Genomic DNA, 52,978 nt, shown 5'->3' with positions numbered 1-52,978 from the left:
GCTCGCCGAGCTGGGCCCGATCTACACCCGCCTGAACAACCCCACCACCGAGGTGGTGGAGAACCGCATCGCCGCGCTCGAGGGCGGCGTCGCCGCGCTGCTGCTCGCCTCCGGGCAGAGTGCCATCACCCTGTCGATCCTCAACGTCGCCCAGGCCGGCGACTCGATCGTGGCCTCCCCGAGCCTGTACGGCGGCAGCTACAACCTGCTGAAGAACACCCTCACGCGCCTCGGCATCGAGACCAGCTGGGTCGAGGACCCTGACGACCTGGACTCCTGGCGCGCCGCCGTCCGGCCCACCACCAAGGCCTTCTTCGCCGAGACGATCCCCAACCCCCGCCAGGACGTGCTCGACATCGAGGGCGTCTCCGCGATCGCGCACGAGGCCGGGGTGCCGCTGATCGTCGACAACACGATCCCCACCCCCTATCTGCTGCGCCCCCTCGAGCACGGAGCCGACGTGGTGGTCCACTCGGCCACCAAGTTCCTCGGCGGCCACGGCACCGCGATCGGCGGCGCGATCGTGGACGGCGGCCGCTTCGACTTCGGGGCGGACCCGGAGAAGTTCCCCCTCTTCAACGAGCCGGATCCCTCCTACCACGGCCTCGTCTACAGCTCGCTGGCCCCCACCCTGCCCCCGTACGCGATCCGCGCGCGGGTGGCGCTGCTGCGCGACCTCGGCCCCGCCATCTCCCCGCACAACGCCTTCCTCATCGCGCAGGGCGTGGAGACCCTCCCGCTGCGCATCGAGCGCCACGTCGAGAACGCCCGCAGGGTCGCCGAGCATCTCGAGGGCCGTGCCGACGTCGTCTCGGTGGCCTATGCGGGCCTGCCGTCCTCGCCGTACCACGACCGCGCGCAGAAGTACCTGCCGCGCGGCGCCGGGGCGGTGCTGGGCTTCGTCCTCGCGGGAGGTCGCGAGGCCGGCATCGCCTTCGTCGACGCCCTCGAGCTGCACTCGAACGTCGCGAACGTCGGCGACGTGCGCAGCCTCGTGATCCATCCCGCCTCGACCACGCACTCGCAGCTGAGCGAGGAGGAGCAGAGGGTCGCGGGCGTCGAGCCCGGCTTCGTGCGGCTCTCCGTCGGCCTCGAGCACATCGACGACATCCTCGCCGATCTCGACAAGGGGTTCGCCGCCGTCGCATGAGCCGACGTGCAGGGACGGTCGATACGCTGGGGTCATGAGCTCCCAGCCCTCCGCCCCTCTCCTCTCCCCGCTGGACCAGTGGCCTCCGGCCTGGGCCCCGCGCGCCGTGATCTTCGACTGCGACGGCCTGCTGGTGGACACCGAGGGCCAGTGGATCGCGCTGCAGGACGAGTACCTCGCCCGTCACGGGACCTCCCTGGACCCGGCCACCCGCCGAGCGATCACCGGGCGCGCCGCCGACCTCGTCGTGCTCACGCTCGCCGAGGCGGTCGGCAAGGACCCGGTGCAGGTGGGGGAGGAGCTGCTGGCCGCGCATCGCGAGCACATCGGCGAACTCCTCACGCCCATCCCGGGCGCGCTCGAGACGCTGCGCGCCGTCGCCGCGGTGCGCCCGGTCGCCGTCGCCTCCAACTCCCCGCGCGACATGCTCGAGACCAAGCTCACCGGTCTCGGCATCGCCGAGGTGATCGACGCGTCGATCGCCATCGAGGACGTCGCCGCGCCCAAGCCCGCCCCGGACATGTACCTCGCGGCGGCGCGGGCGCTCGGTGCCGATCCCGTCGACTGCCTCGGCTTCGAGGACTCCGAGACCGGTGCCGAGGCCGCGCTCGCGGCCGGCCTGCAGCTGATCGCCGTGCCCTCCATCCCGGGACAGGACCCGCGCTCGCCGCGGCGGCTGGACTCCCTGGCGGACCCGGTGCTCGCCGAGTGGATCGCCGGCTGGGAGATGCGCCGATGACCACCGCGCCGCCGCCCGTGGACCTCCCCGTCCGCATCGCCGAGGCCTTCGGCGACTGGACCCCGCGCGCCGTCGTCTTCGACTGCGACGGACTGCTGCTGGACACCGAGTCCGTGTGGCAGCGCGCCGAGAATCTCGTCGTGGCCGCCCACGGCGCCGTGCTGCGGCCTGGCGACGCAGAGGTCCTGCATGGCTCGACCATCGAGGTCGCCGCCGAGCTCATCGCCCGCCGCTCTGGGCATCCCGAGCAGGACGTGCGCGCCGACCTGCACCGCGAGTTCGACGCCGCGCTCGGCACCGGCATCCGCACCATGCCCGGCGCCGCCCGGATCCTGCAGCTCGCGGGCGCGAGGGTGCCGCTGGGCTGCGCCTCGAACTCGTGGCTCAGCTCGCTCGAGGACAAGCTCGCCCTCGGCGGGCTGCGCGAGCACTTCACGGTGCTCGAGGCCTCGGACACCGTCGAGCGCCCCAAGCCCGCCCCGGACATGTACGCGGCCGCCGCCCGCGCGCTCGGCGCCGACCCCGCGGAGGTGCTGGCCCTCGAGGACTCCGAGACGGGGGCCCGGGCGGCGCGCGACGCGGGGCTGCGCCTGATCGCGGTGCCGGCGCCCGGGCATGCCGCGCCTCCTGCCGATCTCGCGCTCGCCGCGCTGACCGATCCGGATCTGGAGGCGTGGATCACCACCTGGTGACCGTCCGGCCCCTGCGCGGCGCCCGCCCGGAGCCCGCGCCCGTCGGCCCTGCTCCTGTCGCTCCCCGACTCCTCGGCCCCGCTCCCGCCGTCCCCGGGCGCCGACGTCGGCTGGCTCACAAGATGTCCGCCGACGAGGGGAAGTTGGCCCCGCGGCGCCGATCCAGTGTTCACTGGACCCCATGAGCACATCGTCCGACCCGTCCGCTCCCCTCACCGCACGCGCCCACGGCTCCGCCCTGCGCGGGCGCGGCTGGCTGAACACCGGAGGCGTCGACCTCGACCTCGAGGCGCTGCGGGGGAAGATCGTCCTGCTCGACTTCTGGACCTTCTGCTGCGTCAACTGCCTCCATGTCCTCGACGAGCTGCGCCCCCTCGAGCAGAAGTGGGAGCAGGAGCTGGTGGTGGTCGGCGTCCACTCCCCGAAGTTCGAGTTCGAGAAGGATCCGGAGGCCCTGGCCGCCAACATCGAGCGCTACGAGGTCACCCATCCGGTCATCGACGACCCGGAGCTGAGGACCTGGAGCGAGTACGGGGCGCGGGCCTGGCCCACCCTGATGGTGCTGGACACCCACGGCCGCATCGCCGGCAACCTCTCCGGCGAAGGGCATGCCGCGAACCTCGACCAGCTCATCGAGCAGCTCGTCGGCGAGGGCGAGGCCGACGGCACCCTCCGCCGCGGACCGGCGCCGACGGTGCTCGAGGAGCGCACCCCGCAGACCCTCCGCTTCCCCTCCAAGCTCACCGTGCTGCCCGACGGCCGACTCGTCGTCTCCGATGCCGGGCAGCACCGCCTGGTCATCTTCCAGAACGACGGCGTGACCGTCGACGCGATCATCGGGACCGGGCAGCGCGGGCACGCCGACGGCGACGAGATGACCGCACAGTTCGCCGAGCCCAACGGCGTGCTGGCGCTGCCGGACGACGTCGCCGCCGAGGTCGGGTACGACCTGCTGGTCGCCGACACCTCCAACCATCGCCTGCGCGGGGTCAAGGTCGGCCAGGACCGGCTCCTGCGCTCCCGCACCGCGACCTCGGTCACCACCCTCGCCGGCACCGGCGACCAATGGATGCAGGGCGAGGCGCTGCCCCGCGGCGAGGGCAGCGCGCTGGACTACTCGCTGTCCACCCCGTGGGACCTGACCTGGTCGCACGCGCTGAACCGCGCCGTGATCTCGATGGCCGGCATCCATCAGCTGTGGACCTTCGACCCGGCCACCGGGGCGCTGCTGGTGCTCGCCGGCACCACCCAGGAGGGGCTGGTCGACGGACCGGTCGTCACCTCCTGGTGGGCACAGCCCTCCGGCCTCGACGAGCTGCCCGACGGCCGCATCGTCGTCGCCGACTCCGAGACCTCCGCGATCCGCGTCCTGGACCCGCAGACGATGCGGGTCTCCACCCTCGTGGGCACGGGCCTGTTCGATTTCGGGCACGTGGACGGCCCCGCCGGCTCGGCCCGGCTCCAGCATCCCCTCGGCGTCACCGCCCTGCCCGACGGCCGCATCGCTGTCTCGGACACCTACAACGGCGCGATCCGCCTCGTCGAGGAGCCCGCCGAGGGCGAGGACGGGGCACCGACGGGGGAGGCGAGCGTGGTCACGGTCGCCACGGACCTCAACGAGCCCTCCGATGCGATCGTCGGCCCGCCCGTCGACGGCATCGGCCAGCTGATCGTCGTCGAGTCCGGCACCCACCGCATCACCTGGGTCCCGGTCGCCAAGGCCGCCGAGCGCCTCATCGACGAGGGCGCCCAGCGCTCCGAGCGACCGGTCACTGAGGTCGGGCCCGGCCCGCTCACGGTGCGCGTGCTGTTCACCCCTCCGCCGGGGCACAAGCTCGACGACTCGCTGGGCCCCTCCACCCAGGTCACGGTCTCGACCACCCCCACCTCGATGCTGGCCTCCGGAGGCGGCGTGGACACCGCGCTCGAGCGCGTCCTCGAGCTCGACCCCGCCTATCCCGAGGGGGTGCTGCACGTCAGCGCGCGCGCCGCCTCGTGCGATGCGGATCCGGCGGTCGAGTTCCCCGCCTGTCACATGCACCAGCAGGACTGGGGCGTCCCGATCCGGGTCGTCGAGGGCGGACCGGCCCACCTCGACCTCTCGCTGCTCGCCTGACCCCGTGCCGCTCGCGCACACCGCTCTCCGTTATCCTCGGCCGCCGGAGTCCTGCTCCGGTGTGTCATCCTGCTCGGCCTGCCGAGCCCCGTCGTCGGAAGCTCTCTCGTGGATCTGATCACGCAATTCCCTCTGGGCGACGACCTCGCCTGGACCCTGCTCGCGCTCGGCGTCCTCGCCGTGGCCGCGCTGGTGGTGGGAGCCGTCGTCCCCAGCCGCCTGCGCCGTGACGAGGACAGCGAGCAGATGGAGGAGGGCCTGGGCCGACGGCTCGGCGCGCAGCTGCTCTCCTCCGGCTCGATCATGCTGTGGGTGGGCGTGCCCGCCGCGGTGCTGCTGTACCTCGCGCCCGGCAGCACCGATGACCGCATCCTGCGCTCGGCCCTGCTGCTGGTCGGCATCGCGCTGGGACCGCTCGCCGCGTGGCGCGGGCTGGCGATCCAGCTGGCGGCCCTGGGGCTGGATCCCGAGCGGCGGGCGCCCATGATCTCGCGCCTCGGAGCGCTGACGGTCACCGGCGCGCTCGCGCTCGCCGTGCTGCCCGTCGCGATCGTGGTGTGGTTCCTGCAGGCCGCGGCCGGCCCCGCGCTGATGGCCCTCGCGGCCGGCGCCGCGATCTCGGCGCTCGCCCTGCACGTCTGCGCCGCCCCGGTGCAGGCCGCCGCCTCCTCCGCGGCGATCCTGGTGGGCAGCGACGAGCACGAGCTCGAGGTGGAGGATCCCGACAACCTCGGCGGGCCGCACCTGCGCAGCGCCCGGATGGTCGCTCGCGGCGGCACCCTCAGCGCGGACCTCGTGGCCGTGGCCACGGCGGCCGCTGCGACGGGGGTGATGCTGGGCGTTCCCGTCCTCGCCGCGGAGGGCCTCATCGTGGTGCTCCTCGGCCTCGGCACGGCGCTGCTCGCCGCCGCCGTGACCGCCGTGGTGCCGCACCTCGGCAGCGCCGGTCATGAGCGCGGCGCCCTGGCCCTGGGCGGGCTGATCCCCTCCGTGCTCGGCGGTGCCGGCGCGGTCGCGGCCTCGGCGCTGTGGATCCCCTCCGTCTACAAGGACCTGCGCTTCGAGGACGTGGGCCTGGAGAACTTCACCGATCCCTCGATCACGGGCGGGACGCCCACGCCGCGCGAGGAGCTCGAGCCGCAGATCGAGCAGGCGGTGGCCGACATGGGCCAGTTCATCTCCCAGACCGACGACTCGCAGTACGCCAGCGCCTTCCTCGACAACCTGACCCTGTACACGATCACCCCGAACGTGGTGGTCGCGCTCTCCCTCGGGCTCGGCGTGCTCATCGCGATCGCCGCCACCGCGCTGCTGAGCGGCTCCGGTCACCGCTTCGGAGGGACCGTGAGGCGGGCCGCCCGCACCAGCCGCACCGGCGGGGCGCTGGGTCTGACCGCCGGGCTGGGCTCGACCGCGCTGGCCGCCGCCGGCGTCGTGGCCCTGCTGGTGCTGCTGGCCGCCGTGCTCGCGGTGCTCTCCGCGGGGGTGCCGGCGCTCGCCCTGGCCCTGCTGGTCCATGCCGCTCTCGGTGCACTCGTCGTCGTGGCGGGACATGCGGGCTCCCTGCTCGCCACGACCCTCACCGACGCCCCGGAGACCGAGCGCGGTCTGCAGGGCGCCGCCGCGAGCGCCGGGACCGGCCCTCGTGCCGTCCTGCTGCTGTCGGGCACGCTCCTCGGCCTGGCGGCGCTGGGTCCCGTGGTCAGCGCCCTGCAGCTCGCGCCCCGCGCCGGCACCGTCTGGGAGGACCGCGCCCTGCACGCCCTCACGCCCTCCTCGCTCACGCTGCTCGCGGGAGCGGGGCTGGGCGTGATCACGGTGCTGCTGGTGACCTCCTCGCTGCTGGACGGCGCCCGTCGGCTCGGCGCGAACGCCGTGGTCGAGACCCGTGCGAGCATGCTCGAGGGGCGCGCCAGCGCGGAGCTCGTCGACCTGCCCGACATGGTGCGCCGCGCCGCGGTGACCCCGGTGGTGGTGGCCGTGCTGATGCCGGTGGTGGCCGGATTCGGCCTGGGACCGGCGGCGCTGCCGGGACTGGTGCTGGGGGTGGTGCTCACCGCGGCCGGGCTCGGGCTGTGGATGATCGGCTCGGCCTCGACCCTCGACGGCGCCGCGGCCGTGATCGGCTCCGGCCGCTACGGGGGGCGCGGCTCCTGGGGCCACTCCGGCGCTCTCGGCGGCTCGGTGCTCACCGGGATCCTGCGCGCGACCGTCGGCTCGGTCGCCCTGCCGCTGCTGCTGACCACGGGTCTTCTCACCGCTCTCGCGGTCAGCGCCGTCGTGGGGATGAACACCGACGAGACGAGCCCCTACCTGCGCTGGGGCATCGCCGTGATCGCCCTGATCATCGCCCTGGCCTGCTGGGTGGTCGCCGCGACCGCGCCCGAGGTCGATCTCGAGGACGGCGAGGGCGAGATCGCCCGGCCCCTGTTCGCCCGTGCCGAGGAGGAGCCCGCCGAGGCCCTGGACGCGATGGACTGGGAGGTCGAGGGCGAGAGCACCGAGCAGGTCCCCGTCCCGACCCGGGCTCCGGGGCGCGGCAAGCGCGCCCGGCGCCGAGCCGCCGCGGCGGCCCGGGAGGACGCGGCCGACGACGCGGGGTCCGACGACGCGGGGTCCGACGACGCCGGGTCCGACGGCACGGACCCGGACGGCACGGATCCGGACGACGCGAAGACCTGAGGAGAGCTGATCGGGCGCCCCGCAGCGGCGGCCGACGAGAGCGCCCCCGGCGCCCCGCGGAGGCGGGGGCCGGGGGCGCTCGGCGTCGGGGGCCGGAGGGAGGGGCGGAGGAGCCTCAGACCTCCGCGCCGAGGCCGCGCAGCACGAAGGCCTCGAGGGACGTGCGGGAGTAGCGCTTGGCCGAGGAGCCCACCAGGAGACCGTTGATGATGCGCACGGTGGCGTCCACGTCGAGGTCCGCGGCGAAGTCCCCGCTCTCGACGCCGTCGGAGACGATGGTGCGCAGCACGTCCTCGATCAGCACCACGTGCTCGCGCATGCGCGCGGCGGTCTCGGGCGTGAGGGTGGCGCCGCCGGAGGTCTGCGGGACGTGGAAGGAGACGTTGAGGTCCAGCTGCGTGTGCACATAGGCGATCGCGGCGTCGCGGGGAGTGGCGGAGTCGCTCACCCCGGCGCGCAGCTGCTCGATGTAGTCCGTGGTCTCGTGGATCGCGTACTCGACCAGCAGGGTCTCGCGATCGGGGAAGTGGTTGTACATCGCGGTGCGGCCGACGCCGGCCTCCGAGGCGATCCGCGAGAACGTGACCGACTCGAACTCCTGGGTCTCCAGCAGCGCATCGAGCGCGTCGAAGATCTTCTCCCGCGTGCGCTCGCGGTGCTCCTCGAGGGACCCTCCGATGATCTTGGGCATGCCGCATTCTTACACTTCGCGACAGATCGACATAACCTGTGGCGAAACTGGTTCGCGGTGCAGGTCACCGCGCCGCCCGCGGTCCCTGTCCGCCCTCGGACGCAGAACGCCGACCCCCGTGGGGGTCGGCGACCGGAGAGCGGGTGACGGGAATCGAACCCGCGCTGTCAGCTTGGGAAGCTGAAGTTCTACCATTGAACTACACCCGCGAAGAGCTGCCCGATCGGTGGGTGATCCGGAGGATCGTGGCCGCTCGAGCGAACGCGGATCAGCATACCTCCTCCGGGCGGTGCTTCGCGAACCGGGCCCGCGGACGAGGTCGGGGGCACGTCGGGCGGCCGGGTCGGGAGGAGCGCCGGGCGATGCCCCGGTGCGCCGGGCCGCGTCGGGCGGACCGGGGCGACAGGCCGGGGGCGGGTGCGCGATCCCGTCTTCGCCGGACGGGATGCCGCCGGCGCCGGAGGAGGGTTAGTGTGGTCGCCGTGCTGCTGAGCGATCGTGACATCCGGGCCGAGATCGAGGCCGAGAGGGTGCGACTGGACCCCTTCGACGACGAGATGATCCAGCCCGCCTCCGTGGACGTGCGGATCGACCGCTACTTCCGCCTCTTCGACAACCACAAGTACGCGATGATCGACCCCTCCCTCGAGCAGGCCGAGCTCACCCGCGAGGTCGCGGTCGCCCCGGACGAGGCGTACATGCTGCACCCGGGGGAGTTCGTGCTCGCCTCGACCTACGAGCAGATCACGCTGCCGGACGACGTCGCCGCACGGCTCGAGGGCAAGAGCTCGCTGGGACGGCTGGGGCTGCTGACCCATTCGACCGCCGGATTCATCGATCCAGGGTTTCAGGGGCACATCACCCTCGAGCTGTCGAACATGGCGACCCTGCCGGTGGCGCTGTGGCCGGGGATGAAGATCGGTCAGCTGTGCTTCTTCCGGCTCTCGAGCGCGTCCCAGAACCCCTACGGCAGTGCCGGCAACCTCAATCGCTATCTGGGCCAGCGCGGTCCCACCCCGTCGCGCTCCGCGCAGAACTTCCACCGCACCCGGATCCTCGTGGAGGAGGAGCAGTGACCGATCCGGTCCCGTCGACGACCGCCGAGCAGACCCGCACCCGTCACCGTCTGCGGCTGCCCCGGGACACGGATCCCGGCGACGTGCTCTCCATGGTGCGCAACGTGCGCCCTGCGGCGCAGGAGGACGAGGACGGCGTGATCGATCTCGGGGACGGGGCGCGCCTGATCCCGGACCGCTCCCCGCGCGGTGCCGGGCGCTGGAGCGTGGACACCCCTCGTGAGCGGGAGGACCCGCTGCCGGAGGGGATGTCGGACTCGCACGGCTACGGCCGCGCCTTCCCCGAGGGGATGCCGTTCCGCGTCGAGCGGCAGACCCTGGATCTCGCGTGGTCGCTGGGACGACGGATGTACGGGGCGGTCGTCACCGACGGCGGCGTGCGCCTCGAACCGCATCCGTTCCACGTGCGGGACCTGAGGGTGGTCACCGCGCACGCGCTGGCACCGGAGTCCCTCGCCCAGCTCCTGGCCCCGGTGGACCCGGAGGCCGAGCTCGACGAGGTGCCCGAGAACGCCTCCCGCACCGGCTACAGCGCCACCCTCCCGCTGCCCGACGGTGAGGCGATCTCGCTGCGGGTGGGTCGCAGCTCCCGTCCGGTGGCGCTGTCCGCCCTGAGCTGGATCGAGGACGCGGTGGACTACGAGCTGGTGCACCTCACCGCCGATCCCGAGGAGGACGCGATCGAGCTGCCGGAGCCGGAGGTCGCCGAGCGCTGGCAGCACGCCTATCGCCGGATCGGTCTGCTCGCCGGGCTGCTCGTCGAGAGCGTGGGCGGGTACGTCGTGGACCTCGAGGGCTTCCTGATCGACCCGGCCGACCTCGCCTGATCCCCCTCGTCCGTTCTCCCGCGCCTGATCCCTGAGCGGCCGCGGGACCGTCGGGGCCGCCCCGAGCGGCCGCACGGGCCGGATCAGGTCGCGACCGAGGCCCTGCCGGCCGCGCCGAGCCTGATCGGGAGGAAGGCGATCAGGCCCAGCGCCATCACCAGCACGATCCCGAGGATCCCGGTGCGGGTGTCGCCGGAGATCGCGACGGTCGCGGCGAAGGCGGCGGTGCCCAGGAACCCCAGCGCCCGCCCGGTGGTCGCGTAGAGACCGAAGTTCTCCGTCTCCCGACCGGGCTGGGAGAGGCGTGTGAGCAGGTTCCGGGAGGCGGACTGCACAGGGCCGACGAACAGGCAGATCGCCAGGCCCGCCACCCAGAACACGAGGGTGGAGCCGAGCAGCAGCACCACCAGCCCCAGCACCACCACGCCGAGGCAGCCGCCGATGATCACGGGGCGCGGACCGAACCTGTCGTCGAACTTGCCGCCGAGGAACACCCCGAACCCGGCCACCAGGTTCGCCGCGATGCCGAAGACGATGATCTCGACCGGGGAGAAGCCGTAGGCGTTCGCGGCGAGGACGCCCGCGATGGAGAACACGGCGCCGAGGCCGTCGCGATAGATCGCCGAGGCGACCAGGTACTGCAGCATCACGGGCTCCTCGCGGAACGCCCGCACGACGCGGCGGACGATGCTCGCGTAGCCCTGCCACGGCGTCCACCGCTCCCCGGGGGCGGAGGCGGTGTGCGTGGGTGCCCGCAGCATCAGCGGGAGCGTCCCCACCAGGATCCACAGCGCGACGAACAACGGGATGGCCCGGTAGTTCCAGCCGTCGTCGCCGGTGATGCCGAGCAGCCCGGTGCCGGGCATCACGAACAGCACCAGCACCATGCCCAGGCACACGATCGATCCCCAGTAGCCCACCGCCCAGGCGGTCCCGGAGATGCGGCCGCGGTTCGCCGGGGTCGAGATCTCGGGCAGCACCGAGTTCACGAAGACGCCCGCGAGCTCGCTGAACACCACGGCGAGGGCGATCAGCGCGGCGCCGAGGGTGAGGTAGTCGGAGTCCAGCGCCACCAACGGCATCAGCGCGATCGTGACGACGGTCGCGAGCGTGGTGATCCGCAGCAGGGTGTTGCGGGCTCCGCCGCGGTCGGCGAGGTTCCCCAGCAGCGGCGCGAGCAGGGCGATCGCCACCGCCCCGAGCGCCTGCCAGGTGGTGAGCACCTGGGAGCCGTGAGCCTGCGCCGCCGTGATCGCCGCGTCGCCGACGGCGCCCTCGGTGGCGACGGCGCTGGCGACATAGGTCGCGAAGACGAAGGTGAGGATCACGGAGCTGAAGGCCGACATGCCGCCGTCCCAGAGCGCGAAGGGGACGACGGGCGGGCGCGACGGGCGGGCCGCGGACCTGCGCGCGCCCGGGTCCGAGAGGGTGGCCATGGGGTCACTCTACGGAGACCTGGGCACGGCGAAGGGGGATCAGCGTGATCTGTGCGATTCCCTCGCCCCGATCCAGGAACGGGACGGCTCGCTCCCGTAAGATGTCAGCGGCCCTTCCCCTCCCCGCACCGGACGGAGACCTCTGTGTTCACGATGCTGCTCGCCCACCTCGTGGCGGCGCTCGTGGGACCCCTCCTGGTGCGCAGGCTGGGCCGCAACGCCTTCTATCCGCTGGCCGTGGTGCCGGCGGCGTCGGCCGCCTGGCTCCTCTCGATCGACCCGCGCACCCTCACCGAGGCGCCGCGCGAGGAGGCGGTGTCCTGGATCCCGGCGTTCGGGATCGATCTCGCCTTCCGCCTGGACACGCTGAGCTGGGTGCTGGCGCTGATCGCGACCGGTATCGGGGCGGTCGTGCTGGTGTACTGCGCGCGGTACTTCAAGGACACCGAGCCCGGGCTGGGGCGCTTCGCCGGGGTGCTCACCGCCTTCGCGGGGGCCATGCTGGGACTCGTCCTGGCCGACGACGTCATGGTGCTCTACACCTTCTGGGAGCTCACCACCGTCTTCTCCTACCTGCTCATCGGTCATTACCAGGACAAGCAGGCCTCGCGCCGTGCCGCCCTGAACGCGCTGATCTCCACCACCGTCGGCGGTCTGGCGATGCTGGTGGGCCTGCTGATGGTGGCGGCGCCGGCGGGCTCGATGCGCCTGTCGGTGATCGTCGCCGATCCGATGTGGGAGCAGGCGGGGCCGTACCTGATCACCGCGATGGTGCTGATCCTGGCCGGCGCCACCAGCAAGTCCGCGCTGGTGCCGACGCACTTCTGGCTCCCGGGCGCGATGGCCGCCCCGACCCCGGTCTCCGCCTACCTGCATGCCGCGGCGATGGTGAAGGCGGGCGTCTACCTGATCCTGCGGACGGCGCCCGCGCTGACCCACCTCGAGATCATCACCATGATCCTCGCGGCGCTCGGGGCCGCCACCATGCTGGTGGGCGGCTGGCGCGCGCTGCGGCAGACGGACATCAAGCTGCTGCTCGCCTACGGCACCGTCTCCCAGCTGGGCTTCCTCGCCGCGGTCACGGGTCTGGCCACGCACGACGCCCTGCTCGCGGGCCTGGCCATGCTCATCGCGCACGCCGTGTTCAAGGCGCCCCTGTTCATGGTCGTGGGCATCATCGACAAGAAGTTCGGCACCCGTGACCTGCGCGTCCTCTCCGGGGTGGCCAAGGTCGCCCCCGTGGTGGCCGTGATCGGCACGGTCTCCGCCGCCTCGATGGCGGCGGTGCCGCCGCTGTACGGCTTCGTGGCCAAGGAGTCGATCTACACCGCGCTGTGGTACGCCGGTGGATGGCAGCGCCTGCTGCTCATCTCCCTGGTCGCCGGCTCGATCCTCACCGTCGCCTACTCCTGGCGCTTCGTGAAGGGCGCCTTCGGGACCGCTCCCGGAGCCCCGCAGGTCGACAGGCCGGTGATCCCGGTCCTGTTCTGGCTGCCGCCCGCGCTCGTGGCCGTGTTCTCGATCGTCCTGTCCGTCGCCGCCGGTCCGCTCGAGGAGATGCTGCGCGCCTTCTCCTCGGTGCTGCCGGAGACGGAGGAGGCCGTGCACCTGGTCGTGATCCCGCATCTGGGGGTCCCGCTGCTCGCCTCCGTGGTCACCCTCGGGCTCGGCATCGCCCTCTGCGCGGCCGCCAAGCCCTTCGCGACGCTCCAGAAGCGCCTCTCCCCGCAGCGCTGGGCCGAGGGAGGCGCGTTCGAGGCCTTCGACGCCGAGCGCGGCTTCCGCCGGATCCTGCGCGCCACCGACGCGCTGTCGATCGTGGCGACCACCCTGTTCCAGCGCGGTTCGCTGCCGTACACCCTGGGCACGATGCTGGTGGTGCTGATCGCGCTGGTGGGCCCCGTGACCCTGACCCAGGCGGGCCTGCCGGGCAACCTGGTGCTCTTCCAGCACCCGGTCGAGCTGATCGTGCTGCCGGTGGCGGCGCTCGCCGCGATCGGGGCCGCCCGCTCCCGTCGGCGTCTGCGCGCCGTCTTCCTGATCACCGTGACCGGGTACATCGTCGCGCTGCTGTTCCTCGTGGTGGGCGCCACGGACGTCGCCACCACCCAGGTGCTCGTCGAGACCGCGATGACGGTGGTGCTGGTGCTGGTGCTGCGCCGGCTGCCGATCCACTTCTCACGGCGCCCGCTGCGGATCGGCGCCTGGGGTCGCTGGGCGATCGCGATCGCGACCGCGGTGGTGCTGTGCGGCGCGACCCTGTACGCGGCAGACGCGAGGTACCGCGAGGCGCTCGGGCCCGGGCTCATCGAGACCGCGTACACGATCGGCGGCGGCCACAACGTCGTGAACGTGACCCTGGTCGACGCCCGTGTCTGGGACACGATGGGCGAGATCTCCGTGCTGCTGGTGGTGGCCACGGGCGTGGCCTCGCTGGTCTTCGTCACCCGCCGCGAGCGGCCGATCGCGCGGGTGCGCGATCTCGAGGCGAAGACCTCGATCTGGCGTCGGCGCAACGACTCCGACCTGCCGCAGAACGCCCTGGACTTCGATGCGCGGCCCGACGACGTCGCCGGCGGCAACCGCTGGCGCACCTGGCTGTCGGCGGGGCTGACGCTCGCCCCCGAGCGGCGCATGGTGATCCTCGAGGTCATCACCCGCATCGCCTTCCCGATGATGATGATGTTCTCGGTGTACCTGCTGATGGCCGGCCACAACCTGCCCGGCGGCGGCTTCGCGGGCGGTCTGGTCGCGGGTCTCGCGCTCGCCCTGCGGTACATCGCCGGCGGCCGCTACGAGCTCACCGAGGCGGCACCCGTGCAGGCGGGCCTCGTGCTCGGCGGCGGCATGGCGATCGCGGTGCTCTCCGGGGTGCTCCCGCTGCTGTTCGGCGGGACCGTCTTCGCGACCGCGACCCCGGTGGTCCACGTGCCCGTGCTGGGCGAGCTGCACTTCCCCAGCGCGCTCCTGTTCGACATCGGCGTCTACCTCGTGGTGGTCGGGGTGATGCTCGACTTCCTGCGCTCCCTCGGCTCGCAGATCGACCAGCAGCAGGAGGCCGATGCCGATGCCCGTTAGCCTCGCCCTCCTCCTCACCGCCGGCGTGATGGTCGCCTGCGGCGTCTACCTGATGCTCGAGCGCACCCTGTCCCGGATCATCCTGGGCTACGTGCTGCTGAGCAACGGCGTGAACCTGCTGTTCATCATCGCCGTGGGCACCCCCGGGATCCCGCCCTTCGAGGGCACCGGCGATCCCGAGGAGATGACCGATCCGCTGCCCTTCGCGATGGTGCTCACCGCGATCGTGATCTCGCTGGGCATCACCGCCTTCGGCATGGCCCTGTCCTACCGGGCCTGGCAGCTGTTCGGCCACGACGAGGTGCCCGACGACGTCGAGGACCGGCGGGTGCTGCGCCGACGCCGCAAGCGCACCGAGGACGCGGAGCACCTGCCCTGGTCCCAGGCCCTGTCCGAGGAGTCGCGGCGCGGTGCCCTGGCCCAGTCCCAGGGGATGTTCCCCGCGGAGGACGACGACCCGCTGGGCTCGGACCTCACCAGCGCCGAGGACGTCCCGCAGGACGCCACGGAGGCGGACGAGGGCGAGGCGCCCAGCTCGCGGCCCGCACGTCGCCGCGCGGGCCGGCGCGAGGCGCGCCCGGGGCAGGAGCGTCCCGGCGACGAGCGCCAGGAGGTCCCGCCCGACGGGACGGGCGACGCCCACGACGTCGCCGGCGCCCCCGGCGCCGGCCCCGCCACCGAGACCGACCGCGAGCACACCGATGGACGGGGTGAGTCATGAGCATCGAGCTGCTCCTCGCCCTGCCGGTGATGCTCCCCCTGGGCGGGGCCGCGTTCACCCTGCTGCTGCGCCACTACTCCCGCCTCCAGCTGGGCGTCGCGGTCTTCACCCTGATCGCGATCTTCACCGTCTCCCTCGTCCTCGGTTACCACGTCATCCAGAACGGCGTGCTGGTCCTGCAGATCGGCAACTGGACGCCCCAGCTCGGCATCGTGCTGGTCGCGGACCGCCTGACCGCGCTCATGCTCCTGGTCTCGAGCTTCGTCACCCTCGCGGTGCTGGTGTACTCGAGCGCGCAGACGGTCAGCGAGAACATCGAGCGCACCCCGGTGGCGATCTACCACCCCACCTACCTGGCCCTGGTGGCCGGCGTGTCGATGGCGTTCCTCGCCGGCGACCTGTTCAACCTCTACGTCGGCTTCGAGGTGCTGCTGGCGGCGAGCTACGTGCTGCTCACCCTCGGCGGCTCCGCCAGCCGTGTGCGCGCCGCGACCACGTACGTGATCGTCTCGCTGCTGAGCTCGGTGATCTTCCTGGCCGCGATCGCCGCCATCTACTCCGCGACCGGCACCGTGAACCTGGCCGAGCTCGCCGTGCGGCTGGACGGGCTGGACTCCGGGATCCGGATGGTCCTGGAGCTGATGCTGCTGGTCGCCTTCGGGATCAAGGCCGCGATCTTCCCGCTGAGCGCCTGGCTGCCGGACTCCTACCCGACCGCTCCCGCCCCGGTGACCGCGGTGTTCGCGGGCCTGCTCACCAAGGTCGGCATCTACGCGATCCTGCGCCTGGAGACCCTGCTGTTCCCCGCCTCGCAGATCTCGAACCTGCTGCTGGCCGCCGCGGCGCTGAGCCTGATCATCGGCATCTTCGGCGCGGTCGCTCAGACGGACCTCAAGCGAGTGCTGTCCTTCACCCTGGTCTCCCACATGGGCTACATGCTGTTCGGCATCGGCATGACCACGCAGATGGGCATGGCCGCGACGATCTACTACGTCGCCCACCACATCACCGTGCAGTCCACGCTGTTCCTGGCGGCCGGTCTCATCGAGCACCGCGGCGGCACCACCAACCTGATCAAGCTCGGCGGGCTGCAGAAGCTCGCCCCGGTGATCGCGGTGCTGTTCTTCGTGCCCGCCATGAACCTCGCCGGCATCCCGCCGTTCTCCGGGTTCATCGGCAAGGTGGGCCTGATCGAGGCCGGCATCGCCTACGACCGCACCTCGGGCTGGATCCTCATCGCGATCAGCGTGATCACGAGCCTGCTGACCCTGTACGCGATCGCGAAGATCTGGAACCGCGCCTTCTGGCAGGAGCCCAGCGAGGAGATCATCGCCCGCGACGTGCCGCTGCCGAAGGTGATGATCGGCGCGACCGCGGCGATGGTCACCTTCTCGCTGGTGCTCACGGTCCTGGCGGGTCCGATCATGACCTATGCGGACGAGGCGGCGAGCTCGGTCCTCGAGCGCACCTCGTACGTCGGCGCGGTGCTCGGCGACGAGGCCGCGGAGGATCTGCAGTTCCGGATCGATGACGACGGGCACCGGCTGGACGGCGACGGGCAGGAGGTGGAGCGATGATCGTGCGACGGCTCGTGGACCTGCGCCACTCCTGGCTGTGGATGCTGCTGTCGGTGACCCTGTGGTGCCTGCTGTGGGGCGGCGTCGACCTGAAGAACGTGCTGGGTGGGCTGTTCGTCGCCGCTCTGGTCTTCGTCCTGTTCCCGATGCCTCCGACGGGCCATGAGCTCACCCTGCGACCGGTGCGCTTCACGCTGTTCGTGCTGCGCTTCCTCGGGGACTGCGTGATCTCCGCGATGCAGGTGGGCTACTTCTCGGTGCGCCCCGGGCCGCAGCCGCCCAGCTCCGTGATCGCCGTGAAGATGGCCTCCCGCTCGGACTTCTTCCTCACCTTCACCGGGGTGCTGTGCACCCTGATCCCGGGATCCGTGGTGGTGGAGGCGCAGCGCGCCACCGGCATGCTGTTCCTGCACTCCTTCAACGCCGGCACCCCCGAGGCGGTCGAGAAGGCCCGCGAGGGGGTGCTCGCGCAGGAGCGGCGCCTGCTGTGGGCCGTCGGCCGCCGCGAGGTGCTCGAGGAGGCGGGTCTGCGATGAGCCCCTTCGAGCTGCTGCTGGCGATCTACGGCGTGGTCCTCGCGCTCGCGGGCCTCGCCGTGGTCTACCGGATGGTGGTCGGCCCCACCATCCTGGACCGTGCGATCTCGAGTGATTCCCTGGTCACCCTGGTCGTGATGGGCATGGCGCTGTACGTCGCGTACACCGAGGCGGCCTGGGCGGGCCCGGCGATGCTGGGTCTGACCGGGCTGGCCTTCATCGGCACCGTCACCTTCGCGCGCTTCGTGGCCCGCGAGGACCCCTCGCAGGGGCGCCGGCGCCGGGACGCCGCGGAGCCGAGCACCGACACCGGTCCGCACGAGGCGATCCATCCCGGTCCTGCCGCGGGGGGCGGCGCCTGGCCGGACAACACCTACGACGCGGCCGCGGAGGGTCCCGATGCCGCCGCGGAGGGTCAGGACGCCGTCCTGGAGGAGGAGGACGTCGACCTCGAGGACCCCGTCGAGGATCCCGCGCACCCGGGCGAGCCGCTGCCGAGCCCCGTGACCGAGGAGACCGACGCGGGCGAGGGCGGGAGCCGACCCGCCGACGCCACCGACGCCGACGCCGACGCCGACGCCGACGCGGACGCGGACGAGCCGGAGCAGGGCTTCGGCGCCCAGCCGGGCTCGCGCGGCTTCGAGGACGACCCCTGGAGCACCGGGGCCGACGGCAGGACGGAGGGACCCCGATGACCACGATCGAGATCATCGCCGCAGTGCTGATCGGCGGCGGGCTGCTGCTGGGCGTCGTCGCCGCGATCGGGCTGAACCGCTTCGACGGGGTGCTCATGCGCATCCACGCCGCGTCCAAGCCGCAGGTGCTGGGGCTGATCCTGGTCTTCTCCGGGGCTGCCCTGGTGGCGGGGTCCTGGTCCCTGGCCGGGCTGCTGCTGGTGGTGCTGCTGGCGCAGATGCTCACCGTGCCGGCCTCGAGCGTGATGGTGGGGCGAGCGGCCTTCCGCCGAGGCTTCGTGCGCGGCGGGGACTACGCGATCGACGAGCTCACGCCCCGGCTGGCGGACACCGGCGATGACGATGACGACGAGGACGGCTTCGTCGACGAGACCGGCGACGACCATGAGGGGATGGCCGACGGCGACAAGGACCGCTTCCCCGAGAACGTGGTCACCGACGCCGTCGAACCGCTCACCGGCCACAACTGGGAGGAGCCGGAGGGCGGCGACGAGGTCGAGGACGAGGACGTCATCGACATCGACCTCGAGGACGAGACCGAGCTCGAGGCCGAGGAGGTCGCCGAGCGCGGCCCGCGGCACTGACACGCAGCACTGACACGTGGCGCCGGCACGTGGCGCCGGCACGTGGCGTCGGCTCGAGACGCTGGCGCGAGGCGTCGGCGCCCGCCGCCCGGCACCTGGCTCGGACGCCCGGAACCGCACGGAGCCGGCCCTGCGCTCCGTCCGGGCGTGCCGGAGGATCAGAACAGGCCCACGGACTCCCCGGCCTCGGTCACGCCCATCCGCAGTGCGGCCGGCTCCTTGGGCAGACCGGGCATCGTCATGATCGCGCCGGTCAGCGCGACCACGAAGCCCGCACCGATCTTCGGCACCAGGTCCCGCACGTGGAGCACGTGCCCCGTGGGGGCACCCAGCGCCGTGGGGTCGTCGGAGAAGGAGTACTGGGTCTTGGCCACGCAGACGGGCAGGGTGTCCCAGCCGTTGCGCTTCAGCATCCGCAGCTGCGCCGGGGCGCGATCCTCGAAGACCACGTCGTCGGCCCCGTAGATCTCGCGCGCGAGGGTGCGCAGCGAGTTCTCGATGCCCTCGGCCGGATCGTAGAGGTGGTGGAAGTCGGGAGCGCCCTCACCGATCGCCGCGAGCACCTGATCGGCGACGGCGAGACCGCCCTCGCCGCCCTTCGCCCAGACCTCGGAGAGCGCGGCACGGAAGCCCTGCTCCTCCGCCCAGCGCAGCACCGCCTCGAGCTCCGCCTCGGTGTCGCTCGGGAAGCGGTTCAGGGCGATCACGGGCTCGATCCCGAACTTGCGCATGTTCTGCACGTGACGGGCGAGGTTCTCGGTGCCGGCCAGCGCGGCCTCGATGTCCTCGTCCTCGAGGTCACCCTTGGCGACGCCCCCGTGCATCTTCAGCGCGCGCACGGTCGCGACGACCACGGCGGCGTCCGGGGAGAGGCCGCCGATGCGCGACTTGATGTCCAGGAACTTCTCGGCCCCGAGGTCCGATCCGAAGCCCGCCTCGGTGACGGTGATCTCGCCCAGCGACAGGGCCAGGCGGGTCGCGGCCAACGAGTTGCAGCCGTGGGCGATGTTGGCGAAGGGGCCGCCGTGCACGAGGGCCGGGGTGCCGCCGAGGGTCTGGACCAGGTTCGGCAGCAGGGCGTCCTTGAGGAGCATGGTGATGGCACCCCCGACGCCCAGGTCGGCGACGGTGACGGGGGCGCGGTCGGCGGTGAAGCCGACCACGATCCGGTCGATGCGGGCTTCGAGGTCCTGCAGGTCGGACGCGAGGCAGAGCACGGCCATGATCTCGGAGGCCACCACGATGTCGAAGCCGTCCTCGCGGGGGACGCCCTGCAGGGGGCCGCCCAGTCCGATCGTGATCTTCCGCAGGGCGCGGTCGTTGACGTCGACCACGCGCTTCCACTGGATCCTGCGGGGGTCGATGTCCAGGGCGTTGCCCTGCTGGAGATGGTTGTCCACGAGGGCGGCGAGGGTGTTGTTGGCGATCTGGATGGCATGGAAGTCGCCGGTGAAGTGGAGGTTGATGTCCTCCATCGGGACCACCTGGGCATGACCGCCGCCGGTCGCACCGCCCTTGATGCCCATGATCGGCCCGAGGGCCGGCTCCCGCAGGGCGACCACGGTGCGGCGGCCCTTGAGGGTGAAGGCGTCGGCGAGACCGACGGTGGTGGTCGACTTGCCCTCGCCCGCCGGGGTGGGGGACATGGCCGAGACCAGCACCAGCGCGCCGGTCCGCCCGGTCGGCGTCATCCGCCGCACGTCGATCTTCGCCTTGTCGGTGCCGTAGGGGATCAGGGCCTCGGCGGGCACCCCCGCCCTCTCGGCGATCTCGGTGATGGGCTGCAGGGTCGCCGCCTGGGCGATCGCGAGGTCCGGGTTCTCGGCAGACATCATCGTCCTCCAGGGTGTCGAGGGCTCGGGTCGTGACCCGAGCGGATCCGTCCTCCAGCCTACGGGGGAGCGGGCCCGCAGGAGCGGGATCCGCCGACTCGCTCCGGGACCTCCGCGGAGGTCGTCCCGGCCCTCGAGGCGGACCGGGACTCGACGGCGCACGATCGCCCGGACCGGCCGAGGGTCGACGGGGGAGTCCCGACCGCCAGGACCGCGCCGAGGGGCCGGCCGGGTCTCCGAGGGAGCCGGGACGTTCAGCGCTCCTCGGCGTGCAGCCGCGCCGCCTGCCGCGTCAGGTGATCGCGCTCGGCGAGCGAGCGCGCCTGCTGCGCCGCCTCGGCATACAGCCGGGCCGCCGCCCGGCGGTCCCCGTCGGCCTCGTGCAGGTGAGCCGCGACCGCCGTGTACCGGGGCACGGAGGGGTCGATCTGCGCGAGCACGGCGAGACCGGCCCGCGGCCCGTCGGCCTCGCCGACCGCGACGGCGCGGTTGAGCCGCACGATGGGGCTCGGGGTGAGGGCGGCGAGCTCGTCGTACCACTGCACGATCTGGACCCAGTCGGTCTCCTCCGTGCTGGGGGCGTCGGCGTGGAGAGCCGCGATCGCCGCCTGGGCCTGGAACTCGCCCGGGCGGTCCCGGGCCAGCGCCTGCTGCAGGATCTCGATGCCCTCCCGGATCAGAGCGGTGTCCCAGCGGGAGCGGTCCTGGTGGGCCAGGGGGATGAGGGCGCCGTCGGCCGCGGTGCGGCTCGCGCGACGGGCATGGTGCAGCAGCATGAGGGCGAGCAGCCCGTGGACCTCGGGGTCGTCGACGAGGCGGGCGAGCTCGCGGGTGAGGCGGATCGCCTCGGCCGACAGGTCGACGTCCCCGGAGTACCCCTCGTTGAAGATCAGGTAGAGCGTGCGGGCCACCGACGCCGCGGACCCGGGCTCGTCGAGCCGTCGGCCGGAGACGGTGCGCTTGGCCCGGCTGATGCGCTGGGCCATCGTCGTCTCGGGGACCAGGTAGGCCTCGGCGATCTGGCGGGTGGTGAGGCCGCCGACGGCCCGCAGGGTGAGCGCCACCGCTGAGGACGGGGTGAGCGAGGGGTGAGCGCACAGGAAGAACAGCCACAGCGAGTCGTCCCTCGTGGCGGCGGGCCCGGGCGGCGGCTCGGCCTCGAGCCGGTCCTCGCGTCGACGACGCGAGGTCGCGGAGCGCGCCGCGTCGAGGAACTTCCGCCAGGCGACGGTGATCAGCCAGCCCTGCGGATCCCGCGGCGGCTGCTCCGGCCAGGTCCGGAGGGCGTCGATCAGGGCCTCCTGGACGGCGTCCTCCGCCGAGGTGAAGTCGGCACCGCGGCGCACGAGGACCTGCAGGACGGCCGGGGCGGTCCGTCGCAGCAGGTCCTCGTCCAGCGCACGCGGGTCGGTCATTCAGCGCCTCTCGCGGCTCACGATCTCGCCGACCTCCGAGAGGGTGGGCGGCGGGACGAACAGCGGCCGCAGCTCGAGCCACTCGCCCATGGGCTCTCCGCCCGCACCGGGCTCGGAGGAGAGCTCACCGGCCAGCTCCACGGCGCGCTCGTAGGAGTCGACATCGATCAGCATCCAGCCGGCGACGAGGTCCTTGGTCTCCGCGAACGGGCCGTCGGTGACCGGAGGCCTCCCCTCGCCGTCGTACCGCACCCAGGTGCCCTCGGGGCTGAGGGCCTGGCTGTCGACGAACTCGCCGCTCTCCTTCAGCCGCTCCTCGAAGTCCTCCATGAACTGCATGTGCGCCGAGATCTCCTCCTCGGTCCACTCGCTCATGGGGACGTCGTTCACGGTCCTCGGGGCGCCGCGGTAGTGCTTCAGCATCAGGTACTTGGGCATGGGTCTCTCCCTCTGTGCGAGGCGACCCTCGATGGTCGCCGTCATGTCCGGGACGGAGCAGGGTGCCGGATCTCGACATCCACGAGGACGCGGATGGGGAGGAGCTTAACCAAGGGCTCCCGACGGCACCCTGCCCCGCCCGCGCGCCCGAGGGGAGCTCAGGCCGCTGAGCGCTGCTCGATCGGACGCCGGCGCAGCGCCGGGGTGAGGATCGCAGGCGTGCGGTGCTCCTGATCCATGCGGCCCACCCCCGTGCCGGGCGCGACGATCTCGTCGATGCGGTCCAGGACGTCCTCCGAGAGGGTGACCTCCGCCGCGGCCAGGGAGTCCTCCAGCTGGTCCATCGTCCGCGGGCCGATGAGGGCGGCGGTGACGCCGGGATGCGAGATCACGAAGGCCAGAGCCATGTGCGTCAGCGAGAGACCGCTCGCCTCGGCGAGGGCGTGGAGCTCCTCCACGGCGTCGATGCGACGCTCGTCGCGGAGCGCGGCGAACATCTGGGTGCGACGGAGATCGCTGGTCTGCCCGCGCCGGACCCGCCCGGTGAGCATGCCGCTCGAGAGCGGGCTCCAGATGACGGTGCCCATGCCGTAGCGCTCCGCCACCGGCAGCACCTCGTTCTCCACCGCGCGGTCCAGCAGCGAGTAGTGCGGCTGCTCGGTGCGGAAGCGCTCGAGGCCGCGAGCCTGCGCCGCCCACTGGGCCTCCACGATCTCGGAGGCGGGCATGTCCGAGGTGCCGATCGCACGGACCTTGCCGCTGCGCACCAGATCGGTGAGCGCCGACAGCGTCTCCTCGATGTCGGTGCCCGGGTCGGGCCGGTGCATCTGGAACAGGTCCAGGTGGTCGGTCCCGAGACGACGCAGCGAGTTCTCGACCGCCGTCATGATCCATCGGCGGGACCCGCCGGCCCGGTTCGGGTCCTCGCCGAGCGGGCGCCCGAACTTGGTGGCGAGGACGACCTCGTCGCGACGCCCCACGAGGGCGCGGCCGAGCATCTCCTCGGAGTCCCCGTAGACGTCGGCCGTGTCGATGAGGTTGATGCCGGCGTCCAGCGCGCGGTGGACGATGCGGGTGACGTCCTCCTGGGCGCCGTTGGCCAGCGGGTGCGAGGAGAGCATCATCGCCCCGAGGGCGAAGGGGGAGACCTGGATGCCGGTGCGGCCCAGAGGGCGGTGCTTCATGGGGGACTCCTGATGTCGGGGCCGAGACGGTCTAGACTCGGCGAAACGGAACCTGCGTCCACAACGATACGGAACGCAGTTCCGTTTGTCGAGAGGAGTTCGAGAGCATGACCGACGAGCCGACGCCCGCACCCCGGCGCCGACGTGCGGACGCCCAGCGCAACGAGAACGCGGTGCGGGAGGCCGCGAAGGCGGTGTTCGCCGAGGTCGGCGTCGATGCCCCCATGCGTGACATCGCGGCCCGCGCAGGAGTCGGGGTGGGCACGATCTACCGCAGCTTCCCTCAGCGCTCGGACCTGATCATCGCGGTGGTCCGGCAGGAGCTCGAGGCGGCCGCGGAGGATGCCGTCAGGCTCGCGGGCTCGTATCCGCCGCCCGAGGCGCTGCGCCGCTGGACGGGGAGCCTGCGCCGGTTCCTCGAGACCAAGCGGGGGATCGCCGCGGCCCTGCACTCGGGCGACCCCGCCTACGAGAACCTGCCCGGCCAGCTCCTGGTGGTGGTGGCGCCTCCGGTCCAGGACATCCTCGACGCGGGAGCGGCCGACGGCTCCCTCCGGGGCGGGATCCGGGCCGGTGACCTGATCCATGCCCTGCTGCGGCTGAGCGATGCCGACCGCGCCGTCGAGCGTGACGACGCCGATGCCTCGCGCATGGTCGAGGTGCTCCTCGACGGCCTCGCCGCCCCGTCGGCCGCTCACGGGCACGGCCACGCTGCCGGGTGACGATCCTGAGGGCCCCGGGCAACGACGAAGCCCCCTGGCGGACCAGGGGGCTTCGTGGCGGTGGCTCCGACCGGCGTCGATCCGGTGACCTTTCGATTTTCAGTCGAACGCTCTACCAACTGAGCTACAGAGCCGTGGTCGCGCGGGGCGACCGAGGACAAGGTTAACAGTCCCTGCCCGGTGCTCCCAACCCGCGGGCAGGTGTGAGAGGCACGCCACGGCTGCTGACCGGCTCGGGTCGGGAGTCGGTCAGGAGACCTGGATGATCGTCTTGCCGAGGTTCCGGCCCCGCAGCATGCCGGTGAACGTCTCGGGCGCCCGGTCCAGGCCCTCGGTGACGTCCTCGGTGTACTTCACCCTCCCGGAGGCGACCCAGTCGGTCATGTCGCGCAGGAAGTCGGCGAACATGCGAGGGGCGAACTCGCGCTGGATGAAGCCGCGCAGGGTGAGGCTCTTGGCGAGCACCGTGCCCATCAGCCGGCCGCTGCGGTCGGGGCCCTCGGGCAGGGAGGTCGCGTTGTAGTTCGCGGCGAGCCCGCACACGGGCACGCGGGCGAACTCGTTCAGCTGCGGGAGCACGGCGTCCCAGACGGCCCCGCCCACGTTCTCGAAGTACACGTCGATCCCGTCGGGCGCGGCCTGGGCGAGCCGGCCGGCCAGGTCCGGGGCGCGATGGTCGAGCGCGGCGTCGAAGCCCAGCTCGTGCAGCTCGGAGAGCTTGCGCTCGCCGCCGGCGATGCCGATCGCGCGGGCTCCGTGGATCCTGGCGATCTGGCCGACGGCGGACCCGACGGGGCCGGTGGCCGCGGCGACCGCGACGGTCTCCCCGGGCTGGGGCCTCCCGATCGCGAGCAGGCCGGCGTAGGCGGTGAAGCCCGGCATGCCGAGCACGCCCAGGGCGGTGGTGACCGGGGCGGCGTCCGGGTCCAGGCGGCGCAGTCCCGTCGCGTCCTCGACGCTGTACTCCTGCCAGCCGCCGTAGCCGAGCACGGTGTCGCCGGGGGTGAGCCCGTCGGCCGCGGACTCGACGACCTCGGAGACTGTCCCGCCCACGATCACGTCCCCGACCTCCATCGGCGCGGCGTAGGACTTCGCGGCGCTCATGCGACCTCGCACGTACGGATCCAGGGAGAGGTAGCGGGTGCGCAGCAGGACCTGGCCGGGGCCGGGGGAGGGGACCTCGACGGCGTCGTGGACGAAGTCGTCGGCGGTGGGCTCGCCGTGCGGGCGCGCGGCGAGGCGGATGCGATGGTTCAGTGCGGTGGTGCTCATGCCTCGAGCGTAGGACCGCGGCGCCGGGCGTGGCCCGGGACGGCCCTGTGAGGGGTCCGACAGCGCGACGGGGAATGCGGAAGGCCCCGGAACGATGTTCCGGGGCCTTCCGTGGGGGCGACCCTGACCGGGCTTGAACCGGCGACCTCCGCCGTGACAGGGCGGCACTCTAACCAACTGAGCTACAGGGCCATGCGAGGACTTGCTGGGTCTCGCGGCGTCTCACGCTCTCGCGCTTCGACCTGGACAACTCTACCGGACGTTCTCGGGACTCTGCACCACTGGGGCTGTGAGCCGCCTCGCACTTCCGTTCCCCCTGGTCCCCGTGCTTCCGCGAGGTCCTGGGAGAGTACCCCCAACGGGATTCGAACCCGTGTCGCCGGCGTGAAAGGCCGGTGTCCTGGGCCACTAGACGATGGGGGCCCGAGCGGCGCACCGCCCGGCGTAGAGCATACCCATCCGACGCCCGTTCCGCCCCCGGGTTCTTCGTCGATGCGTCCTATCCGACATCCCTTCCCGAGGCCCGCGCGCGGGTCGCGGACGTGCGCCCTCTCACCCCCGCGGCGCGCGCGGTGCGTGGTTCGATGGCTGCATGATCCGCATCAGCCGCGAGGAGTTCGAGGAAGCGGTCGACGACGCCCTCGACTCGCTGCCCGAGGAGATCGCGCGCGCCATCGCCGAGGCGAACGTCGCGATCCTCGTCGAGGAGGAGCCCTCCCCCGAGCAGTCCGGCGGCAGGGACCTGCTGGGCCTGTACGAGGGGATCCCGCTGGACCGGCGCAGCGTCTTCGACGGCTATGCGCAGCCGGACAGGATCTTCGTCTTCCGCGGGCCGCTGCAGCGCATCGCCGTCTCCCGCGAGCACCTGGTCCGGGAGATCGCCGTGACCGTGCTGCACGAGCTGGGCCACCTCTTCGGCATCAGCGACGAGCGGCTCCACGACCTCGGCTGGGGCTGAGGGGCCCGACCACGGGCGATGACGCTCAGACCTGGTCGGTGTCGAGGTCGGTGATCCCGGCCTCGTGGGCGATGATCGCGATCTGCACCCGGTTGGTGCAGTCGAGCTTCGCGAAGATCTTCGAGACGTGCGCCTTCACGGTCGCCTCGCTCATGAACAGCCGCATCCCGATCTGCGCGTTGGAGAGCCCCGCCCCCACCGCGCCGAGCACCTCGGTCTCCCGCTCGGTGAGCTGCTCGAGCCCTGGATGGCGCTCCTGACGGCTGCCCGGGTTCGAGTCCGAGAAGTGCGAGAGCATGCGTCGCGTGATGGTGGGGGAGAGCATCGCGTCCCCGCCGGCGACCACGTGCACCGCCCGCGCCAGGTCCTGGGGCGGGGTGTCCTTGAGCAGGAACCCGCTGGCCCCGGCCTCGAGCGCCTGGAACACGTACTCGTCCATGTCGAAGGTGGTGAGCATGATGATCTTGGGCGGGTTCGGCAGGGCGCACACCGCCTCGGTCGCCGCGATCCCGTCGAGCTTCGGCATCCGCACGTCCATCAGCAGCACGTCCGGCCGGTGCTTCTGCACCAGGGTGACCGCCTCGGCGCCGTCGTCCCCCTGCCCCACCACCTCGATGCCGGGATCCGCGCCCAGGATCATCGCCAGCCCGGCCCGCACCAGGGAGTCGTCGTCGATCAGTCCTACGCGCGTCACGTCGCCGTCGGCCACGGGATCACCGCCCTCACTTCGAAGCGTCCGTCATCGGTGGGGCCCGACGTGATGGTCCCGCCCGCATGCGACACGCGGGTCTCGATCCCCGACAGTCCCATCCGGGCCCCGGGCAGATCCGTCGTGAACCCCTTGGGAAGCACATTACTGACCTCGATCACCAGCTCGGTGCCCGGCTCGCCGATCAGCGCCACCCGCGCCTTGGTGTGCAGGGCGTGCTTGTGGATGTTCGTCAGCCCTTCCTGCACCACCCGGTAGGCGGTGCGCGCCAGCTGGTCCGGGACCTCGTCGTCGATGAAGTCGAACAGGTCCACCGAGATGCCCGCGTCCTTCGAGACGGTCACCAGGCGCCGTACGTCCTCCCAGGTCGGCTGCGGCGCGAGCGGTGCCTCCTCGCCGTCGCCTCGCAGCACGCCGAGCACCTCCCGCAGCTCCGAGAGCGCCGTCGTGGCGGTCTGGCGGATCAGCCCCGCGGACTGCTGGACCTGCTCGCGCTCGAGGGTCGGGTTCACCTCGAGCGCCCCGGCCTGCAGGGCGACCAGCGAGATCTTGTGGGCAACGATGTCGTGCATCTCGCGGGCGATCCGGGTGCGCTCCGCGCGGCGTGCCTGCTCCTCGGCCGTGGCCCGGCCGGACTCCGCCTGCTCGGCGCGCTGGCGCAGCTGCGCCAGCAGCGCCCGACGGGTCGAGGTGTACATGCCGGTCGCGGCCGAGGCGGCGACGACCAGCGTGATGAGCACGAGCCCGGTGAGCCCCAGGGCGGGGCCTGCGCCGGACCACAGCCGGGTGGTGGGCACCGCGCCCGTCAGCACCGCGAGCACGGCGACCAGCAGCGTGAGCAGACGATGAGTGCTGCGGGTGGCGTAGCAGTAGACGGCGATCACCAGCACGGAGAGCGACATGATCGGTGCGTTCAGGACCAGCAGCACCGGCAGCAGCCACCGCCAGTGCCGATGTCGCAGCAGCAGGGCGCCGCCGAGCACCAGCAGGAGGCCCGTGCTCCACAGGTCGGCGGTGGAGGTCGCGAAGACCAGCAGCAGGGCCGCCTCGAGCACGATCACGACGAGGATCAGCGCCTCCTGCCAGCGATGTCGTCGCGGCGCTCCCAGCTCTTCCACGCCCTCACTGTATCGGCGCGGCGCCGCGGGACCCGTTCCGCGACGGCTGCCGCGCCTCGGCCGTCCCCAGGGTCGCCCGTGGGATCGACGGAGGTCTGCCCCCTCGTCCTCCCGGCGGACCCGGAGGGCGACCTTCGTCGTCGCGCCCATGGCCCCGGGTCGCTGGTCCGGCGACCGCACGCGGGAGGAGTCTCGTGCCATGACCTCCACGACCGATTCCGCCGCCGCCGGCACCGCCCTCGAGGTGCGGGCCCTGACCAAGCGCTACGGCGCCCGCGCCGCCGTCGAGGACCTGAGCTTCGTGTGCGCCCCCGGGACCGTGACCGGCTTCCTCGGCCCCAACGGCGCCGGCAAGTCCACCACCCTGCGCATCCTCACCGGACTCGCCCGCGCGGACGAGGGCGAGGCCCTCGTGGGAGGGAGGGCCTTCCGCGGCCTCGCGCAACCGGCGCGCACCATCGGCGTGATGCTGGACGCCCGTGCGCTGCACAACGGCCGCACCGGGCTGGAGACGCTGCGGCTGACCGCTCGCACCGTCGGCATGCCCGCCTCGCGGGCCGACGAGGTGCTGGAGACGGTCGGGCTGGGGGAGGCCGGGGCCAAGCGCGTGGGCGGCTACTCCTACGGCATGCGCCAGCGGCTCGGGATCGGCGTCGCCCTGATCGGCGACCCCGCCGTGCTGGTCCTCGACGAGCCCGCGAACGGTCTGGACCCCGAGGGGATCCGCTGGATGCGTCGGCTGCTGCGCTCCTTCGCCGACGCCGGCGGCACCGTGCTGCTGTCCAGCCACCAGCTGCGCGAGGTCGAGGCGACCGTGGACCGCCTGGTGGTCATCTCCCAGGGACGCCTCGTGCGCGAGGGCACCCTCGAGGAGCTCACCGGCGTGGCGGGCACCCGGGTCGGCGCCCTGGACCTGCCTGCGCTGCGCGCCGCCCTGGACGCCCAGGGCATCGCCCACGAGGAGCGCGGCGGCGGCGAGCTCATCGTGAGCCTCGCCCCCGAGGACATGGGCCGGCTCGCCCTGCGCGAGCAGCTGGTGCTCACCTCCCTGGCCGAGAGCCACGGCACGGACCTCGAGGAGGTCTTCTTCACCCTCACCGGTCAGCACGAGGGCGATGCACCTCGCGGCGCGCCCGGTGCCGCCACCGCGCCCGCCGCGTCCGACCACGCCCCGGCACCGATCCGCTGACCCGGTCCCACCCGGCACGACCACCGGCCCGACCCGACCCAGGAGTCCCCATGCGACCCGACATCGACCTCCGCAGCTTCTTCGACACCCGCGGCACCGCGATCCTGCTGACCCTGTCCCTGCTGGCCGTGGTCGGCTTCGCCGCCCTCGGCGGTCTGATCCAGCCCGTGGTGATGCCTGACGGGACCTCGGACCTCGAGCTGACCGTCTTCGTGCTCTCCCTCCCGCTGAGCCTGATCATCCCGGTGCTGGCCGTGCTGATCACCGCCGGGGAGTGGTCCGACCGCTCGATCCAGAACACCCTGCTGCAGCGTCCCGGCCGCACCGCGGTGCTGGGCTCGAAGGTGCTCACCGCGGTCGTCGTGGTCGCCGTGCTGGTGGCGCTGTCCGTCGGCCTCGCGGCCGTGACCACCTGGATCGGCGGGGAGGTGCTGGGCGAGGGTGCGATCCTCGCCAGCATCGACGGGGTCATGACCACCCAGCTGCCGGTGCTGGGGGCGGCCCTGCTGTTCTCGCTGGCGATGGGGATCGTGCTGCAGTCCACCGTGCTCGGCCTGGTCGCCGCGATCGGCCTCCCCGTCGTCGTCTCCACGGCGGGCACCATCGCGATGGCCGTCGGCTCCCAGGGCCTCGCGGACGTGATCCGCGCCGTGGACCTGCAGTCCGCGCTGGTCGCCCTGGCGAGCGGCGAGGGGACGGCCCTCGAGCTGGTGCCGCTGCTGCTGCTCGTGGCGGTGCCGACGGCCCTGGGCGTGCAGCGCTGGAGGGTGCGCGAGGTCGGATGACCGGGAGGCGGTCCGGGGCGGCGCGGGGCCTAGGATGGCCGGACCGCGTCCGCCCCGGCGGTCCCGCCCTTCCTCGCCCGGACAAGGATTCCCGTATGGCCACCGCTGCCCGTCCCCGCCGCCTGCTCGCCCGTCTCGCCGCCGCGGCGGCAGCGTCGCTCCTGGTGCTGAGCGGATGCACCATCGGCGACGGCCGATCCGGGAGCGAGGGCTCGGACGACGGCGGCGCTGCGGACGCCCCGGGGGCCGAGGAGGACGCCTCCGATCGCGAGGAGCTCGGCACCTCGGCCGCGACCGATCTGCCCGCCGACCCCGCGGAGGACCCCGCCTATGCGGAGTACTACGCACAGGAGATCGAGTGGGGGCCGTGCGAGGGGGTCGCGGCGCTGCGGGTCGAGTGCGCCACCCTCACCGTGCCCCTGGCCTGGGACGACCCGGCCGCCGGCGACATCGAGCTCGCGGTGGGCCGTATCGCGGCGACCGGGGAGCGTGCCGGTGCCCTGGTCACCAACCCCGGCGGCCCGGGCGTCTCCGGGGTGAACTACCTCGAGAGCATGCCCTACCTGATCTCCGAGGAGGTCGCCGAGGCCTACGACCTGATCGGCTTCGACCCCCGTGGCGTGCAGCGCTCCGCCGGCGTCGAGTGCCTGGACGACGAGGAGACCGACGAGTACCTCTCCGACACGGCGGAGATGGGCTCCACCGAGTCCGACGAGCTCGGCGAGAAGTGGGCGGCCCGCGTCGCCGAGTCCTGCGAGGCGAACTCCGGGGACGTGCTGCCCTATCTCGACACCTACTCCTCCGCGCGCGACATGGACGTGCTGCGCGCCGCGCTCGGCTCCGAGCAGCTCGACTACCTGGGCTATTCCTACGGGACCTACCTCGGTGCCAGCTATGCGGACCTGTACCCGCAGCGGGTGGGGCACTTCGTGCTCGACGGCGCCGTGGACCCCACGCTCACGCGCGAGCAGTACGCCGCCGGGCAGGCGGAGGGCTTCGAAGGGGCTGTCGAGGCCTTCCTCGCCGACTGCCTCGAGGCGGGGGAGGGGTGCCCGTTCCACGGCACCGTCCCGGAGGCGGCGCAGCAGCTGCGCGACCTCCTCGACGGGATCGACGCCGAGCCGCTGAGCACGGCGGACCCGCAGCGGCAGCTCACGGGAGCCCTCGCCCGCGGGGCGGTGCTGACCCTGATGTACGAGGACGGCCTGTGGGAGCAGGGGCGCGATGCGCTCGCCGGAGCCATGGAGGATGACGGCACCGTGCTGCTGAGCATCTCGGACCGCTCCAACGAGCGCTCGCTGGACGGCACCTACCGCACCAATGCGACCTTCGCGATCGCCGCGGTGAACTGCCTCGATCGTCCTGGGCCCGCCGACGAGGAGGCCGCCGAGCAGCAGGCGCAGAGGGTCGCGGAGGAGTTCCCGACCTTCGGGCCGATGCTGGGCGGCGACGGCTGCGCCCGCTGGCCGGAGCCGCCCGTGCGCGAGCCCGCGCCGATCGCGGCCGAGGGATCCGGACCGATCGTGGTCATCGGCACCACCGGCGACCCCGCCACCCCCTATCCGTGGGCGGAGGGTCTCGCCGAGCAGCTCGAGGAGGGCGTGCTGCTGACCTTCGAGGGCAACGGACACACCGCCTACGGGCGCTCCGGCGGCTGCATCGAGGAGCAGGTCGACGCGTACCTGCTCCTGGACACGGTGCCGACGGACGGGCTCCGCTGCTGACGACGGTCCGCTGCCCGCGCTGCCGCGCACCGGCCTCGTGCGACCTCGTGCCCCTCCCCGGTGGGGCCGACGGGGAGCACGGGCGGGGCGGAGGGCCGCCGCCGGGGCTCAGGGCATCTCCCTCTCAGGGGAGTCGATGCCCGCGCGCAGCTCGGACCAGCGCCCGCGGGTGAAGTCGGGCATCTCGATCACGGCGCCGTCCTGGTCGATGGACCGCCCGCTCAGCGGCACCGGTGCGCACCAGGTCGCGGAGTCGTAGACGTCGATGTCCGGGACCAGGCCCCGGCGGATGCACTGCACGAAGCGCCACTGCAGGAGGTGGTCGGTCCCGCTGTGGCCGCCGCCGGCCTCCGCGTCGTCCCCGACTCGGCGCCACAGCCAGTGGTCGAACTCCTGCCGGTACGCGTCGAAGGGGCGCCAGAGGTGGTCGCCGTGATCCGGCTCGGTGTAGATCCGGGCGCCGGACTCGCCGACGGCCACGAAGTCCTCGAGCACGCCCCGGGTCCCGCCGAGCGAGTTGATCCGGCTGTAGGGGCGCGGTGAGGAGACGTCGTGCTCGGTGCGGATCACGCGCCCCAGCTCGGTCTCGTGCAGGCAGGTGACCAGGTCGCCGGCCACGTAGGTCTCGTCCCAGGAGGGGTGGTCCCGGGGCATGAAGCGCTCGCGGTAGTCCGCGAGGGCCCTGGCGGCCGTGGCGGTGGCGCGGATCGTGGTGATGCGGTCGCCGCGGTTGACGTCCATCGCGTTGGCGATCGGGGCCAGGCCGTGCATCGCGTAGAAGGACCGGTTGTGGGTGGTGTGCCAGGTGCGACGCCAGTGGTCGGTGTAGTAGTTCTCGTCGAACAGGAGCGCGCGCAGGTCGTGCAGGTAGCCGCCGTGCCCGGTGGTGACCTCGCCGAACAGGCCGGCGTGGGAGGCGCGGGCCATCGCCAGCTCGTTGCGGCCGTAGCAGGTGTTCTCCGCGAGGGAGAGGTGCCGGCCGGTCCGCTCGGAGGTGGCGACCAGGTCCCACATCTCCTCGATCTCGGTCGCGATGGGCAGCTCGACCAGGGCGTTCGCGCCGGCCTCGAGCGCCGCCCTGCCCTGGAGGTGGTGGAACTCCCACGGGGTCGCGATGTACACGAGATCGAGCTCGACGGCGTCGAGCATCTCCTGGAACGAGGTCTCGGAGCCTCCGAACTCGAGCGGGCGCTCGGCACCCTCGGCCTCGAGGGCGTCGGCGGTGGTTCTCGCGCGGTCGGCGCGGATGTCGCAGACGGCGTCCACGGAGGCGCCGGGCACGGTGGTCCAGCCGGTCGCCATCGTGCCGCCGCGGGCACCCAGTCCGATCAGGCCGATGCGCACGATGTCGCGCTGCTCGTAGGGGACGCCGATCATCGAGGCCCGGCCCGGGACGGGGGCCTCGGCGCTCCTCCCGGCCGGGCCCGGTGCCTGACCTGGTGCCTGACCCGGTGCCGGACCCGGGGCCTCACCCGGTGCCTGAGCCGGGGCCCGTGCCCGAGCCGGTGCGGCGGTCGCCGACGGCGCCGTTATCGCGCCGCCGGCTCCGAGGCCGGTCAGTCCGGCACCGGTGAGCAGCGTCCGTCGGGAGGGGCGGGGGTGCGGGGGCATGCAGGGTCACCTCGGCGAGATCGTCTCCCCACATCGGCCTCGATGCAGGGCCTCGGCCGCGGCGTGTGCGGACCGGGGGCGTGACGACCCTCTCACCCTGCGCGGGCGACGGGCAAAAGCTCGCGTGCGGAGGAGCTGGCCGGTCTGCGCGCTCGGACGGCGCACTCCGGGCCCTCGGTCAGCCTCCCGGGCCTCCTCCTGGTCGGCCCCCGCCGACCTCGCTGTCGACCTCGCAGTCGGGCCCGCCGCCGACCTCGCTGTCGGTCCCGCCGTCAGCCACCCCGTCGCTCCGCCGGTCCGGCGTGACGGGGATCGCGCACCGAGGCTTTGCGCCCGCCGCCCTGCGTCCCGTAGAGTGATCCGGTCCGCCGCGTGACCGGCGGAAACGCCGCCTTAGCTCAGTCGGTAGAGCGATTCACTCGTAATGAATAGGTCAGGAGTTCGATTCTCCTAGGCGGCTCGGCGCGCTCGAGGGCCCCGTTCCTGTGGTTGCACAGGGGCGGGGCCCTCGTCGATCCCGGGTCCCGGGCGCCCGGGCCAGCCGCCGTCCCCAGGTGCAGGGCTCAGCTGCCGTCTCCATGTGCGGGCCCCAGGTGCCGGCCTCAGGTGCCGGGCTCAGATGCCGAGCTCAGGTGCGGGGCCCGAGTGCCGTGCCTCAGGCCTCCGGCGGCGTCTCAGGCCTCCGGCGGCTGGGGCGGCTGCGCGAGGCCCCGCTCGAACGCGCTCAGCGCGATCTGCAGCCGTGAGGTGCACCCGAGCTTGGCCATCAGCGAGGAGACGTGCGATTTCACGGTCGACTCGGACAGGGACAGCGCGCGGGCGATCCCGGCGTTCGACTCCGCGGCGCACAGCAGGCCCAGCACCTCGACCTCGCGCTCGGTGAGCCCCAGGTCCTCCCGCGAGCGCTCGACGGAGGCGCCGACGACGGTCGAGGAGGTCCCCACGGCGGCCGAGGCGGTGATCTGCGCGGCCAGCTGCGGGGTGAGCACCGTGCCCGCCTCGTCGTGCGCGGCTCGCACCGCAGCGGCCAGGGCGGAGGGGGCCGCGGACTTCAGCAGGAATCCGCACGCCCCGGCGGAGAGCGCCTCGCGCACCTGCTCCTCGGTGCCGAAGGTGGTCATCAGCAGCACCGCGGTGCCGTGATGCCGCGCCCTGACCAGCCGGGTCGCGTCGATGCCGTGCATTCCCGGGAGCATGTGGTCCATGAGCACGACGTCCGCCGGCTGGTGGTCGAGCGCCCGCAGCAGCTCGTCGGCCGTGCCGACCGCCGCCGCGACCTCGAGGTCCTCCGTGCGTGCGAGGTAGCCGCCCAGCGCGTCGCGCACGATCGGGTCGTCGTCGCAGATCATCACCCGTGCGCTCCGGGGGCGCGGGGCGGTCTCGTGGGCGTCGGTCATGTCGGGGCCTCCATCGGCTGCGGGGTGGTGCGGGAAGCGGACGGCGGTGCGGCGTCCTCCGTCCCGTCCCGGGCGGAGGGCGCCCCTGAGGCCGCTGGTGCTCCGGGCGTCGCGGGGGCGGACGCTTCGAGCGGCACGAGCAGACGGGTGAGGAACCAGGGGCCCTCGCGCCGGGTCTCGACCCGGCCGCCGACGGCCGTCAGCCGCTCCCGGACGCCGTCGAGCCCCGCGCCTCCGGCGGGAGCGGGAGCCGGATGCCGTGCGACGCCGTTGCGCACGAGGAGCTCGAGGTCGACCCCCGACGCGGTGCGCTCGGAGCCCGCCCCCTCGTCGGCGCTCCCGCCGTCGGTATCCCCGTCGTCGGTGCCCCCGCCGTCGGCGAACTCCGCGTCGTGCTCCGTCCCCTCGCACCCCGCCGCCGTCACGGAGCGGACCTCGCCCAGCACCGCCACCGGTGCGCCGCGGTCCCCGTGGCGCACCACGTTCGCCTCGAGCTCCCGCAGGCAGCGCTCCAGGATCCCGCTGCGGGAGACGGCCCGTGAGGGCTCGCCGTCGAGCTCGACCCGAGCGGAGAAGCCCTCGGCGGCCAGGCGCAGGCGCATCGCCTCCAGCAGACCGTCGAGGGGGCGGCGGTCCTCGCCTCCGGCCGCGGACGTCGTCGAGATCGGGCTCCTGGCGGTGTCCTCGATCCGCAGGACGTCCAGCAGGTCCCGCAGCTCCAGGGTGCCCTGCCTCGCGGTCGCGGCGATCTGGGCGAAGCGCTGGGCGTCGGCCGCCGCGATGTCCGGGCGACCGGCAGCGCTCTCGGAGAGCATCACCACCCGGGTCATCGCGCGCACCCCGGTGTCGTGGAGCTCGCGCGCGATGGCGCGACGCTGCTCGGCGAGGTCGGAGATCCGGCGCGAGCGCTCGAGGTGGATCCGGTGGGCGAGGCCGCCTCCCCAGGTCCCGGCGAGCACGGCGGTGGTCTCCAGCACCACCCAGAGAAGCGCCTGGGCGACCAGGAACTCGGGGTCGTCGCCGCGCAGCAGGGCGGAGATCGTCGGCGGCAGCAGGTGCCAGGCCGCCATGGCGATCGCGGTGAGCAGGTGCCCGCGGGCGGCGCAGGCGGCGACCGCGACGGGGGAGGCGAGGATCCCCGAGCCGAGGTGCGGGGGACCGTGGCCGATCCCCAGTGTGAGCACCACCCCGACGATCACGGCGCCGGTGACGGGGCGGCGCAGCGAGAAGCCGCCCGCGAGGCTCAGCAGCACCGCGATCACGACCGGGACGGTGCCGGCCGCTGAGGAGATGGGGACCGAGGCGACCAGCAGCAGCAGGGCGACGAGAGCGGCGAGGACCCATCCGCCCGCGGCGCCGTGCCGCGAGCCGACCGCTGTGCTCGCGGGGATCGTCGGTGCCGCGCCCGTGGACCCACTGCCCGTCATCGCGATGCCCACCTCGCAGCGTCCGTCCGCGCGGCGCCCGCCGCCTGACCCCGGCCCGCCGCTGGATACGAGTCGGTCACCGGCGGCGTCACCGGCCCAGGCTATCCGCCCGTCCAGCGATCTCGCAGAGTTTCCGTCGCCGACCTCGCCGGCTCCGACCGCGCGGTCGACCACGACCGGCTCCGCGGCCCGCAGCCCGGCCCCCGCGCCCGGGCCCCCGAACCTGGCCCCTCGAGCCGGGACCACGGAGCTTGCACCACGGAGCCTGCACCACGGAGCCTGGGCCGCGACGCTTTCTTGAGATAGTCCAGAAAGCCGGGTAGGGTGGCGGCATGTCGACCCTCGAGCACACCGCCGCCCTCCGGGGCGCGGGCCTGCGCGTGACCGCTCCGCGGCTCGCGACGCTGGCTGCGGTCGAGGCGCGGCCGCACTCCGACGCCGAGTCCATCGCGCGGACCGTCCGGGAGAAGCTGGGCACCGTGTCTCGGCAGGCGGTCTACGACGTGCTCAATGCCCTCTCCGACGCGGAGCTGCTGCGTCGGGTGTCGGTCGGCGGCCGCAGCATGCAGTACGAGATGCATCGCCACGACAACCACCACCACCTCGTCTGCCGCCGGTGCGGACGGCTCGAGGACGTCCCCTGCGCGGTCGGCGAGGCCCCCTGTCTGGTCCCGCACGACGACCACGGCTTCGACATCGAGATCGCCGACGTCGTCTACCGCGGGACCTGCTCCGACTGCCGGTCCGCCGCGACCTCCGTCGTCGACACCTGACCCCTCCGACCGGCGCGCCGGTGCCCGCCCGGGCATCGGTGTCCGAACGTTTCACCACAGCTTGTCAGAATCCAACACAACCCAGGAGATGGACATGACCGACTTCGATCCCACGATCCCCAGCACCACGGAATCGGGTGCGCCGCGCCCGTCCGACGCGAACTCGCTGAGCGTCGGCCCCGACGGCCCCCTGATGCTCCACGACGTCGCCCTGGTCGAGAAGCTCGCCCGCTTCGACCGCGAGCGCGTCCCGGAGCGCAGCCCGCACGCGAAGGGCTCGGGCGCCTTCGGCGAGCTCGAGATCACCGAGGACGTCTCGCAGTACACCAAGGCCGATCTGTTCCAGCCCGGTCGCAGGACCCCGATGCTGGCCCGCTTCTCCACCGTCGCCGGTGAGCTCGGCTCGCCCGACACCTGGCGCGACGTGCGCGGCTTCGCGCTGAAGTTCTACACCGAGCAGGGCAACTACGACCTGGTCGGCAACAACACCCCGATCTTCTTCGTGCGCGACCCCATGAAGTTCCCCGACTTCATCCACTCCCAGAAGCGCACCCCGGCCTCCGGCCTGCGCGACAACACCATGCAGTGGGACTTCTGGAGCAACTCGCCCGAGTCCGCCCACCAGGTCACCTACCTCATGGGCGATCGCGGCCTGCCCAAGACCTGGCGCCATATGAACGGCTACGGCTCCCACACCTACCTGTGGATCAACGAGTCGGGCGAGAAGTTCTGGGTCAAGTACCACTTCCACACCGACCAGGGCCTCGAGTTCCTCACCAACGAGGAGGCGGAGAAGATCGCGGGCTCGGACAGCGACTACCACCGCCGCGACCTCTTCGACGCCATCGAGCGCGGCGAGAACCCGAGCTGGACCCTGTCCGTCCAGGTGATCCCCTACGAGGACGCGAAGACCTACCGCTTCAACATCTTCGACCTCACCAAGACGGTCCCCAAGCAGGACTACCCGCTGATCAAGGTCGGCCGGATGACCCTGAACAAGAACCCGCAGAACCACTTCGCGCAGGTGGAGCAGGCGGCCTTCAGCCCCTCGAACACGGTGCCCGGCATCGGCCTGTCCCCGGACAAGATGCTGCTGGGCCGTTCGTTCTCCTACCCGGACGCGCAGCGCCACCGCATCGGCACCAACTTCAACCAGCTGCCGGTGAACCAGCCCGTCGTGCCCACGAACTCCTACGACAAGGAGGGGTTCATGCAGTTCCTGCACACCGGTGACGCGCCGGTCTACGCACCGAACTCCTACGGGCGCGCCTACCAGGACGCGCAGGGCCCGGTGGAGGACGGCTGGGAGGCCGACGGCGAGCTGGTCCGCGCCGCGTACACCCTCCACGAGGAGGACGGCGACTTCGTCCAGCCCGGCATCCTGGTGCGCGAGGTCTTCGACGACGCGCAGCGCGACCGCCTGGTCGAGACCGTCTCCGGCGGGCTCAGCACCGTCGAGGAGCCGGTCCTGTCCAAGGCGCTCCAGTACTGGAAGAACATCGACACCACGATCGGTGAGCGCATCGAACTGGCGCTGAACACCGATAAGGGCGATGAGCTGCCCGGCGGAGATCCCCACAGCGCCTGAGCCGAGCGGCCCCCGGCCCGGTGACCTCCGCGGCACCGGCCCGGGACCGCGAGCGCGGCCCGTCCCCGAAGGGGGCGGGCCGCGCTCGTCGTACGGGGGCGTGCCGGAGGCGGTGCCTCAGACCACCAGCACCTCGCAGTCGGCGGAGAGCAGCAGCTTCTGCACCGTCAGACCCAGCAGGTGGCGGGCCAGGTCGCGCTGGCGGCGCACGCCGAGCACGAGCAGCTCGGCCCTCTCCTCCTCGGCCACGTCCAGCAGCACGTCGGCGATGTCGTCCTCGGTGTCCTCCTGCCGGAAGGCGACCCGCACGCGGGCGCCGCGCAGCTGGTCGCGGGCGATCTCGAGCTGCTGCTCGTTCGCATGGCGGGGATCCGTGCTGACGCCCTCGCGCAGCACGTTGACCACGATCAGCGGCCCGCCGCGCTGCTCGGCCTCCTCGCGTGCCGCGGCCAGCGCCTTGAAACCCACCTCGGTGGGGATGAATCCGACGACGACGGCCATCTGCTCTCCTCGGGTGCGGTCCGGGCGGCGGTCGCCGTCCGGTCGGCGCTCGGCCTGGCCAGATCCTACTGGTCCGGGGACCTGCTGCGGAGGGACCCGGGCCGGGTGATCGGGCCGCGGCCGGCTCAGGGCTGCTGACGCGGGGCCGGGGAGGGGCTCGCGCGGCGCTGTCCGGACAGCGCCTGGATCTCGTCCATGATGCGCTCGGTGAGCAGTCGGCGACGCACGCCCTTGGAGGCACCGGGGTCGATCTCGGAGACGTCGATGGGGGTGCCGATGCGGATGCTGACCGCGCCGCGCTCGGGGATCAGCCGGGAGAACATGTGCTGGGTCCCCGTGAGGCCGACGGGCAGCACCGGGCAGCCGGATTCGATCGCGAGCCAGGCGGCACCCTGCTTGCCGGGGTGGAGCAGGCCGTCCTTGGAGCGGCTGCCCTCGGGATAGATCGCGAAACCGCCGCCCTCGGAGAGGATCGTGAGCCCGGCCTGGAGCGCCCCCTTGCCCGAGGACAGCGCCCGGCGGTCCACCGGGACGGATTCCACGGCGTCGAAGAACCAGCGCAGGATCCAGCCGACGGGACCCTTCTGGGTCCACAGGGTGTCCTTGGCGACGTACCGGATCTGACGGGGCAGCGCCACCGGCAGGAGGAAGCTGTCGATGTTGGCCAGGTGGTTCGAGGCGATCACGAAGCCGCCCTCAGGGGGGACGTTCTCGAGACCGGACACCCGTGGCTTCCACAGCAGCGCGACGAGCGGGCGGGCGATGCCGCGGGCTCCGAAGTAGAAGCGTCTGGCCACGGGGGATCCTCCTGGGTCGAGCGGATGCGCGCTCCACGATAATCCTGTCGGCGCCCCCGGTGCCGCGTCGGCTCACGGCCGCGGCGTCGGGTCCTGCCCCCGGCGCGTCCCGGGCGTCTCGTCGATGCCGTGCCGCGCCGTCCGGGTGCCCGGACGGCGGCCCAGGTCGCAGGGGGGAAGCCGCCCGGGCCGCGACGGCGTCGGTGTGGTAGAACAGGCGTGCGTCCTGCGCCGATCCGTGGCGCGATGCCGGGGGCGGCCCGGCGCCCGCCGAGAGCCTCGCGGAGCAGCCGCCGATCCCCGCCGAGCACGAGGAGCCTGCCGATGCCCAAGACCCTGAACATCGCCGTGATCGGCGCCGGAACCATGGCCCAGTCCGTGCATCTCCCGGTGCTGCGACGCCGATGGGACCGCTTCGCGGTCGCCGCGCTGGTGGACCATTCCACGCGACGGCGCCGCGAGGCCTCCGAGGTGTGGGGGATCGAGGAGGAGCGCCGCTACGAGTCCGTCGCGGATCTCGTGGCCGCCGTGCGCGCGAAGACCCTCTCGCTGGACGGCGCGGTGCTGTCGACCGACGGCCTGCACGTCGAGGACCTGCTGGCGCTCATGAAGCGGGGGATCCCGGTGCTCGCCGAGCCGCCGCTGGGCTTCTCCGCCGAGGAGGTCGCGAAGGTCGCCGACTTCGAGCGGATGACCGGCCGTCGACTGGTGATGATGGCCTATCCCCAGCAGTACGACGACTCGGTCTCCCGCATGTCCGAGCACATCGCCGCCAAGGACCTGCGGATGGTGGACCACGAGGTGCTGATGCCGGCGAGCCAGCCGCTGTTCGGGGCCGCCCACGTCACCACCTCCTCCTACGACCTGCCCACCGAGGTGCGCTCGCAGCGGCGCAAGGCCCTGCAGGCCGCGGTCGTGGCGGGAGCGGGGGACGGCGCCACGCAGCGTGACCGCGACCTCTATGTGAAGGGCCTGCTGACGGGCCTCGCCCACCAGATGGCCGTGACGGAGGCCGCCTACGGTGCGATCACGAAGCTGGTGGCGGTGCGTCACTGGCCCCGGGGCGTCATCCCCGGCTCGATCGAGCTGCTCGGCGAGCTGGAGGGCGGCGCGCAGGTGCGGCTGGTCTGGCACTACCTCCCCTTCGCGCCCGAGTACTCCGAGACCGTGCAGGTGCTCTCCGCGCGGCGGCGGATGAACGTCGAGCTGCCCGCGCCCTCGCACGGTGACGTGCGCTCCACGGTGTCCCTGCGGGAGAAGAAGTCGGGTGTGGTGCAGGAGACCTCGACCACCGCGCCCAAGGGGGCGGCCGAGCTCATGTGGGAGGCCTTCCACGCCTTCGTGGAGAAGGGCACGCCGCCCGTGGCCGGCGCCGCCGAGGCCCGCGCCCAGGTGGAGCTGCTGCGCGAGGTGCTCTCGAGCATCGTGGTCTCCGAGGGACGCAGTCTCGAGGCGGCCGCGGACGAGAAGCAGAAGGACGAGGAGGAGAAGGACGAGGGACAGAAGGACGAGGAGCAGAAGGATGAGGAGCAGAAGCCCGAGGGGCAGGACGGCGAGGAGCAGAAGCCCGAGGGGCAGGACGGCGAGGAGCAGAAGCCCGAGGAGGCTCAGGTCGACGCGGGCGAGGAGGCGAGCGCCTCGGTGAGGCCGCCCGAGGTGGGGCAGGCGGACGCGCCGGAGGGGTCCGCCGCGTCTCCTGCCGCCGGTGCCGCCGCGCAGCCCGCGTCTCCCGCCGTCACCGCGGAGCCCTCGCCCCCGACGGGGGAGGAGGACGTCTGGAACCTCGAGGGCAGCTCCTCGCCGGCCGGCCCCGCGACGGATCGCGCCCCCGGCAGCGATCTCGCCGACGCCGGCCCTGCGGATACTGCCGACCCCGTCGACCCGGTCGACCCTGCCGGCGCCGCCGGTGCCGCCGACGTCGTCGACCCGGCCGACGCCCCGGCCGACGCCTCTACGGACGGGGCTGCGGACGGGCCCCCCGAGTCCCCCGAGGACTCCCGCGGCTGACCGCCCGCGGTCCCGACGACGTCTCCGTCACGACCCCCGCCGCCCTCGGGCCGCGGGGGTCGCGGCGTCCCGGCGGGCGGCGCGAAGGGCGGGGCGCCGGCGACACGCCGAGGGCCCGCTTCCGACACGCCGAGGGCCCGCTTCCGACACGCCGGGGCGCCGCGTCCGACACGCCGTGCGCGCCCCGGGACACGCCGAGGATTCGCTCTCTCCGTCCGTGATCCGCACGGCATCCGGCGCCCGTCGCGGGGCCGTCATCCACCGTCCGCGAGGACCGTCGGACCCCTCGTCCACACTCGAGTGTGCATGCACCCTCGCGTTTCGTGCGTGGCCCCGCCGCTCCGTCCCCAGCCGTGCCGATCTGTCCACAGTCCATCAACATCCGGCTGTGGATGACAGTGTTGTAGTTCAGTACATCTTGTGGTCGTTCCCTCGGGTCACCACTAGGTGTAGTGTTGACGTCGTCGCAGTGATCCGGGCCCTCGAGGCCCGGGGAGCAGCGGCCCGGTCCTCCGGTGACGTCCCCAGGACCTCCGTGGACAACCCGTGACATCCCCGTTATCGCGCCTCGGCGCGGCGCTCGTGAAAGGCCCTTCCCTTGGACATCACCGTGTACTCGAAGCCCCTCTGCGTGCAGTGCGATGCGACCAAGCGCGCGCTGAACAAGGCGGGCGTCGCCTACGACGTCGTCGACATCACCGAGGACGCCGACGCCCTCGCGAAGGTCAAGTCCCTGGGCTACGTCCAGGCACCGGTCGTCATCACCGCGGAGGACCACTGGTCCGGCTTCCGCCCCGACAAGATCAAGGCCATCGCGGGCGCCGGCGCACAGCGCCGGGCCACCGCCATCTGAGAGCCCGGGGAGGTGTCGGCGTGACCAACCTCGTCTACTTCTCCTCGGTCTCCGGCAACACCAAGCGCTTCATCGAGAAGCTCGGGATGCCCGCCGAGCGCATTCCGCTCCACGCCAAGGAGGATCCCCTCGTCGCCGACGAGGAGTTCGTCCTGGTGGTCCCGACCTATGGCGGGGGCAACGGCCGAGGTGCCGTGCCCAAGCAGGTCATCAAGTTCCTCAACGACGAACGCAACCGGACCCTCCTCCGGGGCGTGATCAGCGCGGGGAACACCAACTTCGGAGAGGCCTTCTGCATGGCCGGGGACATCATCTCCGCCAAGTGCGAGGTCCCCCACATGTACAGGTTCGAACTGTTCGGTACACCGCGCGACGTGACGCGGGTCCACGACGGATTGGAAGAGTTTTGGCGACACTGACGGAGATGCCCCCCGTCGAGCACAACCGGCGGCTCGACTACCACGCGCTGAACGCGATGCTGAACCTCTACGGACCGGATGGCACCATCCAGTTCGAGAAGGACGGCGAGGCGGCACGGGAGTACTTCCTGCAGCACGTGAACCCCAACACGGTGTTCTTCCACTCGCTGCGCGAGAAGATGGACTACCTGATCGAGAACGACTACTACGAGCCCGAGGTCCTCGAGCAGTACGACTTCTCCTTCGTCGAGTCCCTCTCGGAGCGTGCCTACGCCAAGAAGTTCCGCTTCCCCACCTTCCTCGGCGCGTTCAAGTACTACACCTCGTACACGCTGAAGACCTTCGACGGGAAGCGGTACCTCGAGCGCTTCGAGGACCGCGTGGTGATGGTCGCCCTGGCCCTCGCCCGCGGTGACGAGGAGCTGGCCCGGAACCTGGTCGAGGAGATCCTCGACGGCCGCTTCCAGCCGGCCACCCCCACCTTCCTCAACGCGGGCAAGGCCCAGCGCGGAGAGCTCGTGAGCTGCTTCCTGCTGCGCATCGAGGACAACATGGAGTCCATCGGACGCTCCATCAACTCCGCGCTGCAGCTGTCCAAGCGCGGCGGCGGCGTCGCCCTGCTGCTGTCGAACCTGCGCGAGTACGGTGCGCCGATCAAGCACATCGAGAACCAGTCCAGCGGCGTCATCCCCGTCATGAAGCTGCTCGAGGACTCCTTCTCCTACGCGAACCAGCTCGGTGCGCGTCAGGGCGCCGGTGCGGTGTACCTCAACGCCCACCACCCGGACATCCTGCGGTTCCTGGACACCAAGCGCGAGAACGCCGACGAGAAGATCCGCATCAAGACCCTCTCCCTCGGCGTGGTCATCCCCGACATCACGTTCGAGCTCGCGAAGAAGAACGAGCCGATGTACCTGTTCTCCCCGTACGACGTGGAGCGCGAGTACGGCAAGCCCTTCGCCGACGTGAACATCTCCGAGTGCTACCGCGAGATGGTCGACAACCCGAACATCTCCAAGAAGAAGATCAAGGCGCGCGACTTCTTCCAGATCCTCGCGGAGATCCAGTTCGAGTCCGGGTACCCGTACATCATGTTCGAGGACACCGTGAACCGGGCGAACCCGATCGCCGGCAAGGTCACCCACTCGAACCTGTGCTCCGAGATCCTGCAGGTCTCGACCCCGTCGCACATGAACGTGGACCTGACCTACGAGGAGATGGGCCGGGACATCTCCTGCAACCTGGGGTCGATGAACATCGCCAAGGCGATGGACTCCCCGGACTTCGCCCTCACCATCGAGACCGCCATCCGCGGCCTCACGGCGGTCTCGGACACCTCGGACATCGAGTCCGTGCCCACGATCGCCGAGGGCAACCGCAAGTCCCATGCGATCGGTCTGGGCCAGATGAACCTCCACGGGTACCTGGCGCGCGAGCGGGTGTTCTACGGTTCCGAGGAGGGCCTGGACTTCACCAACATGTACTTCTACGCGGTCACCTATCACGCCATCAAGGCGTCGATGCGGCTCGCGAAGGAGCGCGGCGAGACGTTCTACGACTTCGAGAACTCGAAGTACGCCACGGGCGAGTACTTCGACAAGTACATCGAGAATGCCTGGGAGCCGCGGACCGAGAAGGTGCGTGCCCTGTTCGCCGAGTCCAACGCCCACCTGCCCACGCAGGAGGACTGGACGCAGCTGCGCGAAGAGGTCGCGAAGCACGGCATGTACAACGCGTACCTGCAGGCCGTGCCGCCCACCGGCTCGATCTCGTACATCAACCACTCGACCTCGTCGATCCACCCGATCGTCTCCAAGATCGAGATCCGCAAGGAGGGCAAGATCGGGCGCGTCTACTACCCGGCGCCCTACATGGACAACGACAACCTCGAGTACTACGAGGATGCGTACGAGATCGGGTTCGAGAAGATCATCGACACCTACGCCGAGGCCACGCAGCACGTGGACCAGGGCCTGTCGCTGACGCTGTTCTTCAAGGACACCGCCACCACGCGCGACGTCAACCGGGCGCAGATCTACGCCTGGCGCAAGGGCATCAAGACCCTCTACTACATCCGCCTGCGGCAGATGGCGATCGAGGGCACCGAGGTCGAGGGCTGCGTCAGCTGCATGCTGTGAGCCGTCGGCGCTGACGACGAGGGCGGGCATCCGGGGATCCGGGTGCCCGCCCTTCGTGTGTCCGCGAGGCCGCTGTCGTGGCGGCGTCGCCTCCTCAGTGGCGTCGCCTCCTCAGTGGCGCCGTCCCCGCGGTCGGCGCCTGCGGTCGACGTCATCGCCGCGCAGGGCCGCGCTGAGGCTGGAGAGCCCCGCGTAGAGCACGCCGGCCACGGGCCAGAGCACCCAGGTGACGCCCCAGTCCCCGCTGAGGAAGCTCCACGCCAGGTAGATCGCGGCCGCGACGGGCCAGTAGATCGCGGCGACGGCGCGGACGACGGGGTTGTCGCTGCGCTCGGGGTCGTCCTCGTCCTCGGGCTCCTGCAGGAGGTTGCCGGTCGCGGTGTCGGACCAGCCGGCTCCCGTCATGATCGCCAGGCCCGCCGCGACCATCGCCAGCGTGAGGCTCACCCCGTACAGCGGGGCGAAGGACATCTCCGCGGAGAGCAGGGAGACGAGGATGACGGGCAGGGCGCAGAGGATCCACAGCAGGATCGCGACGGCGCTCGCGATCGTGACGGCGCTGCGACGCTCCCGCTCGAGGTCCTCGGCGAAGGCGCGCACCTGCGGTCCGGGGGTGAAGTCCCCCTCGTCGATGTCCTCGAAGTCCTTGAGGCGCAGGTCCCGCCCGAGGAGCAGCAGGATGCCGGAGGCGACCAGCACGAGCACGGCGGTGATGCCGGCCGCGACGGCCCATCCCGCGGGCGATCCCGAGGGGTCGGTGGTGGCGGCGATGAGCAGCAGGAGCGGCACCGCGCAGAGCACGAACAGGGCGAGGCCCGTCGCGGGCATCCACTGGGTGCGGCGCACCGCCTCGACGTACTCCCGGGCCCGGAAGACGTCGAGCTCCGGGAGGGCGGCGTCGGCGGCCTCGGGGGAGCGGCTCAGCTCGGTGTCGATCCCCAGCACGGGGGCGACCTCCTCGAGGGTGCCGAACTCGGCGATGACCCTGCCCACGGCCTGCGACTCGGTGAGGCCGTCGGCGATGAGCCCCTGCTGCGTGTCCTCCATCATGGCGCGCAGCTCGGTGCGCGCCTCGCGCAGTCGGGCGGTGTCCGGGTAGGGGGCGAAGAGGGTGTCGAGATAGGAGTCGATGACGTTCACGGTGCGTCCTTTCCGTCCGCGAAGTGGTCCACGAGCGCTCGTGTGCTGCGCCATTCCTCGCGCTTGGCGTCGAGCTGCTCGAGACCGGCGGGTGTGAGCCGGTAGTAGGTGCGGGGCTTGCCCGTGGGGGAGAGGTCCTCGTAGCTGTCGAGCAGGTCCTGGGACTGGAGGCGCTTGACGGCGGTGTAGAGGGTCGTCTGCTTGATGGTGTACTCGCCGCGGGAGCGGTCGGTGATGGTCCGGGAGATCTCGTAGGCGTACGAGGGGCCGGCCTCGAGCAGCGCCAGGACGATCAGGTCGATGTGCCCGCGGATGGCATCGGCTCCGATCACATCGCTCTCCTCTCGGCGGTGGCGGCGGCGGTCGGGGCGCGCCGCGATGGTCCCCACACCGTACTACGGCACGCGTAGTACGGCAAGGGGAGTGGAGCGAGCGCGCTCCGCCGTCACCGCGCCTGCTGCCCCCGCGGATCGTGCGCGCCGTAGGTCATCCGGCGCAGCAGCCGCTCGGCCGGGCCGCGCAGGCCGCGTGAGTCCATCCAGGCGGCGATCGGCAGCGAGAGCAGCCACACGCCGAGGGCGATCGCCACCGCGGAGGCGGTGCTCAGGTGCTGGCCGAGCCCCAGGGCCCAGCTCGCCATCAGCGGCGCCAGCAGCAGGGACTGGAAGAGGTAGAAGGTCAGGGAGCGCTGACCGACGGCGGCCAGCACGCGCACGATCCCGGAGGGGGCGGAGGTCGGCGCCGGAGCCTCGACGGCGGGGTCCCCGTAGGAGCGCTCGGCGGGGGAGAGGGCCGCCTGGGCGGCCGCGCGCTCGGCGCGGCGAGCGCGCCGGGCCTCCTTGTCGAGCACCTCCGAGCCGTCGGACCGGGCGGGGCCCTGCGGGGCCGTCGGCCGCTTCTCGAGCCGCACCGCGAGCAGGCCGAAGGCGGCCGCGTAGCCGATGCCGCAGGCCACTCCGCCCAGGGAGTTCAGCCCCGAGAAGGCCCATCCCACCGCCTCCGGGAGGGGCAGCACGCCGAGGATCACCAGCGCGTCGGGCACTCCGGCGAGCCAGCCCAGGCCGATGCCGCCGATCGCGAGGCGGGACAGGGTGCGGGTGCGGTGCCACGGCTCGTCCAGCAGGCGGCCGCGAGCGGCGATCCAGCCCAGCAGGATCGGCAACGGGGCGACGAAGAGCGCGATGGGGACGGTGAGCACGACCCACATCCCGGCGCGGAAGAGCACGGAGAGCAGGTAGGGCTGGTCGTAGGCGAGGTCGCGGACGAAGGCATTGCTGAAGGCGACCCCGCCGCCCGCCTCCATCTCGGCGATCACCTCCGGCGGTGAGAACAGCATCGTCGCGACGGCGCCGACGATGCTGAACAGGGCGAAGGCCAGCATGATCCCCGCGATCACGCTCGCCCACACGACGAGCGTGCGGGTGCGTCGGCCGAAGAAGATCCACACCAGCAGCAGCCCGGCGACCGCGTAGGCGCCCAGGATGTCCCCGTAGAACAGCAGCGCCGCGTGGAGCAGGCCCAGCAGCAGCATCGCCCAGTGCCGCCGGCGCAGCATGACCCGGACGACCGCCGGCGCCAGGCCGCGATCGATCCGCGAGCGGTAGAACTGCACCATGCCGTAGCCGAACAGGAACGCGAACAGCGGCATCGCCCGGTGGTCCACCGCCACGGTCATCAAGGCCTGCACTGCCGTGTCCAGCGGGCCCTCGGCAGGGACGTGCGGGGTCATGCCGACGTCCCCGGTGTGGCCCCACAGGAACCAGGAGACGTTCGCGATCGCGATCAGGGCGAGCATCAGGCCGCGGGAGATGTCGGGGGCCAGGGACCGCTGCGGGGGTCCGGACGGCGGTGCCGGGGCGGTGGGCGGCGAGCCCGGGGCGGGCGAGGAGGATGCGGTCACGGGGCGGCCTTTCGCAGGAGCGGCGGGGCCGACGGTCCCGACCTGCCGCGATGTGGCCCCGAAGCTACTGGTGCGGCCGCGCCCGTGCGTACGACCAAAGTCGGCAGGGCCGTCATGGATCGGCCGGGACAGGAGTCCGGGGCGGGGCGCGGGCGATGGTGGCTCTTCCCACCGTGACCCGGGACTGTCGCGCATGCTTTCGAGACCCCCCACTGCCTAGACTGGCCGGGACTCGAACCCCCGAGATCCCTGCTCGAACCCCCGAGATTTCTGACTGTGAGGCTGCGGTGAACGACCACCTGAAGACGACGGTCCAGGCCATCAACTGGAACCGGATCCCGGACCCCAAGGACCAGGAGGTGTGGGATCGCCTGACCGGCAACTTCTGGCTGCCCGAGAAGGTCCCGCTGTCCAACGACGTCCAGTCCTGGAACCGCCTCAGCGAGGACGAGCAGGGCCTGGTGATGCGCGTGTTCACGGGCCTGACCCTGCTGGACACGGTGCAGGGCACCGTCGGCGCCGTCTCCCTGATCCCGGACGCGGTCACCCCGCACGAGGAGGCGGTGTACACCAACATCGCGTTCATGGAGTCGGTGCACGCGAAGTCGTACTCGCAGATCTTCTCGACGCTGGCGAGCACCAAGCAGATCGACGAGGCCTTCCGCTGGAGCGAGTTCAACGAGCCGCTGCAGAAGAAGGCGCAGATCGTCATGGACTACTACACGGGCGACGACCCCGAGAAGCGCAAGGTGGCCTCGACGCTGCTCGAGTCGTTCCTGTTCTACTCCGGCTTCTACCTGCCGATGCACTACTCCAGCCGCGGCGAGCTCACGAACACGGCGGACATCATCCGCCTGATCATCCGCGACGAGGCCGTGCACGGCTACTACATCGGCTACAAGTTCCAGAAGGCGGTCGAGAAGGCCTCCCCGGCCCGCCAGCAGGAGCTCAAGGACTACACCTTCTCGCTGCTCATGGAGCTGTACGAGAACGAGGAGGAGTACACCGAGGATCTCTACGACCCGGTGGGCTGGACCGAGGAGGTCAAGACCTTCCTGCGCTACAACGCGAACAAGGCGCTGATGAACCTCGGCTACGAGAGCCTGTTCCCGCAGGACCAGGTCGAGGTCAACCCGGCGATCCTCGCGGCGCTGTCCCCGAACGCGGACGAGAACCACGACTTCTTCTCCGGCTCGGGATCCAGCTACGTCATGGGCAAGGCCGTCGAGACCGAGGACGACGACTGGGACTTCTGAGTCAGCAGATCCGCGCCCCGGGCCACCGGGATTCCGCGGAATGCACGACGGGCCGGGCGATAAACGCCCGGCCCGTCGTGCATTCCGGAGGAACCGGAGCCGGCGAATGCGATGTGGCTCTCTTCGGCAGACCGTGTGGTCACCGTGATGACCTGCGGTGTCGCCGTAATGCGGTCGCATTCGGTCATGGAGCGCCATACTGGGACAGCAGGAAACACATCTCTTCCCCCACCTTGAGAGGACCTCACAATGGGACTCATCGGACTCATCATCTCCTGGATCATCATCGGCGCGATCATCGGCCTCCTGGCTCGCGCGGTCATGCCGGGCAAGCAGGCCATGGGCCTGGGCTTGACCATCGTCCTGGGCGTCGTCGGCGCGATCGTCGGCGGCTTCATCGGCGGGCTGCTCGGCGGTGACGGCGTCAGCGGCATCATGAACAACCCGTGGAGCATCGGCACCATCCTGCTCTCGGTCGTCGGCGCCCTGATCGTCATGTTCGTCTACGGCATCGTCACCAAGAACCGCGCCTGACCTCCTCCGCGCCGGGCGCCGTGCCCGGACGTGCCACGGCGCCGCCCCGGATCCTCCGGGGCGGCGCCGTCCGCATCCCCGCCCCGGGGAACGTCCCCGACCGCCCCGACCGCCCCGGGCCCCGGCGCCCCTGGTGCTTTCCTCTCCCATGGGCGACGCTGGGGGCATGACCACCATCGAGCCCCCGATCACCGCTGATCTCGCCCGTGCGGCGCGGGCCCTCGCCCAGGTGTCCCTCGCCGATCTCGCCGACGCCGCCGAGCTCGAGACGGAGGATCTCCGCCGCGTCGAGCGCGGGAACCACTCCCTCACCGACGAGGAGGAGCTGCGCCTGCGCCGTGCCCTCGAGGACTTCGGCGTCGAGCTCCTCCCGGCCGACGACGACGCCGGCCACGGCTACGGCGTGCGGCAGAAGTTCACCCATCGCACCGCGGTGCGCGTGGAGAACTGGGAGAACGAGGGCGGCCCCGCCGGCGAGGACGACATCTGAGCCGTCCGACGGCCCCTGCCCCGATCCCTGCCCGGGCCTCCGCCGCGATCTGCGGGTCGTCCGCCTCCCTGCCGTCGCCGCGCTCTCAGCGGGGGACGTCGGCCGTGCGCCGGCCGTCCTCCTCGACCGCATGACGCCCCGAGGACCAGCGGGCGGTGTCGGCCGCGAGCGCCTCGAGCTCCTCCGGGGCGACCAGCACCGTGAGCACGGCGCTGCGCGCCGAGTACTGCGTCGGCTCGACGGTGGCGCCCTGGGCCGCGGCCCAGACCCGCACGGCGTTCTCCGCGAGGCCCACCTCCGCCGGCGGCACCTCGATCCGCGCCACGACCAGCTCGGTGCGGCGCAGCAGGGTGGCCGCCGCGAGGGCCTGCTCGACCCCGGCGGTGTAGGCGCGCACCAGACCGCCCGCCCCGAGCTTCACCCCGCCGAAGTAGCGGATCACGATCGCGAAGGTGTCGACCGCCCCGGCGTGCAGCAGCGACTGCAGCATCGGCATGCCCGCGGTCCCCGCCGGCTCCCCGTCGTCGTTCGAGCGGTGCATCTCGGCGCGCTGCGCGGTCTCACCCAGCACCAGCGCCGTGCAGTGGTGGCGCGCATCGGGATGCTGGGCCCGGGCGGTCCGCAGCAGCGCATCGGCCTGCTCCACCTCCGCGACGCGGTGCAGGCGGGTGAGGAACCTCGAGCGCTTCTCGACCAGCTCGGTCTCGACGTCGGCGGCGAGGACCAGAGGATCGGGCATGGCTGCGAGTCTAGGCGGCACGGGGCGATATAGCCTGGGTGCCGTCCCCGACGACGACGCCCCGACGAGTTCCAGGAGCATCCCGTGACCCAGCCTCCCCCACCGCAGCCGTCCCCCGATCAGCAGCCGTCCTCCGGCCCGCTCTCCCCGCAGCCCGGCCATCCCGCCCCGGGAGGCATGTACTCCCCGGCACCGCAGGGCGGGCACTCCGCGCCGGCGAAGAAGCCCTCCAAGGCGCCGAAGATCCTCATCATCGTCGGCGCCGCGATCCTCGTCCTCAGCCTGATCGTCGGCGTGGTGCTCGCGGTCATCGGCTTCGGCGGGCTCGCGAGCACCGCCTCGAAGGTCGAGGTGTTCGAGAGCGGCAGCGGGACCATCACGGCGGAGGCCGGCGACAGCCTGCAGCTGTACGCCGAGGAGGGCACGCCTGCCCCGCAGTGCACCGTCGACGGACCCTCCGTGGGGCCCGGCACCTCGCAGACCAGCGAGTTCGCGGACGGGGAGCGCCAGTGGGCCTCCTTCGACTCCTTCACCGCCGAGGAGGCCGGCGACTACGACATCCAGTGCGGGGACACCGCGGTGATGGTCGGCCCGCCCGTCTCGATCGGCGGCATCTTCGCCGGTCTCGGCGGGATCGTCCTCGCGATCGGCGGCGGTTCCCTGGGCCTCCTGCTGCTCGCGATCGGCGTGGTCCTGGTGATCCTGCGGAAGCGCCGCGCCTGACCTCCCCCGCGGCGCCGTCCCCGCCGAGCCGCAGCCCGCGCTGATCGACGCGATCGAGCCGGCGCGCGGCGGGGGAGCGGCGCGGCGCCGAGCGAGGTCGCGCCCCATGACGGAGCGCGTGCCCCATGACGGAGCGCGTGCTCACGACACGACGGGGCTCACGACGCGACGGGGCCCGGCAGGACCGATGTCCTGCCGGGCCCCGACCGCGTGCGGGACGCGGTGCTCAGGCGTCCTCGGTGATCAGCGGGTACACGCCGTCCTCGTCGTGGACCTCGCGGCCGGTGACCGGCGGGTTGAACACGCACACGCAGCGGATCTCCTTGCGCACGCGCACCTTGTGCTTGTCGTGGTCGTTGAGCAGGTACAGCGACCCCGGCGCGAGCTGGTGGACCTCGCCGGTGGCCAGGTCCTCGATCTCGCCCTCGCCGTGGGTGATGAAGACGGCCTCGATGTGGTTGGCGTACCAGAAGTAGCTCTCGGTGCCCTCGTAGAGGGTGGTCTCGTGGACGGAGAAGCCCACGCCCTCCTTGGCCAGGATGATGCGCTTGGAGCGCCAGGTCTCGGACTTGATGTCGGCGTCGGTGTCCTCGACCTCGGCGAGCGTGCGAACGAGCATGGGGGTGTCCTTCCGATGGAGGGTTCGGGGTCCGGATCCTGCGACGCGGCGCGGCGCAGGGCGTGGGGGCGCCCCGCGCGCGGGGGGGGGGGGCGGGGGGGGGGGGGGGGCGCGGGGGGG

General features: G+C 72.2%; 47 protein-coding genes and 5 tRNA genes. 29 read left to right on the top strand and 23 right to left on the bottom strand.

From position 1 onward, the window contains the following. The 5 genes from ACT3SP_RS16590 to ACT3SP_RS16570 form a co-directional block, all read left to right on the top strand. The coding region (locus ACT3SP_RS16590) for an O-acetylhomoserine aminocarboxypropyltransferase/cysteine synthase family protein (RefSeq protein WP_444588403.1) at positions 1-1,150 on the top strand (1,150 nt) is incomplete at its 5' end. 34 nt (positions 1,151-1,184) lie between these two features. Continuing rightward, a complete protein-coding gene (locus ACT3SP_RS16585) occupies positions 1,185-1,889 on the top strand; it encodes an HAD family hydrolase (RefSeq protein ID WP_444588402.1) in 705 nt (234 codons plus the stop codon). Further along, positions 1,886-2,581 (top strand): HAD family hydrolase, encoded by a 696-nt coding sequence (locus tag ACT3SP_RS16580; RefSeq protein ID WP_444588401.1) that lies wholly within the window; start codon positions 1,886-1,888, stop codon positions 2,579-2,581. Before ACT3SP_RS16585 ends, ACT3SP_RS16580 begins: the two co-directional genes overlap by 4 nt. A 181-nt stretch (positions 2,582-2,762) precedes the next feature. Then, positions 2,763-4,697 (top strand): thioredoxin-like domain-containing protein, encoded by a 1,935-nt coding sequence (locus tag ACT3SP_RS16575; RefSeq protein WP_444588400.1) that lies wholly within the window; start codon positions 2,763-2,765, stop codon positions 4,695-4,697. 108 nt (positions 4,698-4,805) lie between these two features. Beyond that, the gene (locus tag ACT3SP_RS16570) at positions 4,806-7,379 is read left to right on the top strand and encodes a pyrophosphatase (protein WP_444588399.1); all 2,574 of its coding nucleotides are present in this window, start codon (positions 4,806-4,808) and stop codon (positions 7,377-7,379) included. A 115-nt stretch (positions 7,380-7,494) separates the two neighbouring features. Here ACT3SP_RS16570 and ACT3SP_RS16565 read toward each other — a convergent pair whose 3' ends face one another. Then, positions 7,495-8,070: a TetR/AcrR family transcriptional regulator gene (locus ACT3SP_RS16565; RefSeq protein WP_444588398.1), complete on the bottom strand. Its 576-nt coding sequence runs from the start codon at positions 8,068-8,070 to the stop codon at positions 7,495-7,497. Between the two features lie 138 nt (positions 8,071-8,208). Then, a tRNA-Gly gene (locus tag ACT3SP_RS16560) sits at positions 8,209-8,279 on the bottom strand. A gap of 264 nt (positions 8,280-8,543) precedes the next feature. Between ACT3SP_RS16560 and dcd the strand changes: the two genes are divergently transcribed. Both dcd and ACT3SP_RS16550 read left to right on the top strand, forming a co-directional pair. Then, positions 8,544-9,146, top strand: a complete 603-nt coding sequence (gene dcd, locus ACT3SP_RS16555) for a dCTP deaminase (RefSeq protein ID WP_444588397.1) — start codon at positions 8,544-8,546, stop codon at positions 9,144-9,146. Further along, positions 9,143-9,973 carry a hypothetical protein gene (locus tag ACT3SP_RS16550; RefSeq protein ID WP_444588396.1) on the top strand — a complete coding sequence of 277 codons (831 nt, stop codon included), beginning with the start codon at positions 9,143-9,145 and terminating at the stop codon, positions 9,971-9,973. Before dcd ends, ACT3SP_RS16550 begins: the two co-directional genes overlap by 4 nt. Before the next feature lie 83 nt (positions 9,974-10,056). On the opposite strand, the gene ACT3SP_RS16545 is transcribed toward ACT3SP_RS16550, so the two are convergent. After that, positions 10,057-11,409, bottom strand: coding sequence for an MFS transporter (locus ACT3SP_RS16545; RefSeq protein WP_444588395.1), 1,353 nt, complete (start codon positions 11,407-11,409; stop codon positions 10,057-10,059). A gap of 153 nt (positions 11,410-11,562) precedes the next feature. On the opposite strand from ACT3SP_RS16545, the gene ACT3SP_RS16540 reads away from it, so the two are divergent. From ACT3SP_RS16540 to ACT3SP_RS16515, 6 genes are read left to right on the top strand one after another with little or no spacing between them, the layout of a single operon-like run. Beyond that, on the top strand, positions 11,563-14,487 hold the full coding sequence (locus ACT3SP_RS16540) for a Na+/H+ antiporter subunit A (protein WP_444588404.1): 2,925 nt from the start codon (positions 11,563-11,565) through the stop codon (positions 14,485-14,487). Next, on the top strand, positions 14,471-15,208 hold the full coding sequence (locus tag ACT3SP_RS16535; RefSeq protein ID WP_444588394.1) for a Na(+)/H(+) antiporter subunit C: 738 nt from the start codon (positions 14,471-14,473) through the stop codon (positions 15,206-15,208). Before ACT3SP_RS16540 ends, ACT3SP_RS16535 begins: the two co-directional genes overlap by 17 nt. Beyond that, complete coding sequence (locus ACT3SP_RS16530; RefSeq protein ID WP_444588393.1) at positions 15,205-16,785, top strand: Na+/H+ antiporter subunit D; 1,581 nt, start codon at positions 15,205-15,207, stop codon at positions 16,783-16,785. The genes ACT3SP_RS16535 and ACT3SP_RS16530 overlap by 4 nt, the downstream gene beginning before the upstream one ends. Further along, a complete protein-coding gene (locus ACT3SP_RS16525; RefSeq protein WP_444588392.1) occupies positions 16,782-17,321 on the top strand; it encodes a Na+/H+ antiporter subunit E in 540 nt (179 codons plus the stop codon). Before ACT3SP_RS16530 ends, ACT3SP_RS16525 begins: the two co-directional genes overlap by 4 nt. Beyond that, a complete protein-coding gene (locus tag ACT3SP_RS16520; protein WP_444588391.1) occupies positions 17,318-18,016 on the top strand; it encodes a monovalent cation/H+ antiporter complex subunit F in 699 nt (232 codons plus the stop codon). The genes ACT3SP_RS16525 and ACT3SP_RS16520 overlap by 4 nt, the downstream gene beginning before the upstream one ends. Beyond that, positions 18,013-18,600 carry a cation:proton antiporter gene (locus tag ACT3SP_RS16515; RefSeq protein ID WP_444588390.1) on the top strand — a complete coding sequence of 196 codons (588 nt, stop codon included), beginning with the start codon at positions 18,013-18,015 and terminating at the stop codon, positions 18,598-18,600. The genes ACT3SP_RS16520 and ACT3SP_RS16515 overlap by 4 nt, the downstream gene beginning before the upstream one ends. A 158-nt stretch (positions 18,601-18,758) precedes the next feature. Here ACT3SP_RS16515 and ACT3SP_RS16510 read toward each other — a convergent pair whose 3' ends face one another. The 4 genes from ACT3SP_RS16510 to ACT3SP_RS16495 all read right to left on the bottom strand — a co-directional run bounded on the left by ACT3SP_RS16510 (position 18,759) and on the right by ACT3SP_RS16495 (position 23,469). After that, entirely contained in the window at positions 18,759-20,432 is a 1,674-nt protein-coding gene (locus ACT3SP_RS16510; protein WP_444588389.1) for a formate--tetrahydrofolate ligase, read from the bottom strand. 254 nt (positions 20,433-20,686) lie between these two features. Then, positions 20,687-21,847, bottom strand: coding sequence for an RNA polymerase sigma factor (locus ACT3SP_RS16505; RefSeq protein WP_444588388.1), 1,161 nt, complete (start codon positions 21,845-21,847; stop codon positions 20,687-20,689). Then, entirely contained in the window at positions 21,848-22,285 is a 438-nt protein-coding gene (locus ACT3SP_RS16500; RefSeq protein ID WP_444588387.1) for a YciI family protein, read from the bottom strand. A 158-nt stretch (positions 22,286-22,443) separates the two neighbouring features. Continuing rightward, positions 22,444-23,469 (bottom strand): aldo/keto reductase, encoded by a 1,026-nt coding sequence (locus tag ACT3SP_RS16495; protein ID WP_444588386.1) that lies wholly within the window; start codon positions 23,467-23,469, stop codon positions 22,444-22,446. 107 nt (positions 23,470-23,576) lie between these two features. Here ACT3SP_RS16495 and ACT3SP_RS16490 point away from each other — a divergent pair, with 107 nt between their 5' ends. Then, entirely contained in the window at positions 23,577-24,191 is a 615-nt protein-coding gene (locus ACT3SP_RS16490; protein WP_444588385.1) for a TetR/AcrR family transcriptional regulator, read from the top strand. Positions 24,192-24,252: 61 nt separating this feature from the next. On the opposite strand, the gene ACT3SP_RS16485 is transcribed toward ACT3SP_RS16490, so the two are convergent. From ACT3SP_RS16485 to ACT3SP_RS16470, 4 genes are all read right to left on the bottom strand, one after another. Next, positions 24,253-24,325: transfer RNA gene (locus ACT3SP_RS16485), tRNA-Phe, on the bottom strand. A 115-nt stretch (positions 24,326-24,440) separates the two neighbouring features. Further along, entirely contained in the window at positions 24,441-25,463 is a 1,023-nt protein-coding gene (locus tag ACT3SP_RS16480) for an NADP-dependent oxidoreductase (protein ID WP_444588384.1), read from the bottom strand. A gap of 118 nt (positions 25,464-25,581) precedes the next feature. Then, a tRNA-Asp gene (locus ACT3SP_RS16475) sits at positions 25,582-25,655 on the bottom strand. 158 nt (positions 25,656-25,813) lie between these two features. Then, positions 25,814-25,886: transfer RNA gene (locus tag ACT3SP_RS16470), tRNA-Glu, on the bottom strand. 169 nt (positions 25,887-26,055) lie between these two features. Between ACT3SP_RS16470 and ACT3SP_RS16465 the strand changes: the two genes are divergently transcribed. Then, a complete protein-coding gene (locus ACT3SP_RS16465; protein ID WP_444588383.1) occupies positions 26,056-26,421 on the top strand; it encodes a metallopeptidase family protein in 366 nt (121 codons plus the stop codon). Between the two features lie 25 nt (positions 26,422-26,446). On the opposite strand, the gene ACT3SP_RS16460 is transcribed toward ACT3SP_RS16465, so the two are convergent. Together ACT3SP_RS16460 and ACT3SP_RS16455 are read right to left on the bottom strand one after the other, a co-directional pair. Further along, the gene (locus ACT3SP_RS16460) at positions 26,447-27,115 is read right to left on the bottom strand and encodes a response regulator transcription factor (RefSeq protein ID WP_444588382.1); all 669 of its coding nucleotides are present in this window, start codon (positions 27,113-27,115) and stop codon (positions 26,447-26,449) included. Continuing rightward, positions 27,112-28,248 (bottom strand): sensor histidine kinase, encoded by a 1,137-nt coding sequence (locus ACT3SP_RS16455; RefSeq protein ID WP_444588381.1) that lies wholly within the window; start codon positions 28,246-28,248, stop codon positions 27,112-27,114. Before ACT3SP_RS16455 ends, ACT3SP_RS16460 begins: the two co-directional genes overlap by 4 nt. A gap of 199 nt (positions 28,249-28,447) precedes the next feature. On the opposite strand from ACT3SP_RS16455, the gene ACT3SP_RS16450 reads away from it, so the two are divergent. The 3 genes from ACT3SP_RS16450 (at position 28,448) to ACT3SP_RS16440 (ending at position 31,946) form a co-directional block, all read left to right on the top strand. Then, on the top strand, positions 28,448-29,437 hold the full coding sequence (locus ACT3SP_RS16450; protein ID WP_444588380.1) for an ABC transporter ATP-binding protein: 990 nt from the start codon (positions 28,448-28,450) through the stop codon (positions 29,435-29,437). A gap of 50 nt (positions 29,438-29,487) precedes the next feature. Beyond that, complete coding sequence (locus ACT3SP_RS16445) at positions 29,488-30,222, top strand: ABC transporter permease (RefSeq protein WP_444588379.1); 735 nt, start codon at positions 29,488-29,490, stop codon at positions 30,220-30,222. Positions 30,223-30,317: 95 nt separating this feature from the next. Further along, positions 30,318-31,946, top strand: coding sequence for an alpha/beta hydrolase (locus tag ACT3SP_RS16440; RefSeq protein ID WP_444588378.1), 1,629 nt, complete (start codon positions 30,318-30,320; stop codon positions 31,944-31,946). A gap of 108 nt (positions 31,947-32,054) precedes the next feature. Here ACT3SP_RS16440 and ACT3SP_RS16435 read toward each other — a convergent pair whose 3' ends face one another. After that, positions 32,055-33,323 (bottom strand): Gfo/Idh/MocA family protein, encoded by a 1,269-nt coding sequence (locus ACT3SP_RS16435; protein WP_444588377.1) that lies wholly within the window; start codon positions 33,321-33,323, stop codon positions 32,055-32,057. A gap of 621 nt (positions 33,324-33,944) precedes the next feature. On the opposite strand from ACT3SP_RS16435, the gene ACT3SP_RS16430 reads away from it, so the two are divergent. Beyond that, positions 33,945-34,017 (top strand) — tRNA-Thr (locus tag ACT3SP_RS16430). Positions 34,018-34,231: 214 nt separating this feature from the next. On the opposite strand, the gene ACT3SP_RS16425 is transcribed toward ACT3SP_RS16430, so the two are convergent. Together ACT3SP_RS16425 and ACT3SP_RS16420 are read right to left on the bottom strand one after the other, a co-directional pair. After that, a complete protein-coding gene (locus ACT3SP_RS16425; RefSeq protein WP_444588376.1) occupies positions 34,232-34,954 on the bottom strand; it encodes a response regulator in 723 nt (240 codons plus the stop codon). Continuing rightward, positions 34,951-36,381, bottom strand: coding sequence for a histidine kinase (locus ACT3SP_RS16420; RefSeq protein ID WP_444588375.1), 1,431 nt, complete (start codon positions 36,379-36,381; stop codon positions 34,951-34,953). Before ACT3SP_RS16420 ends, ACT3SP_RS16425 begins: the two co-directional genes overlap by 4 nt. 332 nt (positions 36,382-36,713) lie before the next feature. Here ACT3SP_RS16420 and ACT3SP_RS16415 point away from each other — a divergent pair, with 332 nt between their 5' ends. Then, on the top strand, positions 36,714-37,154 hold the full coding sequence (locus ACT3SP_RS16415; RefSeq protein WP_444588374.1) for a Fur family transcriptional regulator: 441 nt from the start codon (positions 36,714-36,716) through the stop codon (positions 37,152-37,154). 94 nt (positions 37,155-37,248) lie between these two features. Then, on the top strand, positions 37,249-38,742 hold the full coding sequence (locus tag ACT3SP_RS16410) for a catalase (protein WP_444588373.1): 1,494 nt from the start codon (positions 37,249-37,251) through the stop codon (positions 38,740-38,742). Positions 38,743-38,859: 117 nt separating this feature from the next. On the opposite strand, the gene ACT3SP_RS16405 is transcribed toward ACT3SP_RS16410, so the two are convergent. Next, on the bottom strand, positions 38,860-39,243 hold the full coding sequence (locus ACT3SP_RS16405; protein ID WP_444588372.1) for a universal stress protein: 384 nt from the start codon (positions 39,241-39,243) through the stop codon (positions 38,860-38,862). Between the two features lie 125 nt (positions 39,244-39,368). Further along, complete coding sequence (locus tag ACT3SP_RS16400; RefSeq protein WP_444588371.1) at positions 39,369-40,040, bottom strand: lysophospholipid acyltransferase family protein; 672 nt, start codon at positions 40,038-40,040, stop codon at positions 39,369-39,371. A 324-nt stretch (positions 40,041-40,364) separates the two neighbouring features. On the opposite strand from ACT3SP_RS16400, the gene ACT3SP_RS16395 reads away from it, so the two are divergent. The 4 genes from ACT3SP_RS16395 (at position 40,365) to nrdE (ending at position 45,457) form a co-directional block, all read left to right on the top strand. Continuing rightward, positions 40,365-42,047: a Gfo/Idh/MocA family oxidoreductase gene (locus ACT3SP_RS16395; protein WP_444588370.1), complete on the top strand. Its 1,683-nt coding sequence runs from the start codon at positions 40,365-40,367 to the stop codon at positions 42,045-42,047. A 598-nt stretch (positions 42,048-42,645) separates the two neighbouring features. Further along, positions 42,646-42,900, top strand: a complete 255-nt coding sequence (gene nrdH / locus ACT3SP_RS16390) for a glutaredoxin-like protein NrdH (protein WP_444588369.1) — start codon at positions 42,646-42,648, stop codon at positions 42,898-42,900. A gap of 20 nt (positions 42,901-42,920) precedes the next feature. Beyond that, positions 42,921-43,319 (top strand): class Ib ribonucleoside-diphosphate reductase assembly flavoprotein NrdI, encoded by a 399-nt coding sequence (gene nrdI, locus ACT3SP_RS16385; protein ID WP_444588368.1) that lies wholly within the window; start codon positions 42,921-42,923, stop codon positions 43,317-43,319. A gap of 5 nt (positions 43,320-43,324) precedes the next feature. Then, complete coding sequence (gene nrdE / locus ACT3SP_RS16380; RefSeq protein ID WP_444588367.1) at positions 43,325-45,457, top strand: class 1b ribonucleoside-diphosphate reductase subunit alpha; 2,133 nt, start codon at positions 43,325-43,327, stop codon at positions 45,455-45,457. 111 nt (positions 45,458-45,568) lie between these two features. Here the strand turns inward: nrdE and ACT3SP_RS16375 are convergent, their stop codons facing one another. The 3 genes from ACT3SP_RS16375 to ACT3SP_RS16365 all read right to left on the bottom strand — a co-directional run bounded on the left by ACT3SP_RS16375 (position 45,569) and on the right by ACT3SP_RS16365 (position 48,497). Further along, positions 45,569-46,597: a permease prefix domain 1-containing protein gene (locus tag ACT3SP_RS16375; RefSeq protein ID WP_444588366.1), complete on the bottom strand. Its 1,029-nt coding sequence runs from the start codon at positions 46,595-46,597 to the stop codon at positions 45,569-45,571. Next, positions 46,594-46,929 carry a PadR family transcriptional regulator gene (locus tag ACT3SP_RS16370; protein ID WP_444588365.1) on the bottom strand — a complete coding sequence of 112 codons (336 nt, stop codon included), beginning with the start codon at positions 46,927-46,929 and terminating at the stop codon, positions 46,594-46,596. The genes ACT3SP_RS16375 and ACT3SP_RS16370 overlap by 4 nt, the downstream gene beginning before the upstream one ends. 113 nt (positions 46,930-47,042) lie before the next feature. Beyond that, complete coding sequence (locus tag ACT3SP_RS16365) at positions 47,043-48,497, bottom strand: DUF418 domain-containing protein (RefSeq protein ID WP_444588364.1); 1,455 nt, start codon at positions 48,495-48,497, stop codon at positions 47,043-47,045. Positions 48,498-48,784: 287 nt separating this feature from the next. Here ACT3SP_RS16365 and nrdF point away from each other — a divergent pair, with 287 nt between their 5' ends. From nrdF to ACT3SP_RS16350, 3 genes are all read left to right on the top strand, one after another. Then, positions 48,785-49,753, top strand: a complete 969-nt coding sequence (nrdF, locus tag ACT3SP_RS16360) for a class 1b ribonucleoside-diphosphate reductase subunit beta (protein ID WP_444588363.1) — start codon at positions 48,785-48,787, stop codon at positions 49,751-49,753. A gap of 249 nt (positions 49,754-50,002) precedes the next feature. Further along, positions 50,003-50,287 (top strand): GlsB/YeaQ/YmgE family stress response membrane protein, encoded by a 285-nt coding sequence (locus ACT3SP_RS16355; RefSeq protein WP_444588362.1) that lies wholly within the window; start codon positions 50,003-50,005, stop codon positions 50,285-50,287. 166 nt (positions 50,288-50,453) lie between these two features. Further along, entirely contained in the window at positions 50,454-50,777 is a 324-nt protein-coding gene (locus tag ACT3SP_RS16350) for a hypothetical protein (protein ID WP_444588361.1), read from the top strand. Positions 50,778-50,862: 85 nt separating this feature from the next. On the opposite strand, the gene ACT3SP_RS16345 is transcribed toward ACT3SP_RS16350, so the two are convergent. After that, on the bottom strand, positions 50,863-51,516 hold the full coding sequence (locus ACT3SP_RS16345) for an IMPACT family protein (RefSeq protein ID WP_444588360.1): 654 nt from the start codon (positions 51,514-51,516) through the stop codon (positions 50,863-50,865). Positions 51,517-51,600: 84 nt separating this feature from the next. On the opposite strand from ACT3SP_RS16345, the gene ACT3SP_RS16340 reads away from it, so the two are divergent. Next, complete coding sequence (locus ACT3SP_RS16340; protein WP_444588359.1) at positions 51,601-52,239, top strand: hypothetical protein; 639 nt, start codon at positions 51,601-51,603, stop codon at positions 52,237-52,239. 226 nt (positions 52,240-52,465) lie between these two features. Here the strand turns inward: ACT3SP_RS16340 and ACT3SP_RS16335 are convergent, their stop codons facing one another. Further along, positions 52,466-52,858 (bottom strand): ectoine synthase, encoded by a 393-nt coding sequence (locus tag ACT3SP_RS16335; RefSeq protein WP_444588358.1) that lies wholly within the window; start codon positions 52,856-52,858, stop codon positions 52,466-52,468. Between the last annotated feature and the right edge of the window lie 120 nt (positions 52,859-52,978).

The organism is Brachybacterium sp. AOP43-C2-M15 (assembly GCF_052446295.1).
In the GTDB taxonomy this organism is placed as follows: domain Bacteria; phylum Actinomycetota; class Actinomycetes; order Actinomycetales; family Dermabacteraceae; genus Brachybacterium.
The sequence above is the reverse complement of the archived record's forward strand: the minus strand, read 5'-3'. Positions and strand labels throughout refer to the sequence as shown.

What these genes read in the sequence shown, in the direction of transcription:
- ACT3SP_RS16585 (WP_444588402.1), top strand. Translation starts at nt 1,185, where the DNA reads ATGAGCTCCCAGCCCTCCGCCCCTCTCCTCTCCCCGCTGGACCAGTGG.
- ACT3SP_RS16580 (WP_444588401.1), top strand. Translation starts at nt 1,886, where the DNA reads ATGACCACCGCGCCGCCGCCCGTGGACCTCCCCGTCCGCATCGCCGAG.
- ACT3SP_RS16575 (WP_444588400.1), top strand. Translation starts at nt 2,763, where the DNA reads ATGAGCACATCGTCCGACCCGTCCGCTCCCCTCACCGCACGCGCCCAC.
- ACT3SP_RS16565 (WP_444588398.1), bottom strand. Translation starts at nt 8,070, where the DNA reads ATGCCCAAGATCATCGGAGGGTCCCTCGAGGAGCACCGCGAGCGCACG.
- ACT3SP_RS16545 (WP_444588395.1), bottom strand. Translation starts at nt 11,409, where the DNA reads ATGGCCACCCTCTCGGACCCGGGCGCGCGCAGGTCCGCGGCCCGCCCG.
- ACT3SP_RS16540 (WP_444588404.1), top strand. Translation starts at nt 11,563, where the DNA reads ATGCTGCTCGCCCACCTCGTGGCGGCGCTCGTGGGACCCCTCCTGGTG.
- ACT3SP_RS16535 (WP_444588394.1), top strand. Translation starts at nt 14,471, where the DNA reads ATGCCGATGCCCGTTAGCCTCGCCCTCCTCCTCACCGCCGGCGTGATG.
- ACT3SP_RS16530 (WP_444588393.1), top strand. Translation starts at nt 15,205, where the DNA reads ATGAGCATCGAGCTGCTCCTCGCCCTGCCGGTGATGCTCCCCCTGGGC.
- ACT3SP_RS16525 (WP_444588392.1), top strand. Translation starts at nt 16,782, where the DNA reads ATGATCGTGCGACGGCTCGTGGACCTGCGCCACTCCTGGCTGTGGATG.
- ACT3SP_RS16520 (WP_444588391.1), top strand. Translation starts at nt 17,318, where the DNA reads ATGAGCCCCTTCGAGCTGCTGCTGGCGATCTACGGCGTGGTCCTCGCG.
- ACT3SP_RS16515 (WP_444588390.1), top strand. Translation starts at nt 18,013, where the DNA reads ATGACCACGATCGAGATCATCGCCGCAGTGCTGATCGGCGGCGGGCTG.
- ACT3SP_RS16510 (WP_444588389.1), bottom strand. Translation starts at nt 20,432, where the DNA reads ATGTCTGCCGAGAACCCGGACCTCGCGATCGCCCAGGCGGCGACCCTG.
- ACT3SP_RS16505 (WP_444588388.1), bottom strand. Translation starts at nt 21,847, where the DNA reads ATGACCGACCCGCGTGCGCTGGACGAGGACCTGCTGCGACGGACCGCC.
- ACT3SP_RS16500 (WP_444588387.1), bottom strand. Translation starts at nt 22,285, where the DNA reads ATGCCCAAGTACCTGATGCTGAAGCACTACCGCGGCGCCCCGAGGACC.
- ACT3SP_RS16495 (WP_444588386.1), bottom strand. Translation starts at nt 23,469, where the DNA reads ATGAAGCACCGCCCTCTGGGCCGCACCGGCATCCAGGTCTCCCCCTTC.
- ACT3SP_RS16490 (WP_444588385.1), top strand. Translation starts at nt 23,577, where the DNA reads ATGACCGACGAGCCGACGCCCGCACCCCGGCGCCGACGTGCGGACGCC.
- ACT3SP_RS16480 (WP_444588384.1), bottom strand. Translation starts at nt 25,463, where the DNA reads ATGAGCACCACCGCACTGAACCATCGCATCCGCCTCGCCGCGCGCCCG.
- ACT3SP_RS16465 (WP_444588383.1), top strand. Translation starts at nt 26,056, where the DNA reads ATGATCCGCATCAGCCGCGAGGAGTTCGAGGAAGCGGTCGACGACGCC.
- ACT3SP_RS16450 (WP_444588380.1), top strand. Translation starts at nt 28,448, where the DNA reads ATGACCTCCACGACCGATTCCGCCGCCGCCGGCACCGCCCTCGAGGTG.
- ACT3SP_RS16445 (WP_444588379.1), top strand. Translation starts at nt 29,488, where the DNA reads ATGCGACCCGACATCGACCTCCGCAGCTTCTTCGACACCCGCGGCACC.
- ACT3SP_RS16440 (WP_444588378.1), top strand. Translation starts at nt 30,318, where the DNA reads ATGGCCACCGCTGCCCGTCCCCGCCGCCTGCTCGCCCGTCTCGCCGCC.
- ACT3SP_RS16435 (WP_444588377.1), bottom strand. Translation starts at nt 33,323, where the DNA reads ATGATCGGCGTCCCCTACGAGCAGCGCGACATCGTGCGCATCGGCCTG.
- ACT3SP_RS16425 (WP_444588376.1), bottom strand. Translation starts at nt 34,954, where the DNA reads ATGACCGACGCCCACGAGACCGCCCCGCGCCCCCGGAGCGCACGGGTG.
- ACT3SP_RS16420 (WP_444588375.1), bottom strand. Translation starts at nt 36,381, where the DNA reads ATGACGGGCAGTGGGTCCACGGGCGCGGCACCGACGATCCCCGCGAGC.
- ACT3SP_RS16415 (WP_444588374.1), top strand. Translation starts at nt 36,714, where the DNA reads ATGTCGACCCTCGAGCACACCGCCGCCCTCCGGGGCGCGGGCCTGCGC.
- ACT3SP_RS16410 (WP_444588373.1), top strand. Translation starts at nt 37,249, where the DNA reads ATGACCGACTTCGATCCCACGATCCCCAGCACCACGGAATCGGGTGCG.
- ACT3SP_RS16405 (WP_444588372.1), bottom strand. Translation starts at nt 39,243, where the DNA reads ATGGCCGTCGTCGTCGGATTCATCCCCACCGAGGTGGGTTTCAAGGCG.
- ACT3SP_RS16395 (WP_444588370.1), top strand. Translation starts at nt 40,365, where the DNA reads ATGCCCAAGACCCTGAACATCGCCGTGATCGGCGCCGGAACCATGGCC.
- nrdE (WP_444588367.1), top strand. Translation starts at nt 43,325, where the DNA reads ATGCCCCCCGTCGAGCACAACCGGCGGCTCGACTACCACGCGCTGAAC.
- ACT3SP_RS16355 (WP_444588362.1), top strand. Translation starts at nt 50,003, where the DNA reads ATGGGACTCATCGGACTCATCATCTCCTGGATCATCATCGGCGCGATC.
- ACT3SP_RS16350 (WP_444588361.1), top strand. Translation starts at nt 50,454, where the DNA reads ATGACCACCATCGAGCCCCCGATCACCGCTGATCTCGCCCGTGCGGCG.
- ACT3SP_RS16345 (WP_444588360.1), bottom strand. Translation starts at nt 51,516, where the DNA reads ATGCCCGATCCTCTGGTCCTCGCCGCCGACGTCGAGACCGAGCTGGTC.
- ACT3SP_RS16335 (WP_444588358.1), bottom strand. Translation starts at nt 52,858, where the DNA reads ATGCTCGTTCGCACGCTCGCCGAGGTCGAGGACACCGACGCCGACATC.